Source organism: Clostridium sp. (assembly GCF_036569345.1).
Taxonomy (GTDB): Bacteria; Bacillota; Clostridia; order Clostridiales; family Clostridiaceae; genus Clostridium_AD.
Genome location: NZ_DATCQT010000090.1, coordinates 1 through 57,671 on the forward strand (window position 1 = coordinate 1; position 57,671 = coordinate 57,671).

Here is a 57,671-nt window from a genome sequence, read left to right on the forward strand (position 1 = left end):
CTTGGGTCGGAACTTTGCCTAGGACTTCCTTCAGTTCACACCTCACGGTGGATACCTTGTCTTCAGCTAGTGGTTGGTAACTACAGACCCCCACAGTGGACTTGCACCACCTAGTTAATTGCCATGCCTGGCACACTAAAATAAAGAAGCAGCTTTTAAACTGCTTCTTTAACCCTTATTCAAATTAATAACAAGTAGGAATGATCGTCTATTTCCCATCACTTTCTCTATTTAAATTACTTTGAATTATATTTTGTACCACCTCTGAAATGTTCGCTTTTTCTTCCTTTGACATACCATCAAGATATATAGGTTTGTCTATTATAAGCTTAGCATTAGCCTTTTTTATTTTTCCATTGTTTCCTTCCATAACTTTATAAGTGTCAAAAAGTGTTACAGGTACAATAGGAACTCCAGCCTTTATTGCTAGCCTCATACTGCCTTTTTTAAATTCACCCATCTTATTACTTTTACTTCTAGTTCCCTCGGGAAAAATAAGCATAGAATATCCATTCTTTAAATTTTCAACGCCTTGACTAATTGCCTTTAAAGCCTCTCTTGGATTTTCTCTATCCATAAATACACAATGGATTTGCCTCATCCAGTAACTCAATATTGGTATTTTTCCCATTTCTTTTTTTGCAACTGCACCAGTAATTATTTTCATATTGGATAATATCACTGGTATATCAAAATCACTTTGGTGATTACCAACAAAAAGGCAAGGTCCATCTGGTATATTTTCTTTTCCCATAACTGTTAAATTTAAACCGGCCGTATTTATTACAAAATTAGACCAACTCTTAACAATAGAGTCCATATACACCTCAAGCTCTTCTTTAGTTTTATTCTTTTTTACATTTTCAAATTTCATTCTTTTGCAGTTTATCCAGATTAAATTAATAATAATACAAAAATAAAAATATATAGTTCTCATATATCTGTTCCTTTCATTCTTAAATTAAACAACAACATAATTATACTAGTTAATACGACTTATTTCAAATATCTCTTTAGATATTGATATTTTTTTATATAAATGGGCAATATCATTTATATAGATAAATGGATAAATATGCTACAAGTTTTATATAGGAGACTAATAACATGCTAAAAAAAACCTGGTTTAAATACACCTTAATATGCATCCTCTTAATTATTGTAACAACATGTGTTACTTTAAGTTATAAGTCTACTGTAAATACAAACACAACTTTAGAAAATAATATGATTACTCACTTCATTGATGTAGGGCAGGGTGATTGTATTCTTATTCAAGTAAATAATAAAAACTTACTAATTGATAGTGGTACCAGTGATTCAAAGAAATCATTAATTAAGTACCTAAAAAGAAATAACATTAAAAAGCTTGATTATGTAATTGAAACCCATCCCCATGAAGATCATATAGGCGGTATGTCTAGTGTAATTAATACCTTTGATATAGGTCAATTTTTTGCTCCTAAGGCCATTGCATCCTCCGAATCCTTTGTTGATATGATTAACGCTCTAAGAAAAAAAAATCTCAAAATAATAGTGGCTAAACCTAACATATCTATGAATTTAGGTCCAAATACCAGCTGCATTATGTTATCCCCAATTAATACTACATATGAAAATCCTAATAATTACTCATGCGTTATAAAAGTATCTTATAAAAACTCAACCTATTTATTCACAGGTGACATTGAAACAGAGGCCGAGCAGGAAATACTGTCTGCTGGTTACGATTTAAAAGCTGATGTCCTTAAAGTGGGCCATCATGGAAGTAAGACATCAACATCCCAAGAATTTTTAAATAAAGTAGCTCCGAAAATAGCCGTAATAAGTTGTGGATTCTACAACACTTATGGTCACCCAGCCAAGGTAACCCTAGATAAATTGAAAAAAATAAATTGTATTATCTATAGAACTGATTTTGATGGAACCATTATATTAACAAGTGATGGCATAACCATAAATAAAAAAAGCTAGTTACCTAGCTTTTTTTACTCAATTACTTGCTTGACTCTTATAATATATATTGCACCTATTACTAAGACGGTTCCTATTATTTGTGTACTTGTAATTTGCTCTTGTAATATAAAAAATGATAGCAGCATAGCTGTTGGTATTTCAAGATTTCCAATTATAGATACCTTTAATGAACCTATATGTTTTATTGCTGCATATAATAAAGTTAATGGAATGATTTCACAAAATATAGCAAGTATAGTAGTATAGAAGATCACACTTCTAGTTATTTCCCCTCTAAAAACAAACATAGGAAACTTGTATATCATAAGGCTTATTAATGAAAACAAGGTAGAATATGCATTAATAGCTAGTGGTTTTATTCCCTCTAATCTTTCCTCACTATAAATATTCATAAAGGCATAAAAGATTGCACATATTAATGCGAATATTATTCCTTTTAAAGAATATTTAAATTGCCCAGATATAATGTCCAATGTTAAAACACAACCAAAAAAAGCTAGAAATACAGCAAATATTTTTGATAATCCTAGTGATTCCCTTTTAAATATAGCTGAATATATAAATACCATTATGGGGTATGTATACAATAATATAGCAACCATTTGAATTGGCAAATAGTTAAAAGATATATAATAAAACACTGTCATAAATGTATTACCTACGACTCCAAGCACAGCTAATCTAAACAACTGTTTTTTTGTTATTCTAAATGAATCACGACTAAATATAAACATCATTATAAACATTAATGGTACAGCTATAATATATTGTAGTGTTAATAAACTTATAGAATCAATTCCATGACCGAAAGCTAATTTTACAAACAGCCCTGCACTTCCAAATAATATTGCAGAAAGAATTGAATAAACATATCCTTGCTTCAAAATAAAACACCTTTCATTATATAAAAACCAATATTAATCGACTTTTATATTTAATTAATTTTACACAGTACCAAACCCCTTAAATTCGGTATTTTGTGTGTTATAGTTACATATTAGCAAATACATAACTAAAAAGCCACATTATTTAATACTAAATTACATTAATATATTAGACATTTATGCAACTATGTTATAAAATTGTATTAGCTTAAATAAGATCTTTTTAAATATATGTTTTAAAATAGGTGATAAGTTTTTAAATATAACTGTCAATAATAATAATTAAGTATAGAATTACAATTAAAGGATGTGTTCAAAATTAAAATTCGGTCGTTACTCAGTATATTAGTTTCCAAGTTTATTATGAAATTATCAAAGCTTTTATTCCAAGGTGGAACAAATTTTCCTGGAAAAGTAGCCTTAAAGCTCGATAAAGATATTTTAAAAATTATTGCTAATAATTATGATGTTATACTCATAACTGGTACCAATGGTAAAACTACAACAACAAGTATGATTTACAACATAATAAAAGCTAGTAATAAACCAGTGATTACCAATAATACTGGTGCAAATATGTATACAGGAATAATCGCATGTTTTATCTCAAATTATTCTTTTAAGAAATCAACCGAGAAAAAAATTGCTGTTATAGAAGTAGATGAAGCAAATCTTAAGTTTGTAACTGAATATATAACTCCAAAAATAATTACTATTACCAATTTATTCAGAGATCAAATGGACAGATATGGGGAAGTGTATACGACTCTCAAAAAGATCCTGGTGGGCATCGAAAAAGTTCCGGGTTCAATACTTGTTTTTAATGGGGATGAATCTTTACTTGGAAATTTAAATATTAAAAATGAGATAAAATACTATGGTTTTGGTGTTCAGGTTAATGAAAATAAAATTGTAGATATTAATGCAGATGCTAAATTTTGCACAGTCTGTAAGGCTCCTTATCAATATAATTTTATTACCTACAACCATTTAGGTGATTTCTATTGCACGAATTGTGGATATAAACGTCCAGAACTTACATACTTCGTAAATCAAATTGTTGATATAAATACCAGTGGTTCTACTGTTTTTATTAATAATAAGGAGTATTACATAAACCAACCTGGAACTTATAATATTTATAATGCTCTATGTGCATACTCCGTAGCTAAAGAACTAGGAATTGAAGATAATACTATAGAGCAATCTCTTAAAACCGTTGCTAGCAGTTTTGGTAGACAGGAGACCTTAAATATTGAAGGTATAGAGGTTAAAATAATATTAGTCAAAAATCCAGCTGGTTATGACGAGGCTGTAAACACTATTAATTTGGATAAGAGAAAAATAAATCTATCTCTTCTATTAAATGATAACTATGCAGATGGGAAAGATGTTTCTTGGATTTGGGATGTAAATTTTGAACGTTTAACTGATCTTAATATTGATAAAATTATGATATCTGGAATACGCCTCTACGATATGGCAATAAGACTTAAAGTCGCTGGATTTTCATCAGATTCCTTCCTGCTTTGTAAAGACGAACAAACCTTGCTTAATGAAATTAAGGGTTGTAACGGCGAAATAGTTTATATACTAGCTACATATACCGCCATGATAAATTTAAGAAAATTTTTACACACTAAAGGATACATAAATAAAATTTGGTAATATAAAAAATATAACTTAGAATGTGAGGTAACTAAAAGAATATGGAAATTAATATTTGTCATTTATATCCTGACTTATTGAATGTATATGGAGACGTAGGGAATATTCTAATATTGAAACACAGAGCCGAATCACGTGACATTAAAGTAAACATTGTTAATGTATCTATGGGTGATGAGTTTATTACTGACGATTATGATATTGTATTTTTCGGTGGAGGTCAAGATTATGAACAGGCTATAGTTTCACCAGACCTAATAGAATTCAAGAAATCTGCAATTGACGACTATATACAAAGCGGAAAAGTATTTTTAGCTATTTGTGGTGGATATCAATTGCTTGGGAAATACTATACTACACCAGACGGCGTACAACTTGAGGGACTTGGTATTTTGGATATTTATACAAAAGGCGGAGAAAAACGTTTTATAGGTAACACAATTATTCATAATGAAGTTTTTGATGAAACTTATGTAGGATTTGAAAACCATTCTGGAAGAACTTATATTAATGGTCTAAACCCCCTTGGCAAAGTTAAAGTTGGATATGGCAACAACGGCGAAGATGGTTATGAGGGTTGTGTTTATAAAAATACCTTCTGTACTTATTTCCATGGTTCTCTTTTATCCAAAAACCCTGAACTTGCCGACAGGCTACTTTCTCTTGCCTTAAACAATAAATATAACGAAGTTGCTTTAACTTCTTTAGATGATACTTTAGAAATTAAAGCCAAGGAATTTATAATAAATAGAGAATTAAAATCCACATAATTTTAATGTTTTTTCAACCTGCTATCCATACTAAATACATCTTAGAGTAAATGTGATATAGTATGAACTTTCTCCGGGAGTGGCACCAAATAAGAAGAGCAGAAACATTGAAATTCCATTTAAAATTCTTCTTTTTCAAATATAAAATTCTCGTAAAACTGCCAGGAAGGCAGTCTAGTGAACCCGAGACAGGACGTCGAGTGTGAACGTTAGAGAATTTTATATTTTAAAAAAATTAGAATTTCTTAATGGAATTTCACGTTTCAAACTCTTATTTGGTGCCACGCAGGAGAAAGTTCATACTGATTGCACTAGAAAAAAAGATGTAGGTTTTGGAAAATTCCAAACCTACATCTTTTTTTCAAGTTTTATAGCTAAACTAAAATACTTTATAGAATCGGCTACATTACACAGTTTATGGTACATACTTCCCATTTCTAAGTAACGCGCATATATATCTTGCTTTTTACCAAATTTGAATAAAGAGTCTAAAGATAAATTCATATATATCTCTGCATTAGCTGACTTTCCTTGTTTATCAAGAATAATAGCTTTATAATAATAGCTTTTTTCAATGAATTTTATATCATCTAAATCAATAGCATAGTTTAACACTTCATCAGAAATAGTTTGTGCCAAATCAACAACGTCATTTCTGATAAGTTCTTTAATACATTCTAGCATAAAACTAACTAACCCTGTCTTATCTTCTCTAGGATAGCAGCTTAACCCCTTATTTATATATTCAACTGCACGCTCACGCATATTACAGTCAAACATTGTTGAACCATAATTAAAAATGGCCATTGCCTTACTAGAAGTTTCATCTTTATATAGCTCATAAGATTTTTTTTCATATATCTCAAACTTGCCATTCTTCACTCTTATAGATAATATAGCAAGCATATGATATATCTCGGCCGCTTTAAGATCTGTATCCACGTGCTTAACCAAATCTAATAATTTTTTCCCTACATCAAAAGCGTTCTTATAATTTTTTAGCATAATATTACAAGCAGCCTCATTATAAGTGACTATTATTAATTTTTTATAATTAGGAATTTTGCTTTCGCTTAACCCCTTTCGTACATTACAATAATAGCTGGAAGCCTGGAGATAATCTTCTTTTATATATAAATGTCTTGCCATGTCAATATAATAATTTAATTTGTTATCTTCTAATGATGCTTGTAAATGTAAATCATAGTACTTGGAAGTAATTGATTGTATTTTCTCAAAATCTCTTTTATCTAAGTAAAAATTAAACAACATATGTATTAGCTCAATAGCTAAGTCGTAGTAATTATATTTTTCAGCAAACTCCAAATTATAGGATACCTTAGTTTCAAAATCTACATTTTTATCATCATACTTTTTTAAAATATTAATATTTTCCTGAACTTGCTCTAATACATTTTCTTTTAAATATTCAATATCTATGTCCAATTTTTCACTTATAAGATCTAGAATCCAAGATTCCGCCATGACTTTGTTGTTTTCTATACAACTCATCTTAGATACTGAGATTTTATCACCGCATATCTCTTTCAAGGTATACCCCTTATATATTCTACTTCTTTTTATCTTTTCTCCCGTTGATAATATTTTCATCCTCATCACCTATCCACAGATTAAATAGCTAATTTATGAATTAAAGGGTCTAACAAATAAATAATAAGTAATATGCTTGTTATTTGCTCGTCCCTATCCATAAAATAGTTTTACTTAAATCACTTGATTATTCCCAATTTCGTAAATAATTCCACACCTTCATTTAAATATTTAGCCGCGTCTGTTGCTCTACCACCTTCAATATAAAACTTTCCAATCATTATAGATATTTCAGCAGCCTCTTTTATTTGATCTTGTTCTTTTACAAAATTTAGTGCTTGTAATAAAGTTTTTTCTGCTTCATCCTTATTGCCTTCTAATAGATCTACTCTATATTTTAATAAATAATAATGATATAAGGCCTTATAATTACCATCTTCTATATATTCTAGAATATTTTTTAAAGCTTCTTTCGCTTTATCTACTGATTTAAGCTTAATGTGATTTTCACAAATATTTGCTAAGGTTTCTATTAACTTTATGTCATTAGTCTTTTCCCTAATTTCCTTAGCTTTATATAAGTGTATAAAAGATTCTTCCATGTTTTCAAATTCATAAAACAATCTTCCCAAATTGTTTTCTATCTCTGATACATAAATTAAATTGTTAACTTCATTAAACACTTTCAGTGTATTTAAAGAATATTTTATTGCATTAACAACATCACTTTTTTTATTATATTCATATGCTAACAATAAAAGTGAATTAGCATATTCTTTTTTATTATCTATTTGCTTAAACTTTTCCTGAGCTAAATATGAATATTTAACAGCTTTATCCATATCTTCTAGCTTAAAACACGTATAACCAATGTAATAATATATTTCACCTAATAAAAAATCGTTTCCCATTTGATTGTCCATAAAAACCTTTTCGCCTTGTCTAAAATAACTTGAAGCCGACTGATAACCCTTAAGTTTAAGTGTTATTTTACCGAGTTTTAGAAAAGTTCTAATTATTTCTTCATACGAATTATTTTTAATAAAAATAACATTTGAAGAAAGAAAAACCTCTTGAGCTGCCGCAATGTCGTCCTTAGCCATATATATATCCCCTCTTAGAGATAAATTTTTGGCTTTTCTATATTCCAACTTGTATTTTTCAGAATAAAATATAGATTTGTCAATGTTTTGCTCAGCCTGTACTAAATCATTATTTAAAATAAGTGCTTCAGCAATATTTTGATAAAACAAACATATTTTCTCTGCTTGAGCTTCCTCTGACTCCATAAGGTATTCAACAGATGTGTTTAATGTACTTGCCAAATATTCTAATAAATCCATACTCGGGTTAGATTTTCCAGATTCAACAAGACTAATTTGTCCTGGTGTTATTCTATTTCCCGCAAGGTCTTTTAATGTCATATTCAGCTCTTTTCTTTTCCTCTTTATCTTTTCCCCTAAAGACAATATTTCCATAATCACTCTTCCTTTACAACATGGTAATGTACAAAACACATTCAAATAAACAACAAGTTTATATATTAGTTTTTATTCATCCACCTAAAATATTATTAATTTAAACAATCTTAGACAATTTTATTTAATTATAACATAGATTGCCTATATGTTTCTAATTATATGAACAGGTTTTGAATATTCCACGAACAAAATTAAACTAAATTAATTAAACTCCAAACCATATCTATTAATATAGTTTGGAGTCTCTTAATTTTTTTATAAGATATAGTCCTTTACGCTATCATAAACATCGCCTGCCATATTCATAACCATTTTGCCAGTTCTTTTAGCTCTTCTTCTTGTATTTCTGTCCATATTCGGAATTAACATTACACCTGCTGCTACTCCAATTATTGCACCTGCTGTAATTGTTGATATAAATTTGTTTTGCATAATTTACACATCCTCTCTTTATTTATTTATACTTTATAGCATGTGCATTTTTAGTTTAATTAATGTATTTTTTTAATAACAATAACGCAAAAAAATAGTGAACATTTTCATTCTTTTATAGTGAAATTTTTATAAAATATCTTAAATAATAGAGTTATGAGTAAACATCTGAAAGCTCTACTCTTATATTTTCATCTATACTTCTCACATTGCTACTATATAACATGTTTTCATGAAGTACCATTATTGACGGTAATTTGACTGTAAATTTGCTTCCTTTTCCAAATTCACTATCCACATAAATACTACCACCATGTAATTCTACAATGGACTTAACTAAACTAAGGCCAATGCCTGTGCCTTCTGCATTTCTTGATAATGATTTATCTACCTGCTTAAACCTATGAAATATCATATCCAAATATTCCTCTTTAATGCCAATTCCATTATCTCTAACTGATATTTCAACAAATTCATTTTTTTTCTTAACCTCAACGAATATCTCATCACCAATATCCGAAAATTTTATGGCATTTGAAATAAGATTTAATACTATTCTCTCTATCTTTTCTGTATCACAAGCAATGATGTTTTCCTCAACATCCGTATCAAAAATAATATTTAAGCCTTTACTGTAAGTAAAGTCGGTCACAGATACCACTATTTCTTCTACAACTTCAACTATATTGTTATTAGATAGATTTAATTTAAAGAATCCTGCTTCAATTTTTGACAAATCAACTATATTATTAATAATTTTAGATAATCTGTTGGAATTTTGTTTAATTGAGTCTATATATTTAATGAAAGAATCCTTTTTCTCGTCTAGAGATCCACTTTCGCAATACATATTAAATAACTGAGCGGTAGCAAATATAATATTTAGTGGTGTCTTAAGTTCATGAGATACATTAACAAGAAACTCTCCCTGTTGTTTTAGTGCTTTTTCCATAACCATATTAGATTCTATTTCAGCAGTAACATCTATTATTAAAATTATTATTTCGCGGATTTCTCCATTCACCTCAAGCATAGGTTCAAAAACAATATTCCAATATACCCGGTTCCCATTTAGCAAAATATTTTTATTATTTAAATACTTAATTCTTTTTTCTTTTAAAACTTCACTAATACACTTACAATATTCACTTGATTTAAAGTTTTCAAATAAATCTTCAACTTTTTTATTTTTTAATTCCACCATTGATTTAACCTCAGGTTTAAGTAACTTTATTATTTCAAATGCCTTTTTATTAATATCAACAATTAATAAATCTAGGTTGGATAATCTAACAACAGGTAAATCAAAAGTATTTACCATCCTATTTAAAAATTCATATCTGCTTCTTATAATTTCTTCATGTTTAAAATAGTCTGTCATATCTTTGCTACAAAGCACACCTAAAGTAAACTTTCCCTTACTATCATAAATAGGAGTTCCACTAATATCTAATTGTAATGTTTTATAAGGAGACTTTACTGTTACTCTCATATTTTTAAATTTTTCACCCCTCATAACCCTACGAGCTGGAATATTTTCAGGATCAATTTTATCTCCATTAGGATCATAAAAGTCAGATGGTTTATATCCATCACCTATATTGTTCATGTTGTCATAAGAAGAGAAAAACAGTTCTCTTGATGTTTTGTTTAATAATGTATACTGTTCTTTACTATCAAAAATAGCAATAGAATCGGAAATGTTTTCTATGATAGCCTCTAGTTCCTTTTTCTGTTCTTCAATTTTTCTAGATTGATTTATTGTTTCTGTAATATCATGAAAACACGATACTATCATTGTTAACTTTCCAAGGGAATTATAAATCGGTATTGAACTTATTTCAGCAAAATATTCTATATTTGGATGACGTACAAATATTTTAACGCTTTTTACTATTTCACCTCTTAATGCTCTAACCGATGGAAAGTTTTCAAATGGTATCTCATTTCCCACCATATCAAATACTTTAGTGTCTTTTAGCGCTTCCCCTAGTGTAACTCCCTTACCTGATTGATAAATAAACCTCTTTGCTTCTGAATTTACCATTGTAAGTTCACCTTTGTTATCAGCAAACATTACTCCCTCAGATAAATTTTCAAGTATACTAACTAGCTGTGTATTATGTTCTTCTAGCTGCTGCTTTTGCAAATTAATTATCTTGTTTTTCCTCTCCAAATTCTGATTTTCAAAAACCCTCTGAGTAACCTCAGTCACGATTTCAAATATGTATTTCATCTTTCCATTTTCATATATAGCTGTTTGATTAAACCTCCAATAAGTTATTTCTTCCACTGAATTATTAAATACGATTTCCTTTATATAGCTACTTTTTAAAGAACTAAAAATAGAGTTATAAATAAGTTCGGCTTGGCTACCTACAAAATCCTTTACAATTTCTCCTATAGGTCTACCTAAAGTATCACTATATTTTTCAAAATTTGAATCTGTTAAATCAATATATTTTTGATTTGCCTTAAGCAATATTAAATCTGGCACACTGTAAACAGCTACTCCTGATATGTTATCTAAAAATGATTGTTCCACAAAAATGAGTTTATCATTAAGTTTAGAATTTGGTCTTTTGGAAAAAGTATATTTTCTTTCATTAATTTTACTACCATCAAAAAGTGATATAGTGACGTCACGTGCTTCAAGGGTTTTTGTGAATATGTATCCTAAGTACTTGCAACTTATATTCTGAGGGAATTTCAAAAAATTGATTTTCAGCATATGACAAATTTCTATAATGGTTTTACCTAACAATTCAACATCTGTATACCCTGTAAAATTAAGAAATTCTTTATTAACCTCTGTTACAATGTTGTCACATAGATACAAATATGGTTTTATCATTTTGTTTTTTAAAAAATCACCCAATATATTACCTCCATATTTTGTATTATATCCATATATTTATTTACTTGATTAGTTCTAATAAATAAGTAATAAACTTTGTTTTCTCGACGCTGGTTAGCTTCTTTATTAAACTAATAGTATCTCCTGGATTTAAGTTGTATTCATTAATAATATCATTAAATGAATATTTTTTTATTTTTTCTTCTATTTTTTCTTTTATTTCTTCATTATTTTCCTCTTTAATTTTCTTATCCTTTGAATTTACAACAATTATATTGTTCTCTCCACTAGGAGCTATTTTTAGAATTTCTTCTTTTACATCCTCACTGGCTACATTTATAATATTTTTAAGTAACCATTTTTCCACAACCTTATCTGACTTTATCCCTAATTGTTCTTTACATTTTTCATCAACAAGTTCGTTAAACAAATCTCCAGTGTGGCTATCCACCTTAACAAATATAACTTCTAATCCACTCTTCATAAGACCTTGCATTTTCTTGTAATATTCCTTTGAAGATTCTTCTTTTCTCTCCCAAAATCCTGTAGCATGGTAACATATCCCAACATAATCATGAAATATTACTACTTTCTTTTCTCCCTTTAATAAAGCATACTGGCAGGCCTTTGCTGCGCCTTCTAATTCCCCTGCTATTTGTCTTATATTTTTAGTTGAATCACTTTTACTAGTCCCGCTCTCTATATGTAGAACTATACTGTTACGCACAGCTACCACCCCATAAGAATATTCTTCACTGGTTGAATTATAACTTCCATCAACATAAACATGAAGGCAATCTTTTGGGTAATTATCATCTATTTTATTAAAAACATTTGAAGCACCCTTTAAAAACTCTTTAGCATCATTTGGGTCCTCAAAGCTTTTATATTTAGCACCTTTTACTCCTTTTACATATTTTAAACACTCTGCCCAAGTGCCAACTATTTTATTTTCTATTTTCTCGTTAGTACTAGCATTAAATCCTTCCTTTATCGCATAAACTTTCTTTCCCATTTTATCTGTTCTCCTTTTTAAAATCTACGCCATATGTTAAAACATAGATATATTATCCCCTACCCCAAAAACTATTATAAATAAATTATACAACAAATAATATATTTATCAATTATTTCTTACATTATTTACATTTCCAAATTCTATTAGGTTCGTTGGACAAGACTACAAATAAATACTATAATAACTCATATAAGTTGATATTCGCGTTATGTATTTTGCGTAACATATAAAATTTGTAAATTATTTTAACAAAATTATAATTGTTTTAATAAAAATATAATTCGAACATTTTCAATTATCAAAAATAAAGAAAAATATATTAGATGAAAGGATGGTGAATGAAGCGAAATCCACACTACTCTAAAAGCATAGTGGTTTTCTTGCTTCTATTATATGAATAAAATTAAAAACAAATATATTTTTATCCCTATTGTAACTGCTGTTTTTTCATTAATATTTCTGATTTTTATAAGTAATACCTTTAAAGTATCTACAAATAAAAAATATACTGACTTTCTTAAAGATACTTCAAAAAACATAGTCTCAACAGTGTACGTAACAACCTCTCCTATAATTCAAGTTAAACTTAAAGATGGTACCATTTACCAAACGGATAATCCAAGAACTAATAATTTCAAAGATGTATTGCTTAAGGATGGAATAAATGTTTCTGAGCAGGCTCTAACAAATCCCGCTGAAATAGCTTCAATTTCTGGATTTGTTATTTCTCTCATAGCACTAGGAATTATGACCTTCAAAACTACCAAGAGAAAGTCGAAAAGTATGTTCTCAGCTACTAATTTAGACGTTACAGCTGTTGAGGATATAGGTTTTAACTTTGAAAATGTAGCAGGTAATGAGGAAGCTAAAGATAGTGTACAAGATGTAGTAGATTTTCTTAAAAATCCTGAAAAATATACCGCTTATGGTGCTAGAATGCCAAAAGGAGTAATTTTATATGGAGATCCAGGGACTGGTAAAACACTTCTAGCAAAAGCCGTTGCCGGAGAAGCAAATGTACCTTTTTATGCAGTATCCGGGTCTGATTTTGTTCAAATATATGTAGGGGTTGGTGCTGGTAGGATTAGAAGCTTATTTAAGAAAGCAAGAGGTCAAGGTAGAGCAGTTATCTTTATTGATGAAATTGATGCAATAGGCAAAAAAAGGGATAATGGACGCGGTGGCGGATCTGACGAAAAAGATCAAACACTTAACGCTCTTTTAACGGAAATGTCTGGTTTTAATGAAACAGAGGGCATAATTGTAATTGCAGCAACTAATCGGCTTGATATGCTAGACGAGGCTCTTCTAAGACCGGGTCGTTTTGATAGACATATTGAAGTTACATTACCTGATGTATCTGCTCGGGAGAAAATTTTAAAACTTCACTTTAAAAATAAGCCTGTTAAGGATATAGACTATACGGAATGGGCACATAAAACAACATCATTTTCAGGTGCAAAACTTGAGAATTTAACAAATGAGGCTGCTATTATTGCATGTAAGGACAATGCTGTATTTATTGGAAATGAACAAATGGATAAAGCGTATTCAATAATGTTAGCTGGTTATGAAAAAGTTGATAGGGATTACATTAAAGAGGAGGATAGGAAAATAACCGCCTTCCACGAGGCAGGACATGCCCTGATTTCGCTTAAGATGTTACCAAATGATAAAGTATCAAAGGTAACTATAATCCCAACTACTAAAGGTGCTGGTGGTTATACACTAAGTATTCCAGAAGACACATTATATCAGAATAAAGAACATTTAAAGAAAAAAATAATGGTACTTTTAGGTGGTAGAGCTGCTGAAGAAATTATTTTCGGAGAGGACCATGTAACTACCGGTGCTTATAATGATTTGCAAAGAAGCACTCATATTGTAGCAAATATGATAACAGAATACGGAATGGGTGAATCCTTAGGTCTACTTACTATGAACAAGCTAAGTGAATCAGGATTTACAAACCAAGAAGCTGTATTTTTAGAATGTAAGAATTTAATTACAGAATTATATGAAGATGTTAAAAGGATTCTCACTGATGAAAAAGAATCTTTAGAGGCTATTACATCACTATTAATTGAAAAAGAAACAATATATTATGAAGATTTTGCGAGCATTATCAAGGTTAATAACCTTATTGCAGATAATCGAAATAATGGAGTTGCATAAACCGTTTAAGACCCTCGAAGCGAAATCTTCGAGGGTCTTTTATTTATAATTGTGACTTATTAAGTTTCTGTTTTAAAATCTACCAAAAACGATACAATCATACCACCAAGAAGTCCACCCACATGGGCGAAATTATCAATATTTGGTAGAGTGGCTCCTATAAATATATTTACAAATATAACTGATAAAATACTTTTTATAAAACCACTTCCAGTTTTCCCTTTAGACTTAATTGCAAAAATAAGTACAGCACCAAGTAATCCAAAAATCGCTCCAGATGCCCCAATAGATACACTTGTTGAAAATATATAACTAAATACAGATGCACATATTCCAGACACAAAATAAATAGCAATATATTTGGCCTTTCCGTAAACTCTCTCAACCATTGGACCTATAGCATAAAGTGAATACATATTGACACCTATATGCACAATTCCACCATGCAAAAACATACATGTGAAAAGTCTATAATACTGTCCTTGTGAAATAAGATTATTAACCTTAGCTCCAAGAAAAATTAAAACATTAGTATCACTATTAAAAATGCTACCTTGCGCAGCTAAACTCAAATAAGCTGTAATTATATACATTACAATGTTTATAATTATAATTCCAATAGTAATAACTGGTTTATCACTGATATTTATCTTTTGATTTTTAACATATAAATTGTTATTGCTCATCACTGCTGCTATCTCGTTAACTACCTGTATATTTACATTTTCAGAATAGTTTACTTTTTTTTCTGATATATTCACTCTAATTATTGGTTTTTCTAATATATTGCTTAAAGAAAGAGCTTTTGCCATTTCATCCTTGTCGGTTTCACCTTGAGACAATAATACATATATATTGTTTTTATCATTTGGAATGTCATACATCATTAATTGATGTAGCTTCATCTCAGATTCAGTCATAAATATTACCCGATATAACACTCCACTTATGTCTTTACTAACTGTCCACATATCAGAATTGTTATTCTTACTTTTTATATCCTCTAATAAATATCCATGTTGCCTCGTCATACCATTTATAATGATATTTATATTTTTATCTTTCATATTCCAGCCCTAAAGTGCCACCCACGCTACAAGTGGCATGTGAAAGTGCCACTTGCCACATGTGTGGCACTATCCTTTTCTTAGATTACTGACTTAACTACAACATTATGGGACTTTAGCAAATCTATTTCATAAAATTTTATTGGTTTCCTACTTTCATTATCATAAAGAACTCTTATTACAGGTCTATCAGGAAAATTTTTATTTTGCTTAATTACATATCCCTCAACACCGTTTGATAATTTTAAACAAACGCCTAATGGGAATACTGAAAATGTTTTTTTGAAACTTTTAACTACTTCTTCATCAAAATAATTTCCAGAGCCTGATAAAATTAACTCATAGGCATCGCTAGGATTAAATTTTTCTCTATAACATCTATCATTACTTACTGAATCATAAACGTCACAAACAGCAATTATTTTTGCAAACTTAGAAATTTGATTTTTAATAAGCCCATAAGGATACCCACTACCATCAACTCTTTCATGGTGATGTTCCACTGATTCTAAAACTTCCAGTGGAATTGAAAAATTTTTTTCTAACAATTGCCTTCCATATATAGGATGTTTTTTAATTTCTTCAAATTCTAAACTAGTTAATCCACTTGGTTTGCTTATGATACCTTTATCAATTTTAGTTTTACCTATATCATGAAGGATAGCACCAACGCTTAGTTGCTTCAATTCTTTTTCTGAAAAATCCATTGAAATTCCTAAAAAAATCGCCATAATTCCAGTATCTATAGAGTGAAGGTACGTATAGTTATCATGGGTTTGAATATCGTATAAACTTTTATTTACATCACCGAGTTCTATAACATAATTAACTAGGTCTGTAACAACTGATAAGGAATTTTGGGTCTCTTTTTTATTTCCTCCAGTTACATTTTTCATAATTTTAGACATATTCTGAATGGTTATCGCTTTTAAATCACATAATTTTTCGTCTTCTATTGATATATCATCCAGCCTAGAATCCTCTACATATACATAAAAAACCCCTAACTTTTTAAGCCTTTTGATATATACTTCACTTAACTTAACCCCTGTTCTTAGCAATATGCTTCCATCATTTGAAAATATATTTTTTCCTATAATTTCATCAACCTTTACTCTATCAATAAATTCAAGTCTCATACGATACGCACCTCTAATCTTTTTCATTAGTTAATTATTTTTTATATATTTAAAATTTTGAATATCTATTTATATTCTTCTTCTTTTTCCTTAATCTTTATAAAAACTTCTTTGAGTTCTTGTTTTATTAATTCACATATTTCAATTATAGCTTCGCGAACAACTGTGTGTTCTTCAGAATAGTTGAACTTAACCAGCCATGTTGGATTATATTCATCATCTACGGCTTCAATAATATAACCCTTAGACCTAAAAGGTTCTTCATTAAAATAATCATAAATTGCTGTATATTGCCACTCCAAAACATCCACTTGAGTATCAAAAGTCAAGTTGATTAATTCTCCGAAGTAATTTAATTTTGTAACAAATTCTGCACCTTGGGAGGCTTCATAACTTCCAAGTTCGCGAACAAATTGCTTAGTATCTTTATCTATTTCCATTAGTACCAATGAAGAAAATTGCATAAAACCATCCTTTCTTATTCTTTAAATTCTTTAAAGATTTTAACCTCTTTAAAGTCTTTACATTCCCTGCAAACGCCTTTTAAAATAACATGACTTTCAGTAAGCGTTATTCCGGTCTTTGCTTTTATTTGTTCTTCTATTTGTGGTATTGGGCAGTCAATAACCATTCTCTTATGACATAAATCACACTCAATTATATGTTTGTGAGCATTATTATTTATAGTATAGTTATACATATTATTACCCAAATCAAATTTATTTAAAATGTTTTTATTCTCTAGCAAATCTAGGGTTCTGTATACCGTTGACAAATCTATTTTTATGTCATCTTTTTCAAGTAATTCATATATGAGATTTGCGTTTATAGCTTCACTACTACGAAGTATAATCTCTAGAATGCTTTTTCTTGCTTTAGTAATCCTAATATTATTCTCTTTTAAATATGAAATTACATTCATCTACATCACCCTATTACATTATTTTATTTCCTTTAAAATTGCTATTAAGTAATCCCACATTCTATCTGTTGATGAAATACTTAGGTGTTCACCTGGTGTATGCACATCATAAATATTAGGTCCAAAAGATATTTGATCTAGATTACCTCCAAATTTTTCACTAAATAATCCACACTCAAGACCTGCATGTATAGCTGCTATTTCAGGTTTCTTACCGTATAAATTATTATATACTTTTTCAAGTACAGTTCTTATCTTAGAATCCGGATTGTATTGCCACTCTGGGTATTCAGATTCAAATTCAATAGTTGCTCCTACCATTTCTGCAAGTACTATAGTTTCATCAGCTATTGCTTTCTTTAAAGTTTTTACACTACTTCTTATAGCAGAGTCAAATTCTAAAAATTCATCACTAGTAATAAGAACTCCAATGTTAGTTGAACTTTGCACTAATCCACTAATAGCAGTGCTCATGCTTTTAACTCCATTTGGAATAAGGAAAAGTATTTGAAGAGCTTTTGTAGCTGTGTCCTGTGAAAAGATTTTATCTACCTTATTTTTCATTATTTCCATTGTTAAATCCACATTTGGATCAATTGTATTTAGCTCATTTTTAAGTGTAGCATTCCACTGTTTCACTTTTTCTATAACTATAGCTTTATCGTTTTCTCTAAACAATATAACAGCATCAGCATCACGAGGAATCGCATTGTTTTTAGCTCCACCGTTTATAGAATTTATTTTGAAATCTATAACTGATTTTAAATCCATTAAAAAGCGTCCCATAATCTTGTTAGCGTTTCCTCTCTCTTTGTTAATTTCCATTCCAGAGTGACCGCCTTTTAAACCTCTTAGTTTTACTTCACAGCATAAAAAGCTTTTATCTGTTTCTTCCCAAATTATTGGAAGCTTTATCTTCTCGCGTACGCCACCCGCGCAACTTACTAAAAGTTTTCCTTCTTCTTCTGAATCTATATTTATTAATATTCTTCCATCTAAATTCTTAGGATCTAATGCCTGAGCTCCACCCATACCCGTTTCTTCCTCGGTAGTTACTAATAACTCCATTGGGGGATGAGGAATGTCAGTAGATGCCAAAATAGCAAGACCAAAGGCAACTGCAATACCATCATCGCCGCCGAGTGTTGTTCCATTAGCTCTTAAAAAATCACCTTCTACAATAAATTCAATTGGGTCCTTTAAAAAATCATGTTTAGAATCTATGTTTTTTTCACAAACCATATCCATGTGACCTTGAATTATTATATTTGGAGCATTCTCGTATCCAATAGTTCCTGGCTTTTTAATTATAATATTTAAAGATGGGTCTTGGATAACTTTTAAATTATGTTCTTTTGCAAAGTTTACAAGAAAGTCGCTAACACCTTTCTCATTTCCAGAACCTCTTGGAACCTTGTTCATCTCTTTAAAATATTCAAATGCCTTAAATGAATTTAAACCTTTTAATTTTTCTAACATATTTATCATCCTTTCTTTTAAAAAAACATCATCTTCAGTCCAAAAAATATTAAGATTATTCCTCCAATGTAGTCTGCATATTTACTTATAACCTCTATTTTTTTCAAATACTTAGAAATTATAAATGCCATTGTCACCATCACTAGAGTTACTACCCCAATAAATAATGTATCTTTTAATAATATAACCTTTGTTATACTATTTAATACCGTAAATCCTACAACCATAGCATCTATACTTACTGATATTCCTAAAATAAAATACATTTTAGGTTTAAGTAATGGACACTTTCCCTTGTTTTCAAAACCTTCTTTAATCATAACCACTCCAACTATGGATATAATCACGCCACCAATTATGGTTGGCATTGAAGCTACATATGTATTAAAAAGAAACCCGACATAAGCCCCTATATACGATAACAAAAATTGAAAAAATGCAAAAGAAATAATAAAACAAACCTTATTTTTAAATCTAGTTTTACTATTTAAACCTATACACAAAGCTACTCCAAAAGCATCTAAAGATAGCGCTAATGCTATTATAAATAATGGGTATATTTCCATAAATGCACACATCCCCCTCCATAATATGCTGAAATATTTTAATCTATTTCATTTATTACTATTCATATTATTAGAATTTATGTGTATAACTTTCCAACTACCATTATCAATTATTCAGCCTTTCTTGTCAACTATGCTTTACCACTTTGCTAGCTTTTTCTAAAATTTATTTAATTAATTATTTCTTGTATATGTCTGCTTTTATAGACTATAATATAAATGAAATTATACAAGGAGGTGTTGTGATGCTTTCAATATATAGCAGTACTGAAACCAATCAGTTATCACGACTGGAAAATATAGAACCAGGTTGTTGGATTAACCTGATAGATCCATCAGATGAAGAATTAATATTTGTATCCAAAAATACTAATGCACCTATGGATTTTTTAAGAGCTGCTTTGGATGAAGAAGAAACCTCTCGTATTGATATAGAAGATTGTACATTAATTATTCTAGATATTCCCTTTACAGATATGGATGATAATTCTTTAACCTACGACACTTACCCTATAGCTATGATCTACACTGAAACAGTAATAATCACAGTTTGTTTGAAGAACTGCAAAATGTTATTAGATTTTGCTGAAGGAAAAATCGGCTCCTTTTATACCTATAAGCGTTCAAGGTTCATGCTCCAAATTTTATATAGAATAGCAAAGTATTATCTAATATACCTAAGACAAATTGATAAAAAAAGTTCCATAGTTGAGAAACAACTACATAAAACCTTGAGAAATAAAGAGCTTCTTCAATTATTAGCATTGGAAAAATCTCTTGTATATTTTTCTACCTCTTTAAAAGGAAATGAAATTACTCTAGAGAAAATGCTTAAACTTGAAATTCTTGATAAATATGATGATGATCAAGATGTACTCGAGGATGTTATTGTTGAAAACAGACAAGCTATAGAAATGTGTACTATTTATAGTAACGTTTTAAAAGGAACCATGGCTGCCTATGCTTCAGTTATATCAAATAAACTAAATGTAGTAATGAAGTTTTTGGCTGCTATTACTATAGTTATGGCTATACCTAATATGATTTCTGGACTATTTGGTATGAATGTAACTGGAATACCCTTCGGTGTTACTGATGTAGGCTTAGGTTTTTGGTATGTTGTTGCATTCATTGGACTACTAGTTATAATTGTAATTTATTTCTTAAATAAGAAAGATATGTTTAAATAATTGAAACTAAATCACTAACCTAATCGTAATACATATAAGCGATAAAATTATATTATTTAGAACCACTATATATATGGAGTTAAACTTTTAAATAAAAGGGGGAATAAACTTATGAAAAGAAGAAAGATTTTTTATGTTACATTATTTATAGCAGCTTTTTCTACTATATCTGGAGTGATAACTTATGCAGCTGGAGTGGCTATGCCCGGCGGTACTGTAGTTATTGGTACTAAAGCCTATGATATTACCTATGCTAATGATTCTAAAAATGAATCTGAAATTACCGCAGCGCTGCTTGCTGGTGGTGAAATTTATGTTAAAGATTTTGGATCAAGCTGGGTTGACAATAGTACCTCGGCAATTATAAATGCTAACATACTTCCTAGTGTAACTTATAAAAGTGCAACTGGTATTATAAGCACATATTCAGCTGGAGATGCAGGTAATAGTACACCCGTAACTGATGAATTTAAAATACTTAGCATAGAGTAATTTATTATAAAATGATTAGCTTTTTATAAATTATAAAGGTAAATAGAAGGGGTGAGATAGTCTAAGCTATCTCACCCCTTCTATTTTTAAAAGTCTTAATTTTTCTTAACTGCTTCTCCCTTTTGTAAACTCAAATCTACTGAATATGCCACTTTATCATCTGCTTTTAGAAGTTTAACCGCTACCTTATCCTTTTCTTTTCTAGCTGGATAAGCTGTAGTAGGTTTACCTATTACTGTTTTTGGTGAAACAGCCTTTCCTTCATAAAATATCTGGTATTTTACAGCACCCTTATACTGTTTTTTTCCTTCTACTGAAAGAGTTACATTTACTACAGAACTAAAAGCAGCTTTTCTTACTGTAGCAGTAATTGGTGCACTAGCCTGAGCTTTATTGGGTTTATTATTTATATAAAACACACTAGCAATTGCTATGACAATTATTATAATAGCCAATATACCAATCACTTTTTTATTAATATTTTTTTTCATATGTTAATTCACTCCTATTATCGATTATTTATTTACTTTACTATTTAGAGTTTAAAACTGTACTTAATTTTTTAATGACTTTCTTATTAACATCCATTAGATTTATTGTAACTCCTGTTCCAGCTTCTTGCGATGGAAAAATATTTGTTTGGATTTTTGTAATGGCTTCCATCTTAGATATTGCTTTATTTCCCAGGAAAAACTGATAATATTTATAACTACTATCAAATTTACTATTATCAATAGAAATGTCTGCTATGGATCCAAAATTTGCAGCTTTAACAAATACCGTAATACCTACTTTAGCACTTTCGACTTTTGCTTGTTCTGCTGCCTTTACTTGCTCAGCAGTAACTTTATCACCAGTACTTGTTTTATCATTCACTGATCCAGTTGTCCCTGTTGTACCAGCCGTAGAAGTTGTACCTTTTGCGCCAGTTGCATCAGTTGTTGAATTTCCTTTTGCTGTTGTTCCACCGTTCTTATCTAATCCTTCGGTCTTAATAGCGTTTTTAGTTTTATTATTTGCGTTTATCTTATCATTCTGATTTTTGTTAATAAGTAGAAATCCAGCTATTATTACCACAATTACTACTAATGAAATTGCTATTTTTTTATAGTTTTTTTTCATTTGTTTTCCTCCTTTTACTCTGATTTAAAATATACTTTGCAGTTGCTTATATCAAAATCTTTATTAACAATATAATCTTCTGTTATAGTAAAATCATAAATTTTAGCTTTATGAGGATTTACATTTACATTTTCAATATTAAAGATGCCTTTAGCCACTACTTCCCCTGAATCATCCTTAACTATAATTGGTAATCTTTCTAATTTTACGACTTTGTCACAACCATTACGGATTAGAAAAACTATAGAAATAGAATTATTTAAACACTTTAATACTTTAAATACCTCAATATTCACATCTCCAGCTTTTATTAAAGGTAATTCATTTAAAAATTTTGTAAAAGTACCTTCTAATTCATGGTGAACATCACCAGGAAATCCCTCAAATTGAACCTGTACAGTATTTATAGCACTAATAGATTTTTCAAATTTTATTTTCCAATCATCCTTTGAAATTGAATCAACAAATAAGCTAGTCTTATCAAAATAAACTTTATATGGTCTTGCAGAAAAAGGAGGTAATATACCAAAATCGTTCATGTCCATAACTTGTTTTGCAAGTATATCTCCATTATTGTTTACAATTACTAGTGGCACTTTGTCAAAATTAATCTGTTTTGACAATCCATTTCTTAAATAAACACTAACCTCAATTTTATTTTCTATTTCAAAGGTGTATATACCATTGATAGATACTTGTCCTTCTTCCATAGGTGGTAGTGTATCTAATTCTTCTCTTAAAAATTCCTTTTGATAATCTGACATAACCCCTTTATCATAATCATTAAGATACAGCTTTATATTTAGCGCCTTTTTTTCTTTTGTCGTTACATTATTGCTTGCTATTAAATTATTACTTGTCATATTTAATTCCCCCTAATAGGTCCATATATCTCATTATTTATTATAATTACTACTAATTATACCATATAATTCTTAAACAAATAATTAACTTTAATTTTATTCGTCCACAGTAAATTACGCTAAACCTAACAAATAGTTGCACTTCATTTTTGAGATAATAAAATAATTTATTATATTTTTATTTGGTAATCATTTCTCATTCAAAAAATTAAGTAGCCTGAAACAGTTCTTTACTCCGTTTCAGGCTGCTTGGCCTTATTTTATTTATTCCCAATAGTTACATTTGCAGTTGCTTTAATAATAGAATCAACTACTGATTCCACAACTATAGAATCAGTCCCTGTTATTACTCCAGTGTATGTTACATACATTTTTTTATCAACATCATCATAATTAACTACTGCAATAACCTTAGTTCCATTTACTATTTTAACCATAGTGGGATCAGTTATAACTTTTCCATATTGGTCAAGTACAACTATTTCTTTTTTTACAGCAACTCCCACAATTAATGAAACATTTACGTCTACAATTGTTATAGATTTTATTGCACTTTTAGCTCTTACAATTACGTTTAATGTATCTTTAATAACATCAACCTCATCTATTGCTTTATTACCAACTGTTACAATTAATGTTGTGTTTTCCACAAAACTATTAACTGAAGTTTTGCTAGGATCAAATTTCACAGCTAATCCCTGTGCCCCAGCAAAGTCAGTTTCAATAATAGATCCTTGTGCATCATGTTTATAATAAATAAGGCTTGCAAAACCAGAAGCTTCCTTTATTCCATTTTTAGTGGAAATTCTCCAATTCGTAATATCAGGAATTATTTCATCCCCCTTATTGTCTACTACACTTAGGACCCTATAAACAGGAGCCGTAGCATTAGCTATAATACTATTATCTCCAATGTTATTTCCAAGTTCAATCGACTTAAGTGTTGTAACCTCTGCCGATATTTCTAAATTATAGGTTGCAACCGTACCATTCACGTTTATATTTATTATATAATTCCCAGCAGCCTTAGCCTCAAACCTTAATGACTTAACAACTCCAGTGGTTGCTACTTGCCCATCTTTATCTAATTTTTCAACTATTACATTATTAGATGTTATCCCATCATCACTATAAACTAAAGCAGTGACATTATCACCTGCAACGTCTATAACTTCATTATTAGCATTTCTTATTACTAAATTTGCGTTTTGTTTTGTATTAACTTTAAGCTTTGGTAATGTTATAGAATCAATTGTGGTTGTAACTGGATTTATGGTAGTTACTACATCAAATTTAGCTGCTTTTATAGTATCCTCTGCATCAAATGAAGTTCCTATATATGGAGTGACTTCATAATTTCCAGCTTTTAATGTTCTAGCACTAATTACTATATTGTTTTTATAATAATCAGTACCACCTCTAAGTGATGCTGTAACTACTATATCACTGGCCGAAATATCACTAGTTTTAGGAGTTACATTAAATTTAATCATATCAGGTGTTAATAAAGCACCATTATTTTGAGTTATTTTATTATATTTAACATCTTCATTATTAAACTTAGTAATTGGATTTTCGGAAGTTAACGTGAGCCCTGTAAGTTTTGTTGCTCCTACCTCAACTGTATAAGTAACTTTGACACCATTAAGAATGTTATAAGCACTTATAGTTACTGTACCAGCTTTTATAGCTTTAAAAGTAACGGTATTCACAGTTGTATCTAATGTTAATTTGCTACTATTAAGGTCAGAAGTACTATCCAGTAAGTTGCCACCCACCTCAACTATCCATCTTAATTTATTAATTGATAAATCTGTAGGGTTGTTATATTGGTCGCGTACATCGACTCTTAAAATTACTGCCGCATCCCCAACTAAGACAGTATCTGCGGATGTTGTCACCGATAAAATTGACTTAGGGGATATTGGCTCATCCTTCCCTACTGTATAATTATTGCTTATTGAAGATACTAATTCAGCAGTTGAAGATACCGCATCTTTATCAAATTTTTCTAACATTATAACTACAGCGTCATTTTCAGTTAATTTTTTATTTATTGTGATTTTTGCCATATTTCTATCTGTATCCAATCTTATTTCTGCATCACTTAAAGGCACTCCGTTTACTGTTGCCGTTACTTTATATGAAGAATCTGTTACGATATTGAAATCTTTTCCATATTGATCTACAGCTGTAAAATAAGCAAAATTAGATATATTTGTAATTTCATTTGTTACACTAGTAAATGTTTTTGGATAGGCTGTTTCCTTAACAACTTGGTTTGTATCTGCAGCATCAAATCCAATTGTTTCATTACCATCTTTGTAAACAACGGCTGGTATAAGGCTTGTAGCTATAGGAAGTCCTGTAACATTATCTATCCAATCTCCATTGAAATTTTTAACATAAACTGGTCCACCTTCAACTATTGCATTAGTGATTTCACCCATATTTAATGGATCATTAGAATATCCTAAATCAAAAGCTTTATCCCCTATTACCATTGTTCCATTCTTCATTGCTGCAATCGTCGTAATAGATGTTAAGGCTGCCATCATTAAAGCAGCAAGGACTGAACTTGCAATTTTCTTGTTCATATGTTTTTACCTCCATTTTAAGTTTGATTTTTCATATTTAATATTAACACCCTTAATTAAACATTAATTAAGGATTAATTTCTTTCAACTACTATAATTCCCTGGATATGTTTACATTTTTTACACTTATATAACGTTTATTCTGACAATATAGTTGCACTTTTATTAAGGTTTTTATATTTATATTTTTCGTGGGTGTCTTTGTGGGACTGTTATTGACTAAATATCCTTGAGACATAGTAAATTATTACAACACCAAAAAATGAAAAAAGCCTGAAACAAAGCTTGACTCCGTTTCAGGCAAATTAATCTTAATGTTTTATAAATGTTACCTTTTTCCCCAACTTCACAAATGGTGTTTCTAAATATTTATATGATATTAAAGAAATTATTATTGTAGAAATAATTGCTAATATGAATTGGAAAATTGGATTAGTCAAGCTAAAATATTTATGAAGAACTATTCCAACATACACATTCACTACTGGATGTAACAAATATATAGAATAAGTAGCAATTCCTAAAATTTCTAATTGATATCTTATAATTTTGGGAACTGAAAAATCCATTTTATAAAATGATATAACTATACAAATTGATAAAATTGAAAAAATAGCTCTACCCATTCCAGTTATTAATACAATTTGATTCCCTTTAAATGGTAGTGTAATAAAACAGATCAAACAAACTATTAAAAGTACAATATTCATTTTTTTAGTTACTTTTATTTGTTTAAGATTATAAAAAATCGCTATCCCCGTAATATATAAATATAAATTATTAAAAGGATTAATATAAATTTGCCATTGATATGATAAATTCATTGTGGGTATTAACAAAATCTGAGAATAATGAAAACCAATTAAAACTGTAAATAGAAAAAATAAATTCCCAAATAATATTTTTTTGTTGTACAAAAATATAATTAAAGGTGTAAATACATAATAAAGCATTTCGGATCCAATAGACCAAGTTCCCACAGCAATATAATCACTTGGTTTAATGAGTCCAACAGTTGTAGTAAGATTAAGAATTATATTAATAATAGAATTACCCTGTTGGTTAAACGGTACTGGGTGAATAATAATTAATAGTGTAACCACCCACAATAAGGGCCAAATTCTAAATATTCGTCTTATAAAAAAGTATAAGGATGTTCTGATATCTTTTATATACCTACTATACACAATTGCCATACTCAATCCAGAAAGAATGAAAAATATGGATACTCCATAGATTCCTAACCTTCCTAAAACTGATCCAGCATTTAATTTGAAAAATGTTAATCCCACTAAATGGTACAACATAAGACTTAAGGCCATTAATCCCCTTAGCCAATCTAAAGATTCAATGCGATTTTTATTTTTCATTTCTAACCCTCTTATAATTTTATTTTTATGATTATTTGCCCAATTATTACTTTAGTTAATAAAAAAATTTAAAAAGTAACAATTTTAATCCATGAAGTTGACATTAATAGTCTATCACTTTTCTCATCAATTATCATATTTTTTTAATAAAATTTAAACAAAATTAAAATTTAATCTATATAGTTACAATATATTTACACTAAATCCATCCTATTTTAGCGTTTTATGACGTTTCCGTTTAAATTTTAGCATATTATAATACTTTGAAGTGAACACAAAAATAGAACCGTCAACAAGATGACGCTAAAATAGGCATGAGATCTTTTTCTCATGCCTGTTTACTTTTCTTAAACTTCTATTTTATTGTAATAAAATACTATCAGGGAATTTTTCATTAATCCAATTTTTAATCTCATTTGGCATATCACTAGCCCCTCGTTCAGTAGTATAATATTGAACTATAGCATTACCCATAGAATCAATATGTGAGAAAGCTAATCTAATATTTCCATTTTCGTCTAATTGTATGATACCTTCCATTATTGTGAATAAGCCAGGCTTTCCTCCAACTATTGTATAAGTTTTATTGATGTCATTATATTCTATATCTGTGGATATTGAATACATACAATCTTTAAATAGATCATAGTCAATTCCTAGTAATTCTTTAATCTTAGTATCCACAACTGGTTCAGTAAATAAGTTGTAACTTTCATCTAATCTATTTTTGTAATTTGCAACAATATCGCCCACTGGATCCACATTTTCTATAACAAAATCTTTAAATATAATATTTCTATAAAAAGCATTAACTGCAGTATAATCATTAATTTGATTGCCCTTTAAATATAACTCTGTCAAGTTAATAAGTCCTCTTAAAGGTTCTATGTTAGTAATTTGATTGTACTCTAAATACAACCTATTCAAGTTAGTAAGTACACTTAAAGAGTCTAGATTACTGACTTGATTGAACCTTAAAGAGAACGTATTTAAAGTTATTAATCCTTTTAAAGGTTCAATGTTGCTTATTTTATTGTAATCTAAAAATAACTGAGTTAAGTTAGTAATCCCTCTTAACGCATCTATGTTACTGATTTGATTGTTATCAGAAAGTAACGTAGTTAATTTAGTCATTCCTCTTAGAGAATCCATATCGCTAATTTGATTGTTATCTAAATCCAACTCAGTCAAGTTAGTTAATCCTCTTAAAGGTTCTATATTGTTGATTTGGTTGCTTTGTATATACAGCTCATTCAAGTTAACTAATCCTTTTAATGGTTCTATGTTGCTTACTCGGTTGTAACATAACCACAAATATTTCAAGTTAGTTAATCCTCTTAAAGGCTCTATGTTGCTAACTTGATCGTAAGATAAAACCAATTTAGTTAAGCTGGTCAATTTTTCGATCCCTGAAAGATTTGTTATATTTTTCGATGGAATATTCAGTTCTGTTATTGTATCCACATCGCCTTTTAAAATATCTCCAGTAGGTTTATTAATTTCATTTCTAACTTCCTTTTCTAAATTCTGATCTGGAAATGTAATAATTGTACTACTATCCACAACATCTTTATCTTGCGCATCATAATTAATTTCTTTATCAGCATTGGTATAAATTACAGCTGGTATAACATTTGCGTCAACAGGCTCACCACTATTATTGTCAATCCAAATTCCATCGAAACCTTTAACATAAACTTCTCCACCTGCAATTATTGCATCGGCAATTTTCTGAAGATTAACTGGGTCATTAGCATATTCTAAGTCAAAAGCCTTGTTTCCTATTACAACAGAACCACTCGTCATTGATGCAAACGCTGTGAAATATGTTGATCCTGCAATCATTAAAGTAGCTAGTGCAGTACTTATAATTTTCTTGTTCATTTATTTTTACCCCCATTTTATTGAGTTTAATTTCCCCGCGAAATATTAGTTAAAAACAGGAATATCAAAAGTTAATGTAACGTCTGGAAATAAGTCGAAACAACTTTTAATGATTCTTATTTGACTATTTGCCCAATTAACATCTGTTGCATATTGATGATAAATATTTAAAGGGTTCCATCTCATTTTATAAAGCGTATTTTGGTAATTTCCTATATACCCTTTCGAAATCCATGCTGCCCCTCCATAAATTGCTAAATCTATACTTGTCCACCCATTTGTGAATGCAGTGCTTGTACCAAATGCATCCGGATCACTGTCAATTGCTCCAATACCAAATAAATTATACACAGGAATCCCATTTGTATAGTTTCCACTAGAATCTTTTGTACCACCATTTGCTAAAAGTGAAGTGCCATATCCCGTTTCCAAAATCGCATGAGCCGCCAAATATATAGGATTAACATTATTTGCTTTTGCTGCATCAATAAACACTTGACCCTTACCCTTTAATGTACCATTAGATCCGAATACTGAATCCAATTGAGCCGCAGTTACACAATCAACATAATTCAATACTATAAACTCATAAATTTTTGCTGAATCATTTTCTAAATTTAAAGGATCTACATTTTTTACAAGTTGATCTTTAATACTATTATAAACTGCTAATGAATTTACCCAAGATCCATTAGGATTCTTCATATCCGTAAAGTATCCTGGTTGTCCATTTTTTATTAAAGCATAACACCATTGACCATTAATAGCTGCTGCAGGTGTATTTAACATTTCTTGGCTAATAAAATCACTTAATAAAACATCATATTTTGTTAAAGTAAATGTATTATCTCCCTTAGATACTAATGCATCCAATACATTAATATTAGCTATTCTAACATTAAACTCTTCTTTTTTAGTAGTATCTTTAACAACTCCTACAATTTCAGTTGCTGTTGTTACATCAACATTCATTCTAGAAGTTTCTGCTACTTTAACTGCTGTTTCTGCCGCATCAATATTTGCTAAATCAGGATTTACTCCAACTACAACATTAACAGTTATATCTGGTTTTGTTCCGGTTACACCCTCTGGGAGTGCATAATCACCATTGAATATATACGATGATGTCTTTGTTTCATCATAATTAGAGCTTGTCCAAGTAACGTCAACCTCTTTAGTTGTATTATTACTTAATTTAAGTGTTACTTTTGCTGGCAAATTGGCATTAGCAACTGTTGTTCCGTAAACTACATTGATAGTATTAAAAGGATTAACTGATATTATATTCACTTGATCTTTATCTGCAGCATCAAAATTAATTTGTTTATCCACACTCTTATACACTACAGCTGGTATAACACTAGCTTCTACGACTTCACCTGTATTATTGTTAATCCAAATTCCATCAAACCCTTTGACATAAACTTCTCCAGCTGATAGTAATGCATTAGAAATTTGATAAAGATTAGCTGGGTCATTTGCATAAGCTAAATCAAAAGCTTTACCACCTATAGCAACAGTACCACTAGGCATTGCAGCAAACGCAGTGAAAGATGTAAATCCTGCTATCATAATGGCAGCAAGAACAGAACTTGTAATTTTCTTGTACATACACTTATTCCTCCCTATGGCAGTTATATTTTACATGTTTTCTATAATTATAGTTTTTCAAGTTTTACACCAATATAACGCTTACTAGGACAATATAGTTGCATTTTTTATACTATTAATATGTACTATTTATTTAGCGATACTTCTGTTCCATCAACTAAATTATAGAAATTCACTTTGTAATTGATAGAGCATGGATTTCTACTAATATCCTCAATTCCAGTAATAGAAAATTGAGAAGAACAGCTACACGCTATCCTTCTCAATTTTTTAATGAATATCACCAAATTTAGGCCTTTAAAAGTACTAAATACAATAGTATCAAACTTATCTATACTATATTTATAAAACTATTGGAGCAACTAAAATCACATCAATTATTTTAACTACTGTTCCAGCTGTATTTAATAATTTAATTGTAACTGTATCTCCAACAACTTTTCCTGGGTATATTATTGTATCTGTTCCCAAATTAGCAATATTTGATAAAACTCTTATTCCATCAAATATTTGGTATTGTGTAACGCCCTCTTGAGTTGACGTAACGCTTACTTTTGCTCCAATAGTAGCTGCTTGTACCGTTGCAATGACTAGTGTTTGTATTGGATTTTTAACTATAACAGTACAAGTTGAAGTCTTACTTCCATCCACTGTTGTTACCGTTATAGTTGCTGTCCCAGCACCTACTGCTATTACCTTTCCGGTATTATCTACTGTTACTACCTTATTATCTGAAGATGCCCATGTTACCTTTTTATTTGCTGCATCTGTTGGGTTTATTATAGCTATTAAATTATCTGTTTTACCTACTATAAGAGAATCTGTGGTTTTATCTAAACTCACTGATTTAACTGGTGTGGCAATTTTCTCTTGATCTTCAGCACCATAATTAATATCCTCATCATCACTCTTATAAACTACAGCTGGTATAACCTTTTCTTCTACAGCTTTATCTGTATTATTGTCAACCCAAATTCCATCAAAACCTTTAATATAAACTTCCCCACCAGCCATAATTGCACTAGTTATTTTTTCGATATTAACTGGATCATTAGCATACTGTAAATCAAAAGCTACGTTACCTATAACAAGACTACCCCTCGGCATTGCAGCAAAAGCTGTGAAAGATGTCACTCCTGCTATCATTAATGCAGCAATAGCTGAGCTTATAATTTTCTTATTCATATATTTATACCCCCTTTTATTTTTAAATCTTAATTTTAATATAAAGCCTATACATTTTTAATATAATTTTTAAATTTTACTATCTAATCCTTATATTTATATATATCGTCTACATTTTTAAATAGTTTATAGTCAACATCATTTATTTTAACGACAAAGAAACTACTGAAATATATATTTCAGTAGTTCCATAGTAATGTGTAACTTACATATGTTTGTTGCAATTTTTAATCTTACTTTGGAGCTACAACTGTGCTCTGATCCAAAGTCACAGCAGTCTGTGCAAGTAGTCTACCATTTATTGATGCATTAGTCCCTAGATCGATATTTGTCTTGCTCATTATATTTCCCTCAAAGTGCGAATTAGTTCCAATCGAAACTGTTCCCGCTGCCTGCCAGAATATGTTCTTGGCTTGTGCTCCACCCGTTAGGATAATTTTAGCTCCGCTAGCTTGGGTAATTCCTTTAGCTATTTGGAAAATAAAAATATCGTTTGGTCCACCACTTAGAGTTACATCAGAATTTATTAAAACATCTGTACCCCACTTGTAAACACCAGCCCTAAGTGTTTTGCCACTAATATCTCCAGTATACAGTTCTGTATAACCCGCAGCTCTTCCAGCAGCATCTGTGTATGCTGTTTCCATGTTGCTTACAGCTGTAGTTAGGTCACTTGGAGTTGTAGAACCATAATCCGAAGCATATACCATCCCTGTAATTTGGCTGGAAACTGAAAATTCATTAGTGGCATCAGCTGTCAAAGAAAATCCAGTAATGGCAGTCGAACCAATTGGGCTAACTCCTATATTCCCAGTAATAATACTATTTGGTACGGAAGATATTCCCGATTTCGATAAAATAGCATAATTACCAGCAGTCCCAAGATTTACTGGAGCTACGTTAACGTAATCTTTATCTGCAACATCAAAGTTAGTTATTACTCCAGTAGCATTTTTATAAACTACAGCTGGTATAATACTTTCGTCTACAACTTCATTCGTATTATTGTTAATCCAAACTCCATCAAATCCTTTAACATAAACTTCAACATCTGAAGCTATCGCACTACTGATTTCATCAACATTTTTAGGGTCATTAGCATACCCTAGGTCAAAAGCTTGGCCACCTATTACTACTGTACCATTATGCATTGCAGCCACCGCCGTCAAAGATGTTGACCCTACTATCATTAAAGCAGCAAGAACTGTACTTGTAATTTTCTTATTCATACATTTATTTCTCCTTTTGTGGATTAATTTTACCTATTTACTATTAATAGTTTTTTACGTTTTATACTTATATAACGATTACCACAACAATAAAGTTGCATTTTTGTATATTTTTTATAATTAGTATAAATTAAACCATTATGAATCAAATATTAATTAAGCTTAAAATTTTCTAAAAGCTATTATTAAACTTAATGCTTTTCATTTTTTACACTTATATAAAACACGTTATGACAATATATTTTTTCTTTTTAAACGTTTTTATGATTAATCTATAAATAAAATACCTATGTTCCTCTTTACATTAAAAAACTATGATGATGAAACTGCAGTATTAGTCTATATTTGTTCCACGAAAATTAAAGGATTATGACATGTAACGTTGAAGTAAATAATTCGGGGATTTTTATAAAAAGTATCTAGCTCTCTTCAGTTATTTACTTCCACGTCTTCATAATTTAACCTTTCATTAACATATAATAATTATAGTTATACAGAATAAATGCATATAAAATTATGTGTTTGTTCTATCGAGGGTACAATTTCAATGTTACTAAAAAATTTGGGGGAATATAAAAAGTGAAAAAACTAACGACACTATTAATAACAACAGCATTAACATCAGCAGTAATTTTAGGTACAAATACTTTGATAACTCAAAGTAAGTCCAAAGCGCCAATCAAAAGCAATGTTTCTATTGCAAGACAAAAAACATTGTTATCCGAAAACACACCAGTTCCTGAGAAAGAGCTACTAGCTAAAGATAATGTTGATGTTTTGGCTATAAAAAAAACTACGACTCTTGCTTTAGATAATGCAAAACAAGCAGAAGCTATCAAATCGGCACAAATTGCTGCAACTGCTGGAAAACAAGAAGAAATTGATAGAATAGCGGCTGAGAGACCAGCTACGTCTAAGCAGCCTGCAATAGCAAAAAATAATGTAACCCCACAGCAGAAAACTGCGAGTGTACAAAGAGCTAATCTAGCTACAGCAAACACAAGTAGTCTAACTCAAGATGAAGAAGATGAAGCTGCTGCAGCAGCAGCTGAAGCGGCAGCAGCCGAAGCAGATAGGCTAGCTCAGATAGCAGCAGCTAACCATGCTATACTAATGCGTAACCAAACAGTAACTACAACAAGATTATCATCTTACTTAACACCTGCAGCTAATGTTATTAGTGTACTAAACAGAGCTGTAGCACTCCATAGTGGAGATCCAGCAAATAATTGTGTTTATTTTTCAAGTGAAGCATTGAGAAGAATAGGTGTATCAGTTCCACTAGCAACATGCAATACAGGACAATATTTATCTTATTTTCGTGCACATGCATGGATAACCTCGTCCGCAATTAAAGAACTTATACCAGGAAATATTTGTTTTACTACTAACGGCTGGAATGGCTATCCTACTCATACCTTTGTATTTATGGGATGGGTTACTGACGGAGACTATACTTGGGCATATGTAGCAGACAACCAAGGTACCTCTGTTCATGTACGTAACATGGGTGCAACCACTGAAACAGATGCTTTTGCTTACTATGTGCATACACCTACCACTCCTCAAGCATTTGCTGCATTATCATCGGGATATAACAGTATTTATGTTGGTTGGAACACCGTAGCTGGAGTGAGTGGATATGAAGTTTCCAGAGCAACATCAAGTAATGGAAGTTACACTTTAATAGCAACAACTTCAGCAACAAGGTTTAACAATACAGGACTTACAACCAATAATGCTTATTATTACAAAGTTAGGTCATATAAAGTAGTTGGTTCGGTTAAACAGTACAGTCCCATTTCAAATACAGTAAGTTCAAAACCAATACCATCTGCGCCATCAACAATAAGAATAGCTTCATCTTCATATAACAGTATCAATACTATTTGGCTCGCTATAGCTGGAGCTAATGGATATGAAGTTTATAGTGCAACATCAAGTGACGGATTATACACTTTAATGTCTAATACTACAGCCCTAAGTTATAAGGATACTGGACTTACAACAAATAGTACTTATTACTATAAATTTAGATCATATAGGATGGTTGGCAGTGTAAAAATCTTCAGTGTTTTCTCAAATCCTATAAGTTCAACACCAATACCATCACCTCCAAAATCAGTTAACGCAACATCATCTTCACCTAGCAGTATAACTACTAGTTGGAATACTGTAACTGGAGCAGCTGGATATGAAGTTTACGGTGCGCTATCAAGTAACGACACATACAATCTTTTACTTGATACTACCGGAAATAGTTATAACAATACTGGTCTTACAACATATAACAATTATTTCTATGTAGTTAGAGCATATACTATGGTTGATGATATAAAAGTGTACAGCAATTGGTCAATCGTAGTTAGTGCACATCCAGTACCAGCAGGCCCAGTAAATCTTGTAGCTACTAGAAAAAGCTCTAGTATTATTAGACTTACTTGGAGCCCCATAACAGGAGCGAGTGGTTATGAAGTATATAAAGCTACCTCAAGTACTGGAACATATAGCTTATTATCAAGCATGTCATCTCCATATCAATATTATACAAATTATAATTTAACAACAGGAAAAACTTATTACTATAAAGTAAGATCGTTCCTAACTGTTGGGAATACAAGAATATATGGTAATTGGAGTACAGTAGTACATGCTACAACATAGAGTATAAAACTAAAATCTCAATTAAAAAGACATCTTATCATAGGATTTAACCTAAGGTAAGGTGTCTTCTTTAATTCGGGTGGTGCCTGGCACCCTGCGGGTAATGCCTGTCACTTCGCGACAAAATTCGTTTTATCAGTCAATGCTCTGTTCTACAAATTTTTTATATAATTCTCTACAGTTAATACTTCTATAATAATTAAGAATTTTACTAGAATCTATTAACTTCTCTTCATTTAAGCCTATAAACATTCCATAACTACTCCATTTATAATTTTCTGGGGCTTGCACCATATTTGCTTTTACAGGATTTAAATGTATATACCGACTCACTTCTAATTTATAAGTCTCATCTTGAATAATATCCCAATGATATCTTCCTTGAAATAAATGCCCTATTAAAATATACTTATTGTTAAAGTATCTTGTATAAAATTCATTCAATCTCTTCATTATTTTACTTATTATTTCATTATTTGTTTCTATAACTAAATGTACATGATTTGTCATCATGCAATAGCAATATAATATAGCATTGTACTTTTCTAATACTTCTCCTAATATTCTAATGTAAACTTTATAATCTTCTACATCTCTAAAAATATCATTTCTATGATTCCCTCGTTCAGTTATATGATATGTTGCTCCAGGATACCATATAAGTGCTTTTCTTCCCATATAATAAGCCTCCATGGTTTTATTAATTATACTTAGAATATTCCCAATAATATTAATTTAAATCATTATTCAGTACATTTTTAAACACAAAAAGAGAACCGCCACTTAAATGACGATTCTTACTTTTTATTTATTCTGCTATGCTGGTCCAAGTTCTCATTTTTCCACAAAATTCGGGCGATGCCTGACTCCCTTCGGGTGACAAAATTCGGGTGGTGCCTGTCACCTTTCTATAATGTCACCTACTATATTCCAAAAATTTGTCTTAATAAAGAAAGATTTCCCGCATCGACATTCACAGCTAATGCATACTTAAATTGATTCTTACTAGCTGAATCCAAAGTACTATAAATAGACCTAACCGACGCTTGATCTCCGGCAGAACTATAGGATGGATTTGATGCCATTTTACCCATACTTGACTGCATTATTGATATAATCTGCTTTCCTTTTGAAGTCTGTACCTGAGAATATGCACCACTTAGATTCGCCTGAGCTTTAGCTAATGCAACCCGCGTAGTCTCATTTTGTTGCTCTGCTATTTTTTCTTTTTCCGCTGCAGCCTTTTGAGCCTTTTCAGCTTCTAACCTGATTTTTTCTAATTCTTTCTTTTTATCACTGTTTGTTGCTTCAGCGATAGCTTTATCAATCTTAGTAATACTATCACCTATAACTATTTTCTTTTCTTCTATTGATTTACCCTTAGCTTTTACTATGATATTTTGAATTTCAGTTAATTTTGCTTTTTCTGCCGTATTCATAAGTACAGAAGCACTTTGTAATTTTTGTTTCAATATCTCTAGTTGTATATCAATCTCTGCCTCATTCATTTTATTAAGCTCTTCAAATGAGGTTTTCATGACCTGCCCTAAAGCTATTCCTAATATTTTATTATTTCTAATTGTAAGACTGCTTATCTTAAAAGGAAATAGACTTGGATTAATTTTAATTGAATTTCCCTCAACAGAAAAGCTATTATTTTTAAGCTTTGAAATTTGAGAAATAACAAATTTTTTAGGTAATGTGATCAAACCAATTTTAAAATAATCAGCATCATATGTAACTTTCCCATTAGAAAAACTTAGTTTTCCCTTGGTGGTCAATAATAAATTAATCTTATTCTCACTTATAGGTGCCTTAATTAAAAGCTCATCATTTAAAATTTCTACATTAACTCCCTTAAGAGTTATATCTCCTTTGGTTATTGCCTTTGCAAAATATAGGTTGCTTAACTCATCTATATTCTTTTGAGTTAGTTCAAATTCTCCACCTTTTGCCTGTATAACTGCAAGTTTACCTATAACCTCTGTAGTAGTCGTTTTATTAATCACCACTCCACCATTATATAAAATGCTGTATGAGAAAATTGCTAGTGCAGCAAATAAAATAATCAGTGCCCATATTAGTTTGTTTTTCTTAAATCCCTTAGTTATAGCCATATTCTCCCCCCAATGTTTTTATATTTATATATTACCATGTATACCAGATTAATTTTAAGCTTTAATTTAGAAAGTTGCAAATAATTTTTTCTTTAAATTTACCATCTGTCGAAATCTAGTGGAAATTAGCACAAAAAATATCTACTATTAAAAGGGATTATTCTATATAATATAGAATAAGTAATATATGAAATATTTTAGGGGAAACGATGAAGTACGTTCTGCATTTGGGCACCTGGAACGTATTGAGTTTATGGTGCAACCCACCCAATCTGTGTAAACAGGTTGGTTTTTTTTATGCTTTTATATGTAACTTAGTAAATAATAATAATATTCATAACTAAAATAATTAAATAGGGGGAGATATAAAATGCTTTTTAATGGGATATTCAAGAAAAAAATATCAATAAAACAAGGTGAGAAACTTCTTACAGAATATTGTAAAGTAAATGGATTTGATGATAAGTCGGAATGGAAAAAAACTAGCCATGCTAAAAATTTCTTTGCTTATCACAAACTATCAAATAAAAGAGTGTCAAATAATTGGGTATCCTATCACCCTAGTAGAGGGAATAATAAATATAGCGTATGGATTGATTTAGTATCCAAGGAAATAAGAGAAGTTTTAAGGTAGGGAACATAACTTAGATAATAATACCATCTTTAATTTCAATTATTCTATCTGTCTGTTTTGCTATTCGCTCGTCATGAGTTATTATTATAAAAGTAGTTCCAAGCTCTTTGTTTATATCTCTAAATAAATTATATATATGTTCGGAGTTCTGAGAATCCAAATTTCCTGTAGGCTCATCTGCCAGTATTATTTTAGGGTTGTTCATAAGTGCTCTTGCAATTGCAACCCTTTGCTGCTCCCCACCTGACAAGTTATATACTTTATTCCTCTTAACCGTTGGAAGTCCCACAAGTTCTAGAAGTTCTTTTGCTTTTTCACGAGTTTTTCTGCCATAGAAAAAATTTCTTATATTTTGTGGCATAAGAACATTCTCAATGGCATTAAACTCTGGCAATAAATAATGAAATTGAAATACAAACCCTATTTCGCGATTTCTAATTGAAGCTAAAGCCCTTCTACTCATTTTGTCTATTCTTTTACCCTCCATTTGCACTTGTCCACTTGTTGGCCTATCAAGCATTCCTATTATATTTAATAAGGTCGTTTTACCGCTTCCTGATGCTCCTATAATAGAATTAAAAGATCCTTTATCAATGGATAGATTTATATTATTTAATACCTGCGTTTTCACTCTTCTTCCGTATATTTTATTGATATTTTTTAATTCTAGAATACTATCCATTTTTTATAACCTCCACAGGTGTTAATTTAAAGGATTTTATAGCTGGGAAAAATGCCGCTGAAGTTGCTGCTATTATATCAATAATACATAATTTGATTATAAAACTATAATTTACTATTATTTTAATTATCGGTGCTCCATCAACTGGTGAAACTATATACCTATTAAAACCTTTTACATATAAATAAGTTAAACCCACACCAAGTATTGTACCAAGTACACCTAGTATAAAAGCTTGAATTAAAAATATAAAGGCGGCAGAGCCATCTTTTATTCCCATAGCCTTTAAAATACCTATCTGCTTGTATTTCTGAACTACACTTATACTCATTATACTTATTATACTTAAAACGGCAGCAATCATTACGCTAACCTGAATTATAAGGCTACATACTTTTTCACCCGTTATTGCACTTACTAAAAGCTTGTTTTGATCTTTCCAATTTTCTATCTTTAAGGTTTTATCATTTAGACCCTTTTTTAGCTTACTTGCAATAATATCTGCGTTATAAGGATCACTTGTAGATAATTCCATAGAGGTTGCAGCATCACCAAAACCCGCTAAATTTTGAGCAGTTTTTAAATCTGTTATAACTAAAATCTTATTAACCTTTATTGTATCTAAATCATAAAATCCTACCACTTTTAGAACCATTTTTCTATTGTCAGCTGTTACTATGTTAATGTTATCTTTTATTTTTAAGCCTAGTTTTTCACTAAGTTCTTTTCCAACCAAAACTTCATTATGATTTTTCACAGCTTTTCCTTTATAGATTTTATCGTTCATATTATATAATGATTCCAAATCTTTAGAAACAAACCCTCTAATTTGTATCGGTTCAGTCATATTTCTAATATTAAGATTTGCACTATACTCAACTACTGGTGAAACTGATATTATTTTACTATCCAGTTTTTTAATTTTAACTTCCTTTTCATGATAATTTTCTATTATATTATTTGTAGGATAGATTGTTATATGAGTTGAATTTCCAACCACTTTATCAAGCAATGAGGTTTCGAGTCCAGTGCTTAGTATCCCAACAAATATTTGCACTGAAATACCGATGGCAATACCTAAAACTATTACAAATGTTTGTATCTTACTGTTTATTAAAAATCTCCAGGCTATCTTTAGTGCTGTAAACATACTATCTAGCCCCCACTTTATTTTTTATTTTGAAACTTTATAACTAGCTTTATAATAGAATACCATATTTTATTAAAAATAGACATTCTGTGGAACCTTATTATGCGACCTTAGTATTATGTTTTTTCACCTTTTAACTGCCAATTATGAACTTTAAAATTTTTGTTTTCTTGATTACATATGAAATCCCCAGCGAACCAAATAAAATAATAATAAACATAGAAGGCACCACTAAAAATGGAGAAATGTTTTTATCTGCAATATACTTTAGCATTATGTAAATCAATGGCGAATGGAAAAGATAAATTGCAAAACTTTCTTTGTCTAAAAACTTGAGGGTTCTGTTACTATTTAAGCTTTTATATTTATAGCTTATTAATGATAAAACAAAGAAGTAAAAAATAGTACCAGAAATATTACTCAATAAGAATATAGAATTTTTAAATAATGTTCCAATTATATTATTATTAGAGGTTTTAAGTGAAACAGCTAAAAATAAAACCTGTAAAACAAATAATATAACAATTAAAACAGTGTTCTTTTTTCCCTTAAATTCACTCACAAAATTTTTCTCATATTTTCTAATAATATAACCCAAATAAAAGAACATAAAATAATGTATTGAACCTGAAATTTGAAATAAATTAGGGAATTTATAACTAATGATATTTGCACATGCTATAATAATAAAACTAGCGGGTACACCAATTTTATTAATTATAGCCTCAAGTAAATAAAAGGCTATAAATATTTCAAATATGGCTAATAAGTACCATAAATGTCCCACGTCTATCCCAGTGAGAATATACTTATAAATTATTTTGATTGCATTATAACCATGATAACCTTTATAATCAATCATCATTCTAATTGGTAATACGTAAATAAGTGCAACACAAATGTATGGCACTAATAACCTCTTTACTTTGTCCAATGAAAACTTACCTAACTTCTTATATTTTCCACACTCCTTCCTACAATAATAATACATATACCCTGAAATAAAAATAAACAGTGGCATTTGGAAAGTGTCAATATAAATCTTTAATGTATTAAAAAAACTTGATTTAACAAGTGGAGTATAAATGCCCCAACTGTACTGATAAACAACCATACTGTGTCCTAAAACAACTATTAAAATAGCAAACGTTCTTAGTAAGGATATGTTATTTAGATATCCCCTTTCTTTTGGAATTTCCATATAGTTCCTCCTTAACTTGATAAGTTTGTGTATTAATAGCAATTATAACATATTTCATTAAAATTCGACTTATTTTTCATTGTATTCATTTTTTAGCGATGCCCTTAAGCTGAATATTTGCTGATAAAGTAGTAATCCACCCAATAAAATGATTCTTAACTACGAAAAACTACTGAATATATGCTCCCATATATTCAGTAGTTTTCATCACTGGCTATCTCCAAGTTTTTTGTCTCTATTTTTTAAATCTCTAAACTTCTCAACCGTAATTCACTTTAAATTTGCATCTAATGTCACATTTTAGGTTTACTAATAAAATTTATTTTACGGCTCTACTTTCATTAATTACATTGCCTATCTTATTAATTGTTCCCTCTGTATGTGCAACTTTAAAAGTAATATTATCAATTTCTGCTTTATGTGTAGTATTACTGTGCTCAATAGCATTTACAACAGAAAATATTTCATCCTGCCTTATTTCCATATTCTTTTGTCTTTCGTCCATAGTATCTAATTTTTTCATCAACATTTCAAACATTTTCTTTGTTTCATTATCCATTCTAAATCACCGCCACTATTTTAATCTTCAAGTACTATAATTGTAACATCTTCAAACTTCTTTATCAATATATACCTAATCTTAAATTAACTTATTAAACATACTAATTAATTTCAAAAGTGAAATAATATCCATTTTTAATGCCTTTGCCATTTATGCTTAGAACTTTCTCACTAATATAAACGACATATTGCTCACCTATTTCAAATTTATTTATTGGAATTATAGTTATTACTGTTCCATTACAATATACGTTAAAATCAATCGAGTTCCCTTTTGAATCTTTCATGGAAATATTATTAGTAGTAACAGTTTTCTCATCAATTGTTTGGTTTAATTTAATGTCCCATTTTTTACTAGTATCTTTAGTTGATAAAAATGGACTATCTGTTAGTGACGGAAATTTACTTCGTGCTATATTATCTTGAATTGATTTTAAAATAGACTCTAATTTAGTTTGCAATGTAGTCTTATCCCCACCACTCTTCAAATCACTTACAACAGCTAAAGCGACCTTGTAATTTCCCATAGTTGGTAATAGATATACCGTAGCTGTAAGGCTAGTAGCATTAACTATTTTTTGATACTCTACCTGTGTTTCATTAGTAATGTCATTTTGTACTAAATCTAATCTAAAAGTTAAAGCTGTTCTATTTTCACCAGTTGGCAAAGCATTTACTAAAACGCTAGCCGAGTCAACATCTACTTGCAATTTAGAGGTTTCTGCTTTAACTACTGCGTTCGTTGCAACTGCTAAATCATCATCTATTACATATAAAGTCGTATGAGAAGTTGTGCTCATAATAGGTGGACTAATTGTTGTACGTTCATAATTTGATGAAATAGTTGCTACGTCATTGTAATCATAGCCAACAGCAATATGCTCTGCTGGGTTAAGAGCTTTACCGAAATAATTCATTAACTCCCCATCTGATACTGCAGCTCCTGAAGAAAATTCTACAGTTGGTTCAGCAATGGTCCATCCGTAGTTAGGAAAGTAAACTTCTGCCCACATATGGAGCAATTGTGTTAAATCAACCGAGGTGCTATCACCAGGTTGCCAATTTCTATATCCACTTACTGTTCTAGAAGGAATTCCACTTGCTCTACACAAAGCAACAAATAACTTAGAATAGTCTTCGCATACACCTTGTTTATAAGTCAATGCACTTAAAGCACCTTTGTTCGCATATTTTGGGTCTAAGTTATATGTCATACTTGTATTAACAAATCTAAATATTGCAAAAGCTTTATCATAAATATTAGTAATGCCATTGGTTAAAATCTTAGCTTTTGCCTGTATTCCTGCATTATTCGTTTCCACACCAGTATCTGCTTTTAAATATTCCGTATAATTAGGTAATCCACTATAATCAGACGTAATTGTAGACTTGTCTATATTATAGTCAATCGTACCTGTTGTAAAAGTTCTTTCAATAGTTATAGAATGTGAAGTGTTGGGTGTTATGCTACTTATTATGTCTGTTAATGTGTAGATACCATTTAAATCTTTAGTTATTGTTCCTTCAGACGCTTTAAAATCACTTACATTTATCATATAAGAAGAAAACAAATCAGTTCCTAATATTATTGTTGCTTTTGTATTTAATAAATTCCCACTATCCCCACTCTTAGTATTACTAATATCATAGGTATTGACCAGATTATACTTTTTTAATAAATCTAATGTCGGATCTGTTGCACCAAACGTTACAGCTGTTATTCCAATAGTCAGGATTAATGTTATCGTTAGCATGAATATCATTTTTAATATTTTTGATACTTTAAATATTTTTTTATTCATTTTTCCATCCCCAATTCTGTTATAGTTAATTTATTTCGATGGTTTTATTTTAGCTATTAATTAAGTCATGAACTTTAATAATATTAGATTTGTCAATATGCTCTACATTGTTATTATTATCGTTGAAAAATTATTATTCTTTATATATATTATTTAAAAAAATATTATTTGAGATGATTAAATCCATAAGAGTATTTACCATAATTCTACATAAGAGCTTTCAGTTTCTCCAGTGCTTTTTTCTTAATTCTTAACAACTGATAGTAGCTTTTATCACTATCACAGGCAACTTCCGAAAGGGGCTTTCCCAAAACATAAAACCCATCTATTATTGTACGCTCTAAGGGATCAAGAGTATCAAGAGCCACATTTAATTTTTTCACTTCCGCATAAGCTATCACTTCATCTTCTAAGGTAAATTCATAATTTCCTGCAGTATCGAAGTCTAACATATCATTGTTTGGGACTTCTCTAAAATGTTTTATTTCCCCTTTCAAAAGGGCTTTGAAATTCAATCTTATAGCATTTATACAATAGCCATTAAAGCTGTTGCTACCTAATTTATACATCGCTATGGCTTTTACAACTGAAAGATAACCATGCTGAATTAAGTCTTCTAGTTCATATCCTGGAATGTGATATCTTGAAGCCTCTTTGATTATTAGATACTTGAATTTTTCTATTATCTCGCCCATAGCACCATTATCTTTAGTTTTAGCCTTTTCAACTAGTTTTTCCATAATATACACCCACCTTTTTAATTTTTAATTGGATATATTCAAAGATAATTTATTAGTGCTTGTCCTAATAACTATCTTTAAATTAATCCCTTCACATATTAGCCAATGAGAGGTGTAGTTTGGTAACCAGATTTATTTAAAAGTTTTCTCAGCTTGTTAAGAACCTTCTTATTCCTTTTAACAATAGCTACATGTGAAACGTTTTCATTTTTTGCGATTTCTCTAACTGTAAGTTTTTTATAGTAAACATTTTTTATGAAATCTTGCTCTTTAGGGTTTAGTTCTACCATAGCCTCCTGTAAAATAATAAGCATTACTTTATCGCATATAATATCTTCTATAGTTTTGTCATCTGTAAAATCTGTTCCATGCTCCATTAACCTATCAATAGAATCCTCTTTACTCGGAATAAAAGTAGTAACCCCACTTTCTTCATTAACATCAATACGTCCAATCTTGATGTCGTTTTCCATATACCTCTCTCGTCTTGCCATTTTGTAATACTCTTTGTATATCTCCTCACTTACCTTTACTAATTCACTACCAATTTTAATAACTTTGTTCATTTTCATATCCTCCTTTGATTGTTTTGAGAGTTTTTTACCTGAGCAGCAAAAAAAAATAGCCAGGCAACAGCTAAAATTAATTAGCTGTTGTCCGGCTATTTGGTCACTCATGGTGCCATTGCTAGTCACTCATGGTGCCTTTGCTCGGTACGTTAATGTATTGTTCTTTCTGTTAACCCTAAAAATTAGATAAAAAAAATAGCCAGATAACTACTTTAAATAAGTAGCTATCCGGCCATTTGGATGTTCACGTGACTCCATTGCTCGGTATAAATGAACTATCTTGTATATGTTTTTTTTATTGAACTTTTCTCTAAGTTAACTTTTGCTATCTTTCTGCAATAGGAACATTTAATAGATATATCCCCATGTGCGTTCTCCTCCTTATCAAATAACCTATGGTCACAAATTGGACATTTTACTTGTTGAATCATGTAATTCCCCCTTTAACATAATTTTAAAATTTATATTTTCATTTTTAAATTTATTTGTATCTCTATTATACAACCGAACATGAGTTCGGTCAATGCAATTTTACTTTAAATCCCATATAAAAAAATAGAAGTTGTTAATTACAAATACCACAAAGGTCACATAATTGTTTGATACTTATTACATATTTGTTTGTTATTATAAATACATAGGAAGTATATAAATTGATTTTTTTTAATTAGAGCCCCCCTTTAATTAAATAGAAATACAAAAAACAAAAATAACTAGCTTAAATTAGCTAGTTATTTTTGGTTGAGAAAACAGATATCTAGACCAGACGACCTAACTCTAACTCAAGGTTGAAGCCGCCTGATCACGGGCAAGGTCTTCAGAAAACTCAGTTTCAATAATATCTTCAGCATAAATAATCATTTCACTTGCCGGTGGCGTAACTATAAAGTTTCTAAGCTCACATACTTCTTCTATAATAGGAGTTATTAGGTCATCGCAATATTTCTCTCTTTCACTACTTGCATATATATCACGAAGTCCTCTATCTGATAAAGTATTGTTTTCTGTTATTCTATCAATAACATATTCTATTTCATCTGTTGCAAGCAGATAATCCTCAGCTATTTCTTGGAATACTTTATTAAATATTTCAAGCATAACATCTCCATCATTCTTTATAAATTCATTCATTGTTATCCCTACAATATTACTACTAGCCATTCCAGCTAAAGATGCGCCCACCATACCTCCAACAAAAGTACCCACTCCTGGTATTGGTAAAATAAATGATCCAATAGCCGCCCCAGCATAAAACCCAGCAGATCCTCCCGCTACTCCTGCTGCAGTTACTGAAACATTTTTACACAACTGCTCTTTTGATATTCTACCAGCAATTAATCTCCCTATATCAGCAGAAGATAGTACAGTAGTTGTAGCTATTGAAGCTACAATATTTGATTTTAACATGTTTTTAGCCATTTTTTCTGTTATCACTTGACTTCCTTTTTTTTGTGTTGCCTTTGTAAGTACATTTCTCACATTACTACCTACTAATTTGTCTGTTACCTCAATGCTATTAATAAATACTGTTTTTGATAATTGTGATGTCATTACTGAAGAACAAAATGCAACTCCAAAGGTTTTTACGCCTGCGTTAAGAGCCCTTTTAGATGCTTCCTCTGCACTTCCTCCACTTAATAAAGAAGTCGCATATGATATTACAATTGTAATCCCCATAGCATTTCGGGCATTTACTATTCCGAGTTTTGAATCAACAATTAAAGAATCAATATTTCCGAATTTAGCTACATTATATGCTTGCTTATAATCAAGTGAACTTGCCTTAACAAGATTTTTACCCTCTTCACCATATAATTCCGTCATCATCCTGATTGCATCATTAACTTTATCTTTTGGCACCTCTAAAATCATAGGTTTACCTGTGTTCTGATCAATATATTTATATTCTCCATTTTGAAGGCAATTAAATTTTAGAGCTGAATAATCTTTGCAAAATTTAGTTTGAATTAATTGACCATTCACTAATCTATCTGCACCATGTATGGCATTATTTGTGCCTAACCATTTTGCATTCTTAAATTTCAATAAATCTGAAACATGGTCCGCATATTCAGCTGCATTACCCTGTCCTTGACTACCAAAGAAAGTACCAAAGTTTTTAGTAATATTAGCAGTACTAGCAATATTGGATGCCTGAGTTCCAAACTTAATAGCTTTGTCTGTTGCTTCAAACTTATTTTTACCTTTTTTAATTTTGCAATTAACAAATTCATATTTTACTAATTCCGGGTAATCATTAATAATTTTATGTAACCCAATTATGTTTTTCTCTGTTGAACTCTTCCATATTAAATCATCTTCTTTTTTATCAAATTCAATAATGGTTTCATCATATATACAATTATTGATAAGCTTAATTTTATTTAAAAACTTTTTAGTGTGATCTTTCCATTCTTTAGAATAATCATCACCCAATTCTGAAGCCTTATCAAAATACTTCTTTGCCTTAGATATATCTTTAGATATCCCTATACCATATTGATACATTAAACCAATATCCCTTAAAGCAGGTACAAACAATTTTTCAGCTGCCTTATTTATATATTCAAAAGCAATCTCATAATTAACTTCCACATAGTAATCTAATGTATGCATTAAACCGAAATAATAATATCCCTCTACTTGCTCTAGATCACATGCTCTTTTAAACAATTTAAATGCTTTTTCATTATTTATCTCTGTATGCTTCCCAAGGAAATACAATTCTCCCAGCTTTGATAATGCTAAATTATAATTTTCCGCGCAAAGTTCATTTAAATATTCTACACCTATAGGTGCTTTATCAATAAATGTATCTATATCAACATATAGCTCTGCTATTAGATATTTGTAATACGAATTACAATCTACTCCATAGTTCAACCAATACGCTGCCTTTTGAAAATTCTGTTCACATCCATAAGCAAATCTATAACAAACCCCAATATTAGTTTTTATACTTATTGGTAGTTTGTCCTCTTGTACACTATCAATAATTAACTTATATTTAGAGAATGCTTCTGTATAATTTACATTTCTATTAATTCCTAGGAAATAAAAATTTGCAATCCAGACCTCAGATTCCACATCACCTAACTTAACACTTTCTTTAAAACATTTTTCAGCAAATGAATAATCCTTTTCACCTGTTTCACCATTATAATAAATTTCTCCAAGGATTCTGTTTGCAACTGCACTCTGTAATGAATTTAATATTTCTATAGATCTATTAATGTCTTTCTTTACATCAATTCCAACTCTATACCTATTAGCAATTTCTATTCCAGCATAAGGATTTCCAATATCAAATTGTTGTTTAATCCACTTTATATCCTTATTTTTTAATTCTTCACCAAATGAATTTAATATTTCTATATAATCATATCTGCAATTCGTTAAGTCATAATTATGAGGATTATTAGCAAAATCTTTGTAGAAAGTAATAATATCCTTAAGTAATAATAGGAGCTTATCTTCATTAAACACATCATTAGATATTTTTAATTTAGTACCATTTTTAAGTGTTAAATATAGATTTTTACCATCACCATTCATATCATCTATATCTGCAAAATATACTGTGACATTTTCACCAAAATCTCTTGAATATATTCCCCAGAAAGTTAATATGCTTCCATTTTTCGCACTACCAAAAAAAGAAGATTCTGCGAATAAATAAGTTTGATCTAAAATAACATTTTTTGCATATATTTTTTTTGCCTTATTAAATTTTTCTTCATCAATATTACTTCTTAAATGCATAACACCTGTAGTTAATGTAGTTTGATATTTTTTGAGTATTCTATCTATATTCCCCTCAAATGTGTTATCTACTTTTTCATATTTATACAAATTATATTTAATATATAACTGTTTTATATAATCAAAAAATTCAATAAAATTTTGTAAAATTTCTTTATTGCTAGATATAAAATCTCCTTTACTAATACTAATTTCCACATCATCTCTAAGCCTTATTTTGCAAACTGTATTTTTGTTAGTTTCAGTGATTTCATTTATTTCTGATGATATATAATCCCTATAGTTTATAATAAACTTGTTATTTGAGTACTTATAAACTATCTTGTCATATTCGAAAATTATTCCCTCCTTGCCACTTCCAAAAACTGAAAGATTCATAAAAGCCAGTACATTCTTTTTATTAGTTTTAGGAGCAAATGCATTTATTGCATTTGCAAGTTTTACACCATTAATCTCATTTGTAAAAGTAGTTCTCTCCTTATCCATTTTAGAAATAATTGATTTAATTTTGCTAAGCTCTTCCTCAAAACATAAGAATTTCAATGCCGCACAACTATCTTCTACTTTTTCAACCTTAGTATTATCTTTCTTTATAATATGGGATATAGAAGATAAAATTTCTTTTAACACATCAATAAAGCCTTCCTCCAAAATATTTTTCATAACTAAAATAGTTCCATCTTTCTTTGTAACCAATATTTCACGTTTATCTCTAGTCTCTATTTTATCTACTTCACTAAAATAAAAGTAATAATTATCTCCGAATTCTCTTGAATAGTAACCATTTTCCGAAATAATTACTCCATTCTTTCCATTACTAAATAATGTAGTATCTACCATTAACAATACATCTTCAAACTCTACATCATTTGCATACAATGCTTGAGCAATATTAAACTTTTTTTTATTAATATCATCACATAGTGATATTTTATAAATTTTACTAATCTTTTCTTTATTAACCTTGAGAATATCTATTATTTTTTGTTTATTACACATAATTGCCCCCAATTTTCCCTAATTTACACATTATATTTTACCATACTTTATCATTTATTTATTAAACAAATTAATATCTTCAATGAACTTCATATAGTATAATAAAATCAACGCCTTAAAATGAGAGGAGAAAGATTGATGTTATATATTATTAAAACCATTGCTAATTTGATTTTACCTCCAGGATGCTTGATCATTTCTCTGGTTATATATATTATTTTATATTACAAAAAAAACAAAGAATTACCTAAACTTATTGTTTTTATAACTTTACTTTTTTACATAATATCAATACCTCTTACCTCAAACTTATTAATGCATTCATTAGAATACAAATATCTACAACCTATTGAATTGGATGGAGACGTTATCGTAGTATTAGGTGGTGGAGCTACTTTAAGTTCTCCTGATTTAAGTGGTAGCGGTAATCTGTCAGGTTCTGCAGCTAATCGATTGCTATTAGCTGCCCGTATGCATATAACAACTGGACTACCAATAATATTTTCAGGTGGCCAAGTATTTAAAACTTCTGGAAATGAAGCTGAAATCGCCAATCGTCAGTTATTAGATTTAGGATTAAGTAAAAATGCTGTGATTATGGAAAATAAAAGTCTCAACACTACTGAAAATGCAAATTTCACTAAAGTAATTTTAACAAAATATAAATACACAAACCCTATATTGTTGACATCAGCTTTCCATATGTACCGGGCAATAATTAATTTTAATAATGCTGGAATAAAAAATCTCCAAATATATCCTTGCGATTTTACTACAAATAAAAAACTATCTATTGGTTTTGATTCCTTTGTACCATCAGGTGCAAGTTTAAGTTCTTCTTCAGTAGCGTTGCATGAATATTTAGGTATAATTCAATTATTAATAAAAAAATAACTAGCTTAATTTAGCTAGTTATTTTTGGTTTTATCTATTTGTTCAATAGCATTACTTAAACTTATTTTAAAGATATAAAACCCGCTACGAATGAATCTCCTAAACCTACAGTACAAACAGGCATACATACTTTTCTACTAGGGGCCACAGCAATTGCTTGAGATTCATTTATTTTGCATATTAAATTTTCATCAATTATTCCTTTTTTAATTAATCCCTCTATTTGTTCAATTCCTTCGGTACTAGCAGGAATTTCTTTTATACAATCCCTCAATTCTTCATATCCGCCAAACCATCCTGTTCTTGCCCTGTTGCATGATACAAGATTTCCCATAAATAGTGAATCTCTTACCTTAATAGGATTATTCCCAGTTATTCCAACAGAGAAATTTTCCGTATGTATAATTAATTCCTTAAAATTTAATTCATTATACGTATATAAGGCCTTTTCTAATAAATCATTAATATTCTTAACATCTACTTGCATATTTCTATTTGCAAGTAAATCCTCAAATTCATTTTCATTCATTCCAATGCAATCAGCAAAATCCAGTACACTAAAAAATATAAGCTCTTTTAATTCCTTATTTTTAGTATCCCCATTTTCGAAATATACAAATATATCATTATTTAATGCTTTTATTTGTTTTATACATTTACTTACATAATCTAATTTTTGCTGTAAATTTTCCTTATTTGATATAATATTAAATCCAGATAACACAATAGCCCTTATACATTTTGCATTTTCTAAGGCAAATTCTAGAAAGTCTTTATTAAATTCTAGATTTTCATCTAAGTGCATTATTAATCTATTAGCACGTGGACATTTTATTTCTTTGTCCTTGTCTCCAACTATTAATGATTCATCAAATTCGAATATAAAATGTTCGTAAGGAGTTTTTTCATAATTGCACTTATCCAACTTTAGTATTTTGTTACCACTTGGTAAATATATATTCTCTCCAAAAAGAAGTGCTTTTAGTTTTTCCGACATATAGGTGCTGTGAAGTATTACTTTATTATTTAGCATACTTAGTGCATTACATATTTGGGCTCCTGTTCCCCCTATCTTAAATTCCCACGGAAATTCATTTTTCATCCACTCACAAATTTCATTGTTTTCCACTAATAATTCTCCACCTCGTCCAGTACTTATATAACTGTACAAAGCACTGTAAAAGTCATTTTTATCTTTTATTACTGTTTCCTCATTAAACCTTGTATATAGGCATTTATCCTTTATATGTTCTTTGTTCAAATGTGTTACATAATCTATATTTGTAGCAAGCCCTGTCATAATATATTTGTTTTCATAAGTTTTAGACTTATTTTTACTTTCACTTAAAGCGCTAGTATAAAAGCAATCAACATCCACAATAAATCCTCCCGCCTTTTATTCACATCATACTCAATCTCTACCTGCTATATTTATTAAATATAAATATTTTAATACTTTTCTAGTTTTATCTTACAAGAAATACTTAGAAGCTACTTCTTGTAAGATGTTTAAATGTGTTTACCCTATTTCTTGAAATTTGCTAAATTAGCCTTTGTTACAAGTTGGAATGGTATAAAATATTTTTTTTGTACGGTCTTTCCACTAGCTACCAGATTCGCTATCTCTATAGCTTTAGCCCCTTGTCCCTTTGCATCTTGAAAAACAGTTGCTATGAATTTTCCATCTTCTACAGCTTTTAACGCATCCGGAATTGCATCTATGCCTATGACTTTAATCTTATCTTTTTTACCTGCTGCTTCAATAGCATTGTATGCCCCTATGCCCATTTCATCGTTTTGTGCTACAACACAATTAATATCTAGCTTTGCTTGAATCCAATTTTCCATTAATGCCATGCCTTGAGCTCTATCCCAATTAGCTGATTGCTCTGCCAATAATTTTATATTTGGGTTTTTAGCAAGTATTTGTTTAATCCCTTGTGTTCTTTGTACTTCAGCAGAGTTTCCCATTGGTCCATGCATTATTACTATGTTACCTTTACCTTTTAATAAATCAGCAGCATATTTCATTTCTATAGTTCCTGCTTCTACATCATTTGATCCAACATATGCCGTTGCCTTGTCAATGTTTGAAACTAGTGAATTAACTATAATAATTGGAATATTAGCTGCAACTGCCTTGTCGACTACTGGAGCACAAGCATTGGAATCTGTAGGAGCCATAACTATTGCGTCAACTTTCTGAGAAATCAAGCTTTCTGCTTGAGATATTTGTTTTGCTGCATCCCCCTGGCCGTCCAACCCAACGAACTCTACTCCTAACTCCTTTGCTTTTGCTTCAGCTGCACTTTTCATGTAAACCTGGAATTCATTACTTAAATTAGTGTTAATAAAACCTATCTTAATCTTTTTATTGTTACTCCCAGAGGTTGCAGTACTCTGTTTTCCACATCCTGTCAACGGCGCAAGCACCAACAATAAAGCTAGAAGTGTACCGATAACTCTTTTTTTATTCATAATATTTCCCCCTTAATTTACTCAAATTTGAGTATCTTTTATTAATTGAATTAGGAATAAGTATTTACTCCTAATTAATTTTTTGAATTATTTTTCTTATCAAAATATACTGCCCCCACTATTATGACGCCTTTAACAATTTGTTGGTAATACGATGGCACATTTAACAAATCTAATCCATTATTCATAACTCCTATAATTAAAGCACCTATAACAGTACCTTTGATTGATCCTTTACCACCACTTAAACTCGTGCCACCTATAACTACAGCCGCAATAGCATCTAATTCATACCCTTGTCCTGCAACAACTGTACCAGCCATAACTCTTGAGGATAGTATAACTCCTGCTAATCCAGTTAAAGTTCCTGCTAATCCATATACTAAAATTTTAATTTTATTTATATTTAAACCTGATACCTCGGCTGAAACTTCATTCCCACCAATTGCATAAACATGACGACCAAACCTTGTATATTTCAGTATAAAGTTTGCTAAAACTATTACTACTATAAGAATTATTACCGGTATCGGTATACCTATTATATATCCGCCACCAATATTATTATAAGAAGTACTTAAGTCAATTACAGGCCTTCCAGACTTATACACTAATGTAAGCCCTCTTGCTGTGGTCAGCATACCTAATGTAACTATGAAAGGAGCAACCTTGCCTTTTGCTATTATGAAGCCATTAGCTAGACCACATAATAGCCCTATTCCAACTCCAATAATTATTGAAACAATTAACGGATATTGCCCTGGATGTGCGAAATCACAAGCCACTATTGAAGAAAATGCCAAAACCGAACCCGGTGAAAGATCAATTCCACCAGTAATAATTATAAAAGTCATTCCTACAGCTATTATTCCATTTATTGAAATTTGTCTTAATATATTCATAACATTGTCAACTGTCAAGAAGTTTTCATTAGCTAAAGTAAGTATTATACATAGCAATATAAAAACTATATATATTCCATATTCCAATAGATATCCCTTTACATTATCAATAAAACTAACTGTTTCCTTTTTATCTAAAACCGCTTTCATTAAACAACTTCCCCCTTTTTATGACCAGCTGCACAAGCCATTATTTTCTCTTGACTAATTTCATCTCTCCTAAATTCACCGGTAATTTCACCTTCATATAGAACTATGACCCTATCACTCATTCCAATTACTTCAGGCATTTCTGAAGAAATCATTATTATTGCTTTTCCTTCACTTGCTAATTGACTCATTATACTGTAAATTTCAGATTTAGCTCCTATATCTATCCCTCTTGTTGGTTCATCAAGGATTATTACATCGGGGTTACCAGAAATCCACTTTGCCATCACAACTTTTTGTTGATTACCCCCACTTAAATTATTTACACTTTGATTCAATGAATGAGTTTTAATATTAAACCTCTTAACTAAATCCTTAGCAACTTCCTTCTCTTTTGAACCATCTATTATGTTATTCCATAGACAATACTTCTTAAGATTAACCAATGTTATATTTTCTTTAACGCTAAATTTTAAATTTAACCCTTTCAAGCTTCTATCTTCAGAAACAAAAGCAAGTCCTAACTTTATTGCATCCCTCGGCTTATTAATAACTACTGATTTACCTTTAAGAAGTATCTCTCCCGAATCAGCCTTATTGACACCAAATATAGCTTCTACTATTTCGGTTCTGCCAGCTCCCATAAGTCCAGCAATGCCCAAAATTTCTCCCTTTTGAACTTTAAAATTAATATTTTTAAATTTAGCTTCTTTACTAAAATTTTTGACTTCTAATGCAACTTCACCTACTTTAGTACTTTTTTTCATAAAGACATCCTTTAATTCTCTTCCTACCATAAGTGATATTAATTTTTGATTATTAAGTTCTCCGGCAGTGCTTGTTTCAATATGCTTACCATCTCTTAGTACTGTGATATAATCTGAAATTTTAAAGATCTCTTCCATTTTATGAGAAATATATATTATACTCTTGCCTTTCTTTTTCAGCTCATTAATTAGTATGAAAAGCTTTTCAGTTTCCCTGGCGGTGATTGCAGAGGTAGGCTCATCCATAATAATTATATTTGAATTAAATGATATTGCTTTTGCAATTTCCACCATTTGCGCTTCTGCCACACTTAACTTTGAAAGTTTAATATTAGGATTCATCTTAACACCAATAGTATTTAGATAATAAATTGTTTGTTCTTTAATTTCCTTGTTGTTTATGATTTGAAAATGTTTTGTAGGCTCGCGACCAATAAACATATTTTCTGCAATAGTCATTTCTGGAATGAAATTTAGTTCTTGATGAATCATTGATATCCCATTTTTAAGTGCTTCTTTTGTATTGTTAATAATCACCTTATCCCCATTTAAAATGATTTCTCCACCATCCGGTTTATACATACCATTTAATATTTTCATTAATGTTGACTTGCCTGCTCCATTTTCCCCCATTAGAGTATGTACAGAGCCCTTTTTCACTTTAATTGTTACATTATCTAGCACTTTAGCTCCTGAAAAAACTTTAGTTATATTGTTCATTTCCAAGACATATTCAGTTTCATTAATCATATTCCCACCCCCCCATTTAATTTTAACCTCTTAATTATTATTTGATTCCAAACTAATGTAAATTAAATTGTTTCCTTAAACTTTATCATCGGCCATAGATTCTTCATGCTCACTAATCCAACTATAAGCATCCCGTTTTTCTACAGCCAATAATAAAAATAGAGTTTCTATAACAACCATAGAAGGTATTCTTGTAAAACTGAATTCATCGAAGAATAATTTTTCTCTTACTGCTGTATTTATTTGATATTTACATTTATTGGCCAATGGAGACTTTTCATGACTAGTAATACAAATTGTAGTGGCCTGTTTCCCATTTGCAACATCAATTAAAGTTAATAGCCTCTTCGAAGAACCTGAATTAGATACCGCAATTACAACATCTTTTTCAGTTAAGGTATATACAAAAGCAAGTTGATTTTCCCATATGGTACTTGATACAGATGCTATACCTATCTGATTGAATTTATATGCTCCATCTAAAGTTATAGGTATGGAATTTCCTAATGCTGCAAACTGAACTATTCTAGCATTCTTAATTGCATCTAATATTTTTTTTAGTGTATCTTCATTCATCATTGATATAGTTTGCCTTAGCTCTTCAATTTTGTTGGCCAATATATTCTGAAGAGACTGTCCTATGTTATTTATATCCAAATCATTAGATATATTTTTGTCTTCTGAATTTACAATCTCCTTAGCAAGTTGTATTTTCATGTGATGAAATCCCTTGAAGTCACTTTTTTTGCAAAACCTTATTATTGTAGCCTCGCTAACGTTACTTTGGAAGGACAGCTCAGAAACTGTCATATCTATAACCTTTTCTTGATTATTTAAAACATAATCAGCAACTTTTTTTTCTGCTTCGAATAGATTTTCATAAATTACTAAAATTTGATGTAATGCACTTTTCCCATTATTTTTCAATTCCAATAGCCCCTTAATTTTCGTCATTAGATAGTTTTATTATTACATTGAGTCATATGATTAAATAGTAACTCAATATTTTCTTATTTACACCTCTGGAGCATACTTAATCAAATAGTCTTCTGCTTCTGCATTCCATAGTCCATCATGTTTCTCTACTATTTTACCCAGCTCCTTAAGTAAATCATTATCACTAGCATTTTTCATATCATTAATTGCTGTTAACTTTAGGCATTTGTGAGTATACACTATCTTCTTACCACCTTCTATGTTAGGAAGGCTTAATGTAATTTTAACTGCATCATCCAGGCCAAGAATATGTGTTGCAATCTTTGCAACATTAATCTTCTTACCTTCAATCAATCTTAGCGCTTGTCTCATGTCATCTGTATT

Annotated in this window: 48 protein-coding genes and 1 riboswitch (1 of these 49 running past the window's edge); of the genes, 9 read left to right on the top strand and 39 right to left on the bottom strand. The window is 30.1% G+C overall.

What is annotated here, in order from left to right; all coding sequences use genetic code 11:
- Positions 1-208: 208 nt before the first annotated feature.
- The gene (locus VIM70_RS09325; RefSeq protein WP_331945482.1) at positions 209-937 is read right to left on the bottom strand and encodes a lysophospholipid acyltransferase family protein; all 729 of its coding nucleotides are present in this window, start codon (positions 935-937) and stop codon (positions 209-211) included.
- A 170-nt stretch (positions 938-1,107) separates the two neighbouring features.
- On the opposite strand from VIM70_RS09325, the gene VIM70_RS09330 reads away from it, so the two are divergent.
- Entirely contained in the window at positions 1,108-1,974 is an 867-nt protein-coding gene (locus VIM70_RS09330) for a ComEC/Rec2 family competence protein (RefSeq protein WP_331945483.1), read from the top strand.
- Positions 1,975-1,988: 14 nt separating this feature from the next.
- Here the strand turns inward: VIM70_RS09330 and VIM70_RS09335 are convergent, their stop codons facing one another.
- The gene (locus VIM70_RS09335; RefSeq protein WP_331945484.1) at positions 1,989-2,861 is read right to left on the bottom strand and encodes a DMT family transporter; all 873 of its coding nucleotides are present in this window, start codon (positions 2,859-2,861) and stop codon (positions 1,989-1,991) included.
- Positions 2,862-3,170: 309 nt separating this feature from the next.
- Between VIM70_RS09335 and VIM70_RS09340 the strand changes: the two genes are divergently transcribed.
- Both VIM70_RS09340 and VIM70_RS09345 read left to right on the top strand, forming a co-directional pair.
- Positions 3,171-4,529, top strand: coding sequence for a Mur ligase family protein (locus VIM70_RS09340; RefSeq protein WP_331945485.1), 1,359 nt, complete (start codon positions 3,171-3,173; stop codon positions 4,527-4,529).
- Between the two features lie 41 nt (positions 4,530-4,570).
- The gene (locus tag VIM70_RS09345) at positions 4,571-5,299 is read left to right on the top strand and encodes a type 1 glutamine amidotransferase (protein WP_331945486.1); all 729 of its coding nucleotides are present in this window, start codon (positions 4,571-4,573) and stop codon (positions 5,297-5,299) included.
- A 348-nt stretch (positions 5,300-5,647) separates the two neighbouring features.
- Here VIM70_RS09345 and VIM70_RS09350 read toward each other — a convergent pair whose 3' ends face one another.
- The 5 genes from VIM70_RS09350 to VIM70_RS09370 form a co-directional block, all read right to left on the bottom strand.
- Complete coding sequence (locus VIM70_RS09350) at positions 5,648-6,910, bottom strand: helix-turn-helix transcriptional regulator (protein ID WP_331945487.1); 1,263 nt, start codon at positions 6,908-6,910, stop codon at positions 5,648-5,650.
- Positions 6,911-7,029: 119 nt separating this feature from the next.
- Entirely contained in the window at positions 7,030-8,328 is a 1,299-nt protein-coding gene (locus VIM70_RS09355; protein WP_331945488.1) for a helix-turn-helix transcriptional regulator, read from the bottom strand.
- A 258-nt stretch (positions 8,329-8,586) separates the two neighbouring features.
- Positions 8,587-8,763 carry a YtxH domain-containing protein gene (locus tag VIM70_RS09360; protein WP_331945489.1) on the bottom strand — a complete coding sequence of 59 codons (177 nt, stop codon included), beginning with the start codon at positions 8,761-8,763 and terminating at the stop codon, positions 8,587-8,589.
- A 154-nt stretch (positions 8,764-8,917) separates the two neighbouring features.
- Positions 8,918-11,641, bottom strand: a complete 2,724-nt coding sequence (locus VIM70_RS09365) for a PAS domain-containing sensor histidine kinase (protein WP_331945490.1) — start codon at positions 11,639-11,641, stop codon at positions 8,918-8,920.
- A gap of 40 nt (positions 11,642-11,681) precedes the next feature.
- On the bottom strand, positions 11,682-12,635 hold the full coding sequence (locus VIM70_RS09370) for a ribonuclease H family protein (RefSeq protein ID WP_331945491.1): 954 nt from the start codon (positions 12,633-12,635) through the stop codon (positions 11,682-11,684).
- Between the two features lie 396 nt (positions 12,636-13,031).
- Here VIM70_RS09370 and VIM70_RS09375 point away from each other — a divergent pair, with 396 nt between their 5' ends.
- Complete coding sequence (locus tag VIM70_RS09375; RefSeq protein WP_331945492.1) at positions 13,032-14,813, top strand: ATP-dependent metallopeptidase FtsH/Yme1/Tma family protein; 1,782 nt, start codon at positions 13,032-13,034, stop codon at positions 14,811-14,813.
- 59 nt (positions 14,814-14,872) lie between these two features.
- Here VIM70_RS09375 and VIM70_RS09380 read toward each other — a convergent pair whose 3' ends face one another.
- From VIM70_RS09380 to VIM70_RS09405, 6 genes are all read right to left on the bottom strand, one after another.
- Positions 14,873-15,880, bottom strand: a complete 1,008-nt coding sequence (locus VIM70_RS09380) for a rhomboid family intramembrane serine protease (RefSeq protein ID WP_331945493.1) — start codon at positions 15,878-15,880, stop codon at positions 14,873-14,875.
- 80 nt (positions 15,881-15,960) lie between these two features.
- On the bottom strand, positions 15,961-17,019 hold the full coding sequence (locus VIM70_RS09385; RefSeq protein WP_331945494.1) for an HD-GYP domain-containing protein: 1,059 nt from the start codon (positions 17,017-17,019) through the stop codon (positions 15,961-15,963).
- A 65-nt stretch (positions 17,020-17,084) separates the two neighbouring features.
- On the bottom strand, positions 17,085-17,483 hold the full coding sequence (locus VIM70_RS09390; RefSeq protein WP_331945495.1) for a DUF6762 family protein: 399 nt from the start codon (positions 17,481-17,483) through the stop codon (positions 17,085-17,087).
- Between the two features lie 14 nt (positions 17,484-17,497).
- Positions 17,498-17,941 carry a Fur family transcriptional regulator gene (locus VIM70_RS09395; protein WP_331945496.1) on the bottom strand — a complete coding sequence of 148 codons (444 nt, stop codon included), beginning with the start codon at positions 17,939-17,941 and terminating at the stop codon, positions 17,498-17,500.
- A gap of 18 nt (positions 17,942-17,959) precedes the next feature.
- Positions 17,960-19,420 (bottom strand): aminoacyl-histidine dipeptidase, encoded by a 1,461-nt coding sequence (locus VIM70_RS09400; RefSeq protein WP_331945497.1) that lies wholly within the window; start codon positions 19,418-19,420, stop codon positions 17,960-17,962.
- A 17-nt stretch (positions 19,421-19,437) separates the two neighbouring features.
- Complete coding sequence (locus VIM70_RS09405; RefSeq protein WP_331945498.1) at positions 19,438-19,986, bottom strand: manganese efflux pump MntP family protein; 549 nt, start codon at positions 19,984-19,986, stop codon at positions 19,438-19,440.
- Between the two features lie 245 nt (positions 19,987-20,231).
- Here VIM70_RS09405 and VIM70_RS09410 point away from each other — a divergent pair, with 245 nt between their 5' ends.
- Positions 20,232-21,176 (top strand): magnesium transporter CorA family protein, encoded by a 945-nt coding sequence (locus VIM70_RS09410; protein WP_331945499.1) that lies wholly within the window; start codon positions 20,232-20,234, stop codon positions 21,174-21,176.
- 111 nt (positions 21,177-21,287) lie between these two features.
- Positions 21,288-21,668, top strand: a complete 381-nt coding sequence (locus tag VIM70_RS09415; protein ID WP_331945500.1) for a hypothetical protein — start codon at positions 21,288-21,290, stop codon at positions 21,666-21,668.
- 95 nt (positions 21,669-21,763) lie between these two features.
- Here the strand turns inward: VIM70_RS09415 and VIM70_RS09420 are convergent, their stop codons facing one another.
- From VIM70_RS09420 to VIM70_RS09460, 9 genes are all read right to left on the bottom strand, one after another.
- Positions 21,764-22,159, bottom strand: a complete 396-nt coding sequence (locus VIM70_RS09420) for a hypothetical protein (RefSeq protein WP_331945501.1) — start codon at positions 22,157-22,159, stop codon at positions 21,764-21,766.
- Between the two features lie 40 nt (positions 22,160-22,199).
- A complete protein-coding gene (locus tag VIM70_RS09425) occupies positions 22,200-22,790 on the bottom strand; it encodes a hypothetical protein (RefSeq protein ID WP_331945502.1) in 591 nt (196 codons plus the stop codon).
- Positions 22,791-22,804: 14 nt separating this feature from the next.
- On the bottom strand, positions 22,805-23,653 hold the full coding sequence (locus tag VIM70_RS09430; RefSeq protein WP_331945503.1) for an SLAP domain-containing protein: 849 nt from the start codon (positions 23,651-23,653) through the stop codon (positions 22,805-22,807).
- A gap of 260 nt (positions 23,654-23,913) precedes the next feature.
- Positions 23,914-26,250 (bottom strand): hypothetical protein, encoded by a 2,337-nt coding sequence (locus VIM70_RS09435; RefSeq protein ID WP_331945504.1) that lies wholly within the window; start codon positions 26,248-26,250, stop codon positions 23,914-23,916.
- A 311-nt stretch (positions 26,251-26,561) separates the two neighbouring features.
- On the bottom strand, positions 26,562-27,620 hold the full coding sequence (locus VIM70_RS09440; protein WP_331945505.1) for an acyltransferase: 1,059 nt from the start codon (positions 27,618-27,620) through the stop codon (positions 26,562-26,564).
- Positions 27,621-27,980: 360 nt separating this feature from the next.
- A complete protein-coding gene (locus VIM70_RS09445) occupies positions 27,981-29,504 on the bottom strand; it encodes a leucine-rich repeat domain-containing protein (RefSeq protein ID WP_331945506.1) in 1,524 nt (507 codons plus the stop codon).
- Positions 29,505-29,549: 45 nt separating this feature from the next.
- Positions 29,550-31,115: an N-acetylglucosaminidase gene (locus tag VIM70_RS09450; protein ID WP_331945507.1), complete on the bottom strand. Its 1,566-nt coding sequence runs from the start codon at positions 31,113-31,115 to the stop codon at positions 29,550-29,552.
- 342 nt (positions 31,116-31,457) lie between these two features.
- Positions 31,458-32,300 carry an Ig-like domain-containing protein gene (locus tag VIM70_RS09455; protein WP_331945508.1) on the bottom strand — a complete coding sequence of 281 codons (843 nt, stop codon included), beginning with the start codon at positions 32,298-32,300 and terminating at the stop codon, positions 31,458-31,460.
- A gap of 233 nt (positions 32,301-32,533) precedes the next feature.
- Positions 32,534-33,529, bottom strand: coding sequence for an ice-binding family protein (locus tag VIM70_RS09460; RefSeq protein ID WP_331945509.1), 996 nt, complete (start codon positions 33,527-33,529; stop codon positions 32,534-32,536).
- Positions 33,530-34,108: 579 nt separating this feature from the next.
- Here VIM70_RS09460 and VIM70_RS09465 point away from each other — a divergent pair.
- Positions 34,109-36,193 (top strand): hypothetical protein, encoded by a 2,085-nt coding sequence (locus tag VIM70_RS09465; protein WP_331945510.1) that lies wholly within the window; start codon positions 34,109-34,111, stop codon positions 36,191-36,193.
- A 135-nt stretch (positions 36,194-36,328) separates the two neighbouring features.
- On the opposite strand, the gene VIM70_RS09470 is transcribed toward VIM70_RS09465, so the two are convergent.
- Positions 36,329-36,871, bottom strand: coding sequence for a transposase (locus VIM70_RS09470; RefSeq protein WP_331945511.1), 543 nt, complete (start codon positions 36,869-36,871; stop codon positions 36,329-36,331).
- Between the two features lie 245 nt (positions 36,872-37,116).
- Positions 37,117-38,310 (bottom strand): hypothetical protein, encoded by a 1,194-nt coding sequence (locus VIM70_RS09475; protein WP_331945512.1) that lies wholly within the window; start codon positions 38,308-38,310, stop codon positions 37,117-37,119.
- Between the two features lie 193 nt (positions 38,311-38,503).
- Positions 38,504-38,587: riboswitch (cyclic di-GMP riboswitch) on the top strand.
- Positions 38,588-38,680: 93 nt separating this feature from the next.
- Between VIM70_RS09475 and VIM70_RS09480 the strand changes: the two genes are divergently transcribed.
- The gene (locus VIM70_RS09480) at positions 38,681-38,944 is read left to right on the top strand and encodes a hypothetical protein (RefSeq protein WP_331945513.1); all 264 of its coding nucleotides are present in this window, start codon (positions 38,681-38,683) and stop codon (positions 38,942-38,944) included.
- 10 nt (positions 38,945-38,954) lie between these two features.
- Here VIM70_RS09480 and VIM70_RS09485 read toward each other — a convergent pair whose 3' ends face one another.
- From VIM70_RS09485 to VIM70_RS09525, 9 genes are all read right to left on the bottom strand, one after another.
- Entirely contained in the window at positions 38,955-39,626 is a 672-nt protein-coding gene (locus tag VIM70_RS09485) for an ABC transporter ATP-binding protein (RefSeq protein ID WP_331945514.1), read from the bottom strand.
- Positions 39,619-40,776, bottom strand: a complete 1,158-nt coding sequence (locus VIM70_RS09490) for an ABC transporter permease (RefSeq protein ID WP_331945515.1) — start codon at positions 40,774-40,776, stop codon at positions 39,619-39,621. The genes VIM70_RS09485 and VIM70_RS09490 overlap by 8 nt, the downstream gene beginning before the upstream one ends.
- A 133-nt stretch (positions 40,777-40,909) precedes the next feature.
- Positions 40,910-41,977, bottom strand: coding sequence for an acyltransferase (locus VIM70_RS09495; RefSeq protein ID WP_331945516.1), 1,068 nt, complete (start codon positions 41,975-41,977; stop codon positions 40,910-40,912).
- 319 nt (positions 41,978-42,296) lie between these two features.
- On the bottom strand, positions 42,297-42,536 hold the full coding sequence (locus VIM70_RS09500; protein ID WP_331945517.1) for a M domain protein: 240 nt from the start codon (positions 42,534-42,536) through the stop codon (positions 42,297-42,299).
- Positions 42,537-42,639: 103 nt separating this feature from the next.
- Positions 42,640-44,340, bottom strand: a complete 1,701-nt coding sequence (locus VIM70_RS09505) for a transglutaminase-like domain-containing protein (protein WP_331945518.1) — start codon at positions 44,338-44,340, stop codon at positions 42,640-42,642.
- Between the two features lie 206 nt (positions 44,341-44,546).
- A complete protein-coding gene (locus VIM70_RS09510; RefSeq protein ID WP_331945519.1) occupies positions 44,547-45,080 on the bottom strand; it encodes a sigma-70 family RNA polymerase sigma factor in 534 nt (177 codons plus the stop codon).
- A gap of 98 nt (positions 45,081-45,178) precedes the next feature.
- On the bottom strand, positions 45,179-45,646 hold the full coding sequence (locus VIM70_RS09515) for a sigma factor-like helix-turn-helix DNA-binding protein (RefSeq protein ID WP_331945520.1): 468 nt from the start codon (positions 45,644-45,646) through the stop codon (positions 45,179-45,181).
- A gap of 278 nt (positions 45,647-45,924) precedes the next feature.
- On the bottom strand, positions 45,925-46,080 hold the full coding sequence (locus VIM70_RS09520; protein WP_331945521.1) for a hypothetical protein: 156 nt from the start codon (positions 46,078-46,080) through the stop codon (positions 45,925-45,927).
- A gap of 346 nt (positions 46,081-46,426) precedes the next feature.
- Positions 46,427-50,410, bottom strand: a complete 3,984-nt coding sequence (locus tag VIM70_RS09525) for a tetratricopeptide repeat protein (RefSeq protein WP_331945522.1) — start codon at positions 50,408-50,410, stop codon at positions 46,427-46,429.
- 138 nt (positions 50,411-50,548) lie between these two features.
- Between VIM70_RS09525 and VIM70_RS09530 the strand changes: the two genes are divergently transcribed.
- Positions 50,549-51,304 (top strand): YdcF family protein, encoded by a 756-nt coding sequence (locus tag VIM70_RS09530; protein WP_331945523.1) that lies wholly within the window; start codon positions 50,549-50,551, stop codon positions 51,302-51,304.
- 61 nt (positions 51,305-51,365) lie between these two features.
- On the opposite strand, the gene VIM70_RS09535 is transcribed toward VIM70_RS09530, so the two are convergent.
- From VIM70_RS09535 to VIM70_RS09560, 6 genes are all read right to left on the bottom strand, one after another.
- Entirely contained in the window at positions 51,366-52,682 is a 1,317-nt protein-coding gene (locus tag VIM70_RS09535) for an ADP-dependent glucokinase/phosphofructokinase (protein WP_331945524.1), read from the bottom strand.
- Positions 52,683-52,828: 146 nt separating this feature from the next.
- Positions 52,829-53,782: a substrate-binding domain-containing protein gene (locus tag VIM70_RS09540; protein WP_331945525.1), complete on the bottom strand. Its 954-nt coding sequence runs from the start codon at positions 53,780-53,782 to the stop codon at positions 52,829-52,831.
- Positions 53,783-53,856: 74 nt separating this feature from the next.
- On the bottom strand, positions 53,857-54,834 hold the full coding sequence (locus VIM70_RS09545) for an ABC transporter permease (RefSeq protein ID WP_331945526.1): 978 nt from the start codon (positions 54,832-54,834) through the stop codon (positions 53,857-53,859).
- Complete coding sequence (locus tag VIM70_RS09550; RefSeq protein ID WP_331945527.1) at positions 54,834-56,351, bottom strand: sugar ABC transporter ATP-binding protein; 1,518 nt, start codon at positions 56,349-56,351, stop codon at positions 54,834-54,836. The genes VIM70_RS09545 and VIM70_RS09550 overlap by 1 nt, the downstream gene beginning before the upstream one ends.
- Positions 56,352-56,426: 75 nt before the next feature.
- Positions 56,427-57,305, bottom strand: coding sequence for a MurR/RpiR family transcriptional regulator (locus VIM70_RS09555; RefSeq protein ID WP_414648701.1), 879 nt, complete (start codon positions 57,303-57,305; stop codon positions 56,427-56,429).
- A gap of 60 nt (positions 57,306-57,365) precedes the next feature.
- Positions 57,366-57,671: the 3' end of a zinc-binding dehydrogenase gene (locus VIM70_RS09560; protein WP_331945529.1), read on the bottom strand. The gene runs 957 nt beyond the window's last position; 306 of the gene's 1,263 nt are visible here — the last part of the coding sequence; its start codon lies beyond the right edge, outside the window; it ends in the stop codon at positions 57,366-57,368.

Bases quoted from the DNA above. Each gene is read 5' to 3' on its own strand.
- VIM70_RS09480 (WP_331945513.1), top strand. From the start codon at position 38,681: ATGCTTTTTAATGGGATATTCAAGAAAAAAATATCAATAAAACAAGGT.
- VIM70_RS09355 (WP_331945488.1), bottom strand. From the start codon at position 8,328: ATGGAAATATTGTCTTTAGGGGAAAAGATAAAGAGGAAAAGAAAAGAG.
- VIM70_RS09450 (WP_331945507.1), bottom strand. From the start codon at position 31,115: ATGTACAAGAAAATTACAAGTTCTGTTCTTGCTGCCATTATGATAGCA.
- VIM70_RS09510 (WP_331945519.1), bottom strand. From the start codon at position 45,080: ATGGAAAAACTAGTTGAAAAGGCTAAAACTAAAGATAATGGTGCTATG.
- VIM70_RS09375 (WP_331945492.1), top strand. From the start codon at position 13,032: ATGAATAAAATTAAAAACAAATATATTTTTATCCCTATTGTAACTGCT.
- VIM70_RS09330 (WP_331945483.1), top strand. From the start codon at position 1,108: ATGCTAAAAAAAACCTGGTTTAAATACACCTTAATATGCATCCTCTTA.
- VIM70_RS09325 (WP_331945482.1), bottom strand. From the start codon at position 937: ATGAGAACTATATATTTTTATTTTTGTATTATTATTAATTTAATCTGG.
- VIM70_RS09385 (WP_331945494.1), bottom strand. From the start codon at position 17,019: ATGAGACTTGAATTTATTGATAGAGTAAAGGTTGATGAAATTATAGGA.
- VIM70_RS09390 (WP_331945495.1), bottom strand. From the start codon at position 17,483: ATGCAATTTTCTTCATTGGTACTAATGGAAATAGATAAAGATACTAAG.
- VIM70_RS09475 (WP_331945512.1), bottom strand. From the start codon at position 38,310: ATGGCTATAACTAAGGGATTTAAGAAAAACAAACTAATATGGGCACTG.
- VIM70_RS09495 (WP_331945516.1), bottom strand. From the start codon at position 41,977: ATGGAAATTCCAAAAGAAAGGGGATATCTAAATAACATATCCTTACTA.
- VIM70_RS09395 (WP_331945496.1), bottom strand. From the start codon at position 17,941: ATGAATGTAATTTCATATTTAAAAGAGAATAATATTAGGATTACTAAA.
- VIM70_RS09440 (WP_331945505.1), bottom strand. From the start codon at position 27,620: ATGAAAAATAAAAATCGCATTGAATCTTTAGATTGGCTAAGGGGATTA.
- VIM70_RS09420 (WP_331945501.1), bottom strand. From the start codon at position 22,159: ATGAAAAAAAATATTAATAAAAAAGTGATTGGTATATTGGCTATTATA.
- VIM70_RS09445 (WP_331945506.1), bottom strand. From the start codon at position 29,504: ATGAACAAGAAAATTATAAGTACTGCACTAGCTACTTTAATGATTGCA.
- VIM70_RS09525 (WP_331945522.1), bottom strand. From the start codon at position 50,410: ATGTGTAATAAACAAAAAATAATAGATATTCTCAAGGTTAATAAAGAA.
- VIM70_RS09545 (WP_331945526.1), bottom strand. From the start codon at position 54,834: ATGAAAGCGGTTTTAGATAAAAAGGAAACAGTTAGTTTTATTGATAAT.
- VIM70_RS09425 (WP_331945502.1), bottom strand. From the start codon at position 22,790: ATGAAAAAAAACTATAAAAAAATAGCAATTTCATTAGTAGTAATTGTG.
- VIM70_RS09485 (WP_331945514.1), bottom strand. From the start codon at position 39,626: ATGGATAGTATTCTAGAATTAAAAAATATCAATAAAATATACGGAAGA.
- VIM70_RS09400 (WP_331945497.1), bottom strand. From the start codon at position 19,420: ATGTTAGAAAAATTAAAAGGTTTAAATTCATTTAAGGCATTTGAATAT.
- VIM70_RS09405 (WP_331945498.1), bottom strand. From the start codon at position 19,986: ATGGAAATATACCCATTATTTATAATAGCATTAGCGCTATCTTTAGAT.
- VIM70_RS09455 (WP_331945508.1), bottom strand. From the start codon at position 32,300: ATGAATAAGAAAATTATAAGCTCAGCTATTGCTGCATTAATGATAGCA.
- VIM70_RS09515 (WP_331945520.1), bottom strand. From the start codon at position 45,646: ATGAACAAAGTTATTAAAATTGGTAGTGAATTAGTAAAGGTAAGTGAG.
- VIM70_RS09380 (WP_331945493.1), bottom strand. From the start codon at position 15,880: ATGAAAGATAAAAATATAAATATCATTATAAATGGTATGACGAGGCAA.
- VIM70_RS09555 (WP_414648701.1), bottom strand. From the start codon at position 57,305: ATGACGAAAATTAAGGGGCTATTGGAATTGAAAAATAATGGGAAAAGT.
- VIM70_RS09505 (WP_331945518.1), bottom strand. From the start codon at position 44,340: ATGAATAAAAAAATATTTAAAGTATCAAAAATATTAAAAATGATATTC.
- VIM70_RS09370 (WP_331945491.1), bottom strand. From the start codon at position 12,635: ATGGGAAAGAAAGTTTATGCGATAAAGGAAGGATTTAATGCTAGTACT.
- VIM70_RS09540 (WP_331945525.1), bottom strand. From the start codon at position 53,782: ATGAATAAAAAAAGAGTTATCGGTACACTTCTAGCTTTATTGTTGGTG.
- VIM70_RS09530 (WP_331945523.1), top strand. From the start codon at position 50,549: ATGTTATATATTATTAAAACCATTGCTAATTTGATTTTACCTCCAGGA.
- VIM70_RS09410 (WP_331945499.1), top strand. From the start codon at position 20,232: ATGCTTTCAATATATAGCAGTACTGAAACCAATCAGTTATCACGACTG.
- VIM70_RS09460 (WP_331945509.1), bottom strand. From the start codon at position 33,529: ATGAATAAGAAAATTACAAGTACAGTTCTTGCTGCTTTAATGATAGTA.
- VIM70_RS09415 (WP_331945500.1), top strand. From the start codon at position 21,288: ATGAAAAGAAGAAAGATTTTTTATGTTACATTATTTATAGCAGCTTTT.
- VIM70_RS09500 (WP_331945517.1), bottom strand. From the start codon at position 42,536: ATGGATAATGAAACAAAGAAAATGTTTGAAATGTTGATGAAAAAATTA.
- VIM70_RS09470 (WP_331945511.1), bottom strand. From the start codon at position 36,871: ATGGGAAGAAAAGCACTTATATGGTATCCTGGAGCAACATATCATATA.
- VIM70_RS09490 (WP_331945515.1), bottom strand. From the start codon at position 40,776: ATGTTTACAGCACTAAAGATAGCCTGGAGATTTTTAATAAACAGTAAG.
- VIM70_RS09430 (WP_331945503.1), bottom strand. From the start codon at position 23,653: ATGACAAGTAATAATTTAATAGCAAGCAATAATGTAACGACAAAAGAA.
- VIM70_RS09350 (WP_331945487.1), bottom strand. From the start codon at position 6,910: ATGAAAATATTATCAACGGGAGAAAAGATAAAAAGAAGTAGAATATAT.
- VIM70_RS09435 (WP_331945504.1), bottom strand. From the start codon at position 26,250: ATGAACAAGAAAATTGCAAGTTCAGTCCTTGCTGCTTTAATGATGGCA.
- VIM70_RS09520 (WP_331945521.1), bottom strand. From the start codon at position 46,080: ATGATTCAACAAGTAAAATGTCCAATTTGTGACCATAGGTTATTTGAT.
- VIM70_RS09550 (WP_331945527.1), bottom strand. From the start codon at position 56,351: ATGATTAATGAAACTGAATATGTCTTGGAAATGAACAATATAACTAAA.
- VIM70_RS09345 (WP_331945486.1), top strand. From the start codon at position 4,571: ATGGAAATTAATATTTGTCATTTATATCCTGACTTATTGAATGTATAT.
- VIM70_RS09360 (WP_331945489.1), bottom strand. From the start codon at position 8,763: ATGCAAAACAAATTTATATCAACAATTACAGCAGGTGCAATAATTGGA.